At 59.2% G+C, this 57,671-nt stretch carries 48 protein-coding genes (1 of these 48 running past the window's edge); 23 read left to right on the forward strand and 25 right to left on the reverse strand.

Annotated elements, in window-relative coordinates; translation table 11 throughout:
* The coding region (locus CFII64_RS10750; RefSeq protein WP_020290798.1) for an LLM class flavin-dependent oxidoreductase at nt 1–301 on the reverse strand (301 nt) is incomplete at its 3' end.
* 247 nt (nt 302–548) lie between these two features.
* On the opposite strand from CFII64_RS10750, the gene CFII64_RS10755 reads away from it, so the two are divergent.
* The 6 genes from CFII64_RS10755 to ligD all read left to right on the forward strand — a co-directional run bounded on the left by CFII64_RS10755 (nt 549) and on the right by ligD (nt 9,132).
* Complete coding sequence (locus CFII64_RS10755) at nt 549–1,463, forward strand: LysR substrate-binding domain-containing protein (RefSeq protein ID WP_020290799.1); 915 nt, start codon at nt 549–551, stop codon at nt 1,461–1,463.
* Nucleotides 1,464–1,880: 417 nt separating this feature from the next.
* Nucleotides 1,881–3,074 (forward strand): CaiB/BaiF CoA-transferase family protein, encoded by a 1,194-nt coding sequence (locus tag CFII64_RS10760; protein WP_020290800.1) that lies wholly within the window; start codon nt 1,881–1,883, stop codon nt 3,072–3,074.
* Nucleotides 3,071–4,009 (forward strand): hydroxymethylglutaryl-CoA lyase, encoded by a 939-nt coding sequence (locus CFII64_RS10765; RefSeq protein ID WP_020290801.1) that lies wholly within the window; start codon nt 3,071–3,073, stop codon nt 4,007–4,009. Before CFII64_RS10760 ends, CFII64_RS10765 begins: the two co-directional genes overlap by 4 nt.
* A 102-nt stretch (nt 4,010–4,111) precedes the next feature.
* Nucleotides 4,112–5,449, forward strand: a complete 1,338-nt coding sequence (locus tag CFII64_RS10770) for an MFS transporter (protein ID WP_020290802.1) — start codon at nt 4,112–4,114, stop codon at nt 5,447–5,449.
* A 128-nt stretch (nt 5,450–5,577) separates the two neighbouring features.
* Nucleotides 5,578–6,495 (forward strand): Ku protein, encoded by a 918-nt coding sequence (locus CFII64_RS10775; protein WP_020290803.1) that lies wholly within the window; start codon nt 5,578–5,580, stop codon nt 6,493–6,495.
* A 21-nt stretch (nt 6,496–6,516) separates the two neighbouring features.
* A complete protein-coding gene (gene ligD, locus CFII64_RS10780; RefSeq protein ID WP_020290804.1) occupies nt 6,517–9,132 on the forward strand; it encodes a DNA ligase D in 2,616 nt (871 codons plus the stop codon).
* 22 nt (nt 9,133–9,154) lie between these two features.
* Here the strand turns inward: ligD and CFII64_RS10785 are convergent, their stop codons facing one another.
* Nucleotides 9,155–9,499, reverse strand: coding sequence for a hypothetical protein (locus tag CFII64_RS10785; RefSeq protein WP_020290805.1), 345 nt, complete (start codon nt 9,497–9,499; stop codon nt 9,155–9,157).
* 183 nt (nt 9,500–9,682) lie between these two features.
* Between CFII64_RS10785 and CFII64_RS10790 the strand changes: the two genes are divergently transcribed.
* Nucleotides 9,683–10,951: an NTP/NDP exchange transporter gene (locus CFII64_RS10790; RefSeq protein WP_020290806.1), complete on the forward strand. Its 1,269-nt coding sequence runs from the start codon at nt 9,683–9,685 to the stop codon at nt 10,949–10,951.
* A 10-nt stretch (nt 10,952–10,961) separates the two neighbouring features.
* Nucleotides 10,962–11,936, forward strand: coding sequence for an aldo/keto reductase (locus CFII64_RS10795; RefSeq protein WP_080290666.1), 975 nt, complete (start codon nt 10,962–10,964; stop codon nt 11,934–11,936).
* A gap of 191 nt (nt 11,937–12,127) precedes the next feature.
* On the opposite strand, the gene CFII64_RS10800 is transcribed toward CFII64_RS10795, so the two are convergent.
* Complete coding sequence (locus CFII64_RS10800; RefSeq protein ID WP_020290808.1) at nt 12,128–13,441, reverse strand: MFS transporter; 1,314 nt, start codon at nt 13,439–13,441, stop codon at nt 12,128–12,130.
* A gap of 354 nt (nt 13,442–13,795) precedes the next feature.
* Between CFII64_RS10800 and CFII64_RS10805 the strand changes: the two genes are divergently transcribed.
* Complete coding sequence (locus tag CFII64_RS10805; protein WP_020290809.1) at nt 13,796–14,284, forward strand: (2Fe-2S)-binding protein; 489 nt, start codon at nt 13,796–13,798, stop codon at nt 14,282–14,284.
* Between the two features lie 13 nt (nt 14,285–14,297).
* Nucleotides 14,298–17,852 carry a molybdopterin cofactor-binding domain-containing protein gene (locus tag CFII64_RS10810; RefSeq protein ID WP_020290810.1) on the forward strand — a complete coding sequence of 1,185 codons (3,555 nt, stop codon included), beginning with the start codon at nt 14,298–14,300 and terminating at the stop codon, nt 17,850–17,852.
* A 4-nt stretch (nt 17,853–17,856) separates the two neighbouring features.
* Here the strand turns inward: CFII64_RS10810 and pssA are convergent, their stop codons facing one another.
* Nucleotides 17,857–19,200, reverse strand: coding sequence for a CDP-diacylglycerol--serine O-phosphatidyltransferase (gene pssA, locus CFII64_RS10815; RefSeq protein ID WP_020290811.1), 1,344 nt, complete (start codon nt 19,198–19,200; stop codon nt 17,857–17,859).
* A gap of 439 nt (nt 19,201–19,639) precedes the next feature.
* On the reverse strand, nt 19,640–20,797 hold the full coding sequence (locus tag CFII64_RS10820) for a glycerophosphodiester phosphodiesterase (protein ID WP_020290812.1): 1,158 nt from the start codon (nt 20,795–20,797) through the stop codon (nt 19,640–19,642).
* A gap of 248 nt (nt 20,798–21,045) precedes the next feature.
* Here CFII64_RS10820 and CFII64_RS10825 point away from each other — a divergent pair, with 248 nt between their 5' ends.
* From CFII64_RS10825 to CFII64_RS10840, 4 genes are all read left to right on the forward strand, one after another.
* Nucleotides 21,046–22,389 (forward strand): GGDEF domain-containing protein, encoded by a 1,344-nt coding sequence (locus CFII64_RS10825; RefSeq protein WP_020290813.1) that lies wholly within the window; start codon nt 21,046–21,048, stop codon nt 22,387–22,389.
* Nucleotides 22,390–22,567: 178 nt separating this feature from the next.
* The gene (locus CFII64_RS10830; RefSeq protein ID WP_020290814.1) at nt 22,568–23,503 is read left to right on the forward strand and encodes a 2-hydroxyacid dehydrogenase; all 936 of its coding nucleotides are present in this window, start codon (nt 22,568–22,570) and stop codon (nt 23,501–23,503) included.
* 128 nt (nt 23,504–23,631) lie between these two features.
* Nucleotides 23,632–24,327 carry a fumarylacetoacetate hydrolase family protein gene (locus tag CFII64_RS10835; protein ID WP_020290815.1) on the forward strand — a complete coding sequence of 232 codons (696 nt, stop codon included), beginning with the start codon at nt 23,632–23,634 and terminating at the stop codon, nt 24,325–24,327.
* A gap of 82 nt (nt 24,328–24,409) precedes the next feature.
* The gene (locus CFII64_RS10840; protein ID WP_020290816.1) at nt 24,410–25,324 is read left to right on the forward strand and encodes an AraC family transcriptional regulator; all 915 of its coding nucleotides are present in this window, start codon (nt 24,410–24,412) and stop codon (nt 25,322–25,324) included.
* Here the strand turns inward: CFII64_RS10840 and CFII64_RS10845 are convergent.
* Nucleotides 25,301–26,251 (reverse strand): LysR family transcriptional regulator, encoded by a 951-nt coding sequence (locus CFII64_RS10845; protein WP_020290817.1) that lies wholly within the window; start codon nt 26,249–26,251, stop codon nt 25,301–25,303. The two genes, CFII64_RS10840 and CFII64_RS10845, sit on opposite strands and share 24 nt — an antisense overlap.
* Nucleotides 26,252–26,303: 52 nt before the next feature.
* Here CFII64_RS10845 and CFII64_RS10850 point away from each other — a divergent pair, with 52 nt between their 5' ends.
* From CFII64_RS10850 to CFII64_RS10860, 3 genes are all read left to right on the forward strand, one after another.
* Entirely contained in the window at nt 26,304–27,029 is a 726-nt protein-coding gene (locus tag CFII64_RS10850; protein ID WP_020290818.1) for a CTP synthase, read from the forward strand.
* 122 nt (nt 27,030–27,151) lie between these two features.
* Nucleotides 27,152–27,718, forward strand: a complete 567-nt coding sequence (locus CFII64_RS10855) for a YbhB/YbcL family Raf kinase inhibitor-like protein (RefSeq protein WP_020290819.1) — start codon at nt 27,152–27,154, stop codon at nt 27,716–27,718.
* A 99-nt stretch (nt 27,719–27,817) separates the two neighbouring features.
* Nucleotides 27,818–28,312 carry a MarR family winged helix-turn-helix transcriptional regulator gene (locus tag CFII64_RS10860; RefSeq protein ID WP_020290820.1) on the forward strand — a complete coding sequence of 165 codons (495 nt, stop codon included), beginning with the start codon at nt 27,818–27,820 and terminating at the stop codon, nt 28,310–28,312.
* 54 nt (nt 28,313–28,366) lie between these two features.
* On the opposite strand, the gene CFII64_RS10865 is transcribed toward CFII64_RS10860, so the two are convergent.
* The 3 genes from CFII64_RS10865 to CFII64_RS10875 all read right to left on the reverse strand — a co-directional run bounded on the left by CFII64_RS10865 (nt 28,367) and on the right by CFII64_RS10875 (nt 31,348).
* Complete coding sequence (locus tag CFII64_RS10865; protein WP_020290821.1) at nt 28,367–29,785, reverse strand: short-chain fatty acid transporter; 1,419 nt, start codon at nt 29,783–29,785, stop codon at nt 28,367–28,369.
* A 133-nt stretch (nt 29,786–29,918) separates the two neighbouring features.
* Nucleotides 29,919–30,575, reverse strand: a complete 657-nt coding sequence (locus CFII64_RS10870; protein ID WP_020290822.1) for a CoA transferase subunit B — start codon at nt 30,573–30,575, stop codon at nt 29,919–29,921.
* Between the two features lie 71 nt (nt 30,576–30,646).
* Nucleotides 30,647–31,348 carry a CoA transferase subunit A gene (locus CFII64_RS10875; protein ID WP_020290823.1) on the reverse strand — a complete coding sequence of 234 codons (702 nt, stop codon included), beginning with the start codon at nt 31,346–31,348 and terminating at the stop codon, nt 30,647–30,649.
* A 127-nt stretch (nt 31,349–31,475) separates the two neighbouring features.
* On the opposite strand from CFII64_RS10875, the gene CFII64_RS10880 reads away from it, so the two are divergent.
* The 4 genes from CFII64_RS10880 (at nt 31,476) to CFII64_RS10895 (ending at nt 35,729) form a co-directional block, all read left to right on the forward strand.
* A complete protein-coding gene (locus CFII64_RS10880; RefSeq protein WP_020290824.1) occupies nt 31,476–32,384 on the forward strand; it encodes a LysR family transcriptional regulator in 909 nt (302 codons plus the stop codon).
* A gap of 121 nt (nt 32,385–32,505) precedes the next feature.
* A complete protein-coding gene (locus CFII64_RS10885) occupies nt 32,506–33,876 on the forward strand; it encodes a gluconate:H+ symporter (protein WP_020290825.1) in 1,371 nt (456 codons plus the stop codon).
* An 837-nt stretch (nt 33,877–34,713) separates the two neighbouring features.
* Nucleotides 34,714–34,989 (forward strand): hypothetical protein, encoded by a 276-nt coding sequence (locus tag CFII64_RS10890; protein WP_020290826.1) that lies wholly within the window; start codon nt 34,714–34,716, stop codon nt 34,987–34,989.
* A 134-nt stretch (nt 34,990–35,123) separates the two neighbouring features.
* Complete coding sequence (locus CFII64_RS10895) at nt 35,124–35,729, forward strand: LysE family translocator (RefSeq protein WP_020290827.1); 606 nt, start codon at nt 35,124–35,126, stop codon at nt 35,727–35,729.
* Between the two features lie 10 nt (nt 35,730–35,739).
* Here CFII64_RS10895 and ssuE read toward each other — a convergent pair whose 3' ends face one another.
* The 16 genes from ssuE to CFII64_RS10975 all read right to left on the reverse strand — a co-directional run bounded on the left by ssuE (nt 35,740) and on the right by CFII64_RS10975 (nt 54,063).
* Nucleotides 35,740–36,321: an NADPH-dependent FMN reductase gene (gene ssuE, locus CFII64_RS10900; RefSeq protein WP_044901296.1), complete on the reverse strand. Its 582-nt coding sequence runs from the start codon at nt 36,319–36,321 to the stop codon at nt 35,740–35,742.
* Nucleotides 36,322–36,605: 284 nt separating this feature from the next.
* Nucleotides 36,606–37,694 (reverse strand): polysaccharide biosynthesis/export family protein, encoded by a 1,089-nt coding sequence (locus tag CFII64_RS10905; protein WP_020290829.1) that lies wholly within the window; start codon nt 37,692–37,694, stop codon nt 36,606–36,608.
* Nucleotides 37,695–37,849: 155 nt separating this feature from the next.
* Nucleotides 37,850–39,262, reverse strand: coding sequence for an undecaprenyl-phosphate glucose phosphotransferase (locus CFII64_RS10910; protein WP_020290830.1), 1,413 nt, complete (start codon nt 39,260–39,262; stop codon nt 37,850–37,852).
* Between the two features lie 13 nt (nt 39,263–39,275).
* The gene (locus CFII64_RS10915) at nt 39,276–40,493 is read right to left on the reverse strand and encodes a glycosyltransferase family 4 protein (RefSeq protein ID WP_020290831.1); all 1,218 of its coding nucleotides are present in this window, start codon (nt 40,491–40,493) and stop codon (nt 39,276–39,278) included.
* A 138-nt stretch (nt 40,494–40,631) separates the two neighbouring features.
* Nucleotides 40,632–41,750, reverse strand: a complete 1,119-nt coding sequence (locus tag CFII64_RS10920; protein WP_020290832.1) for a glycosyltransferase family 1 protein — start codon at nt 41,748–41,750, stop codon at nt 40,632–40,634.
* Between the two features lie 124 nt (nt 41,751–41,874).
* Nucleotides 41,875–43,116 carry a hypothetical protein gene (locus CFII64_RS10925; protein ID WP_256208059.1) on the reverse strand — a complete coding sequence of 414 codons (1,242 nt, stop codon included), beginning with the start codon at nt 43,114–43,116 and terminating at the stop codon, nt 41,875–41,877.
* Between the two features lie 142 nt (nt 43,117–43,258).
* Complete coding sequence (locus CFII64_RS10930) at nt 43,259–44,524, reverse strand: glycosyltransferase family 4 protein (protein WP_020290834.1); 1,266 nt, start codon at nt 44,522–44,524, stop codon at nt 43,259–43,261.
* On the reverse strand, nt 44,521–45,522 hold the full coding sequence (locus CFII64_RS10935; RefSeq protein ID WP_020290835.1) for a glycosyltransferase: 1,002 nt from the start codon (nt 45,520–45,522) through the stop codon (nt 44,521–44,523). Before CFII64_RS10935 ends, CFII64_RS10930 begins: the two co-directional genes overlap by 4 nt.
* Nucleotides 45,523–45,606: 84 nt before the next feature.
* Nucleotides 45,607–46,122, reverse strand: a complete 516-nt coding sequence (gene rfaH / locus CFII64_RS10940; protein WP_020290836.1) for a transcription/translation regulatory transformer protein RfaH — start codon at nt 46,120–46,122, stop codon at nt 45,607–45,609.
* 4 nt (nt 46,123–46,126) lie between these two features.
* The gene (locus CFII64_RS10945) at nt 46,127–46,927 is read right to left on the reverse strand and encodes a WbqC family protein (protein ID WP_080290849.1); all 801 of its coding nucleotides are present in this window, start codon (nt 46,925–46,927) and stop codon (nt 46,127–46,129) included.
* A gap of 37 nt (nt 46,928–46,964) precedes the next feature.
* A complete protein-coding gene (locus tag CFII64_RS10950; RefSeq protein ID WP_020290838.1) occupies nt 46,965–49,181 on the reverse strand; it encodes a polysaccharide biosynthesis tyrosine autokinase in 2,217 nt (738 codons plus the stop codon).
* On the reverse strand, nt 49,182–49,634 hold the full coding sequence (locus CFII64_RS10955; protein ID WP_020290839.1) for a low molecular weight protein-tyrosine-phosphatase: 453 nt from the start codon (nt 49,632–49,634) through the stop codon (nt 49,182–49,184).
* Nucleotides 49,624–50,559, reverse strand: a complete 936-nt coding sequence (locus tag CFII64_RS10960; RefSeq protein WP_020290840.1) for a glycosyltransferase family A protein — start codon at nt 50,557–50,559, stop codon at nt 49,624–49,626. The genes CFII64_RS10955 and CFII64_RS10960 overlap by 11 nt, the downstream gene beginning before the upstream one ends.
* A gap of 3 nt (nt 50,560–50,562) precedes the next feature.
* The gene (locus CFII64_RS10965) at nt 50,563–52,077 is read right to left on the reverse strand and encodes a lipopolysaccharide biosynthesis protein (protein ID WP_044901297.1); all 1,515 of its coding nucleotides are present in this window, start codon (nt 52,075–52,077) and stop codon (nt 50,563–50,565) included.
* A 5-nt stretch (nt 52,078–52,082) separates the two neighbouring features.
* The gene (locus CFII64_RS10970; protein ID WP_020290842.1) at nt 52,083–53,204 is read right to left on the reverse strand and encodes a DegT/DnrJ/EryC1/StrS aminotransferase family protein; all 1,122 of its coding nucleotides are present in this window, start codon (nt 53,202–53,204) and stop codon (nt 52,083–52,085) included.
* A gap of 70 nt (nt 53,205–53,274) precedes the next feature.
* Nucleotides 53,275–54,063, reverse strand: a complete 789-nt coding sequence (locus CFII64_RS10975; RefSeq protein WP_020290843.1) for a hypothetical protein — start codon at nt 54,061–54,063, stop codon at nt 53,275–53,277.
* 1,054 nt (nt 54,064–55,117) lie between these two features.
* Between CFII64_RS10975 and CFII64_RS10980 the strand changes: the two genes are divergently transcribed.
* The gene (locus CFII64_RS10980; RefSeq protein ID WP_020290844.1) at nt 55,118–56,296 is read left to right on the forward strand and encodes a cysteine desulfurase family protein; all 1,179 of its coding nucleotides are present in this window, start codon (nt 55,118–55,120) and stop codon (nt 56,294–56,296) included.
* A gap of 57 nt (nt 56,297–56,353) precedes the next feature.
* Nucleotides 56,354–57,671 carry the 5' portion of an aminopeptidase P family protein gene (locus CFII64_RS10985; protein ID WP_044901298.1) on the forward strand. 491 nt of this gene lie beyond the right edge of the window, so 1,318 of the gene's 1,809 nt are visible here — the first part of the coding sequence; the start codon lies at nt 56,354–56,356; its stop codon lies beyond the right edge, outside the window.

The following is a 57,671-nucleotide window of genomic DNA, read 5'->3' on the forward strand; positions in this document are numbered from 1 at the left end:
GACGCCCACCCGACAAGCGATCCAGGGTCGCGGCCATGCGCGCGGACACCGTTGGGGAAATGATGCCTGGGCGGATCGCCACCAGATATTTCAGGCGTTCGGTCAGCGGCACCAGTGCCGAAGCGATCACCCATGAGTCTTCGCAGGAGCGCCCGGTGGGAATCAACACGCCGTGGTAACCGAGGTCGTCAGCGGCCTGGGCCACCTGTTTCAGGTAATTCAACGTGACCGGTCGCGCGCCTTTGCTGGTGCCTAGATAGTGGCCGTCGCCGTGGGTGGGAAGAAACCAGAAAACATCCATGACAAATCCTTTAAGTGTTCGGGCGGGCGCTGTACCTGTTGAACAGCTGTTGCTCAGGCAGCAATGGGGTCCAGTTATAAAGCGCCTGGTTTATTCCGCAAAATAACGTATATCCATATTTTTAGATCTTAAAGGCATAACAAAGAGGCGCCGAACCTGGAGCACTGTCGGTTGAAAGCCCTGCGCGCCGCTGTTTGCCTATATCCTCGGCCGATCATCTCCCATCTATTCCTTGAGACTTGCGCTCATGCTGCACAAAAATCTGATCCGCCGTCTGGACCTGATAACCCTTCAAGTGTTTGTCGCGGTGCATGAAGAAGGCACCTTGACCCGAGCCGCGGCGCGGGAGGCGATTGCGGTTTCGGCGGCGAGCAAGCGTCTGATGGAGCTGGAAGATGCGCTGGGAATCGGTCTGTTCGTGCGCAACGCCAAGGGCATGACCCTCACGGCCGCCGGGGAAACCTTGCTGCACCATGCCCGCCGCATGTTGTTCGACGTGGAAAAGATGGGCATGGAACTGGGCGAACACGTTCAAGGGTTACGCGGTTACGTGCGCATGCAGGCCAATCTCTCGGCGATCATCCAGTTTCTGCCCGAGGATCTGCATGAGTTCATCGCCTGCCATGCCCAGGTCAAAGTCGATCTGGAGGAGCGGCCCAGCACCGGCGTGGTTCAGGGCGTGATTGATGGCGTCGCGGACATTGGCATCTGTTCTGCCGACACCGACACCCATGACTTGTTCAGCGTGCCGTATCGCCGCGACAAACTCGTCGTCGTGATGCGCCCCGATCATCCGTTGGCGCAGCTGGATCAAGTGGCGTTCGTCGATACCCTGGACAGCGATCATATTGGCCTGCACGCCGCCAGTTCGATCCATATGCGCACTCAGGCGGCGGCGCGTTCAGCGGGTCGCGTGTTGCGCCTGCGTATTCATGTGCCGGGTTTCGATGCCGTGTGCCGCATGGTTCAGGCCGACATGGGCATTGGCATTTTGCCGCTCAAGGCTTTTGAATTGTTTGGTCGCGCACTTGGCCTCACTGCCGTCGCGCTGAACGACGACTGGTCCGAGCGCACGCTGCTCCTGATCACCCGCGAACAGGACGCACTAGCCCCGGTAAGCCGGATGCTGTTCGAGCATTTGCGCGGTGTCGAAAACCAGTAGGAGGGGACTTGTCCCCGATGTCGTAGGATGGGTCGACATCATTCCCCTGACACAACCCGCTGTCTGCGCCCACGTCTTCCCGGACAAGTCCGGTCCTACCTGATTTGTGCAAACCCGTTGGAGATCCCTCGTCGTCCGGATGCCGCTCTGGCTCGCAGCAAACGCCGACACCCGTTGCAGCGAGGCTTGCCCGCGAATCGGCAGTAGGAGCTACCGTAGGAGCGACTTTAGTCGCGAGAGCGTCAATCGCCCTCCCGGCTAAAGCCGGTCCTACGCCAAGCCTCCAACGAGCATTTCGTTGTTTGATGAGCGGGCCGTTCGCGTTTCGCGAACGACCATTGCCCACTGAAGGTTGGATTTATCCGCGCCCGATCCTCTACGCTGGCTCCAATTCCAAAAATAAAAGAGGTAACTCACATGACTGCTCCTCTGAATGGCATTCGCGTCATCGAAATCGGCACCTTGATCGCCGCGCCGTTTGCCGCGCGCCTGATGGCCGAATTCGGTGCCGAGGTAATCAAGATCGAGGCCATGGGGCAGGGTGATCCTCTTCGCAAATGGCGAAAACTCCATGAAGGCACGTCCTTGTGGTGGTACCTGCAATCGCGCAACAAGAAATCCCTCGCGCTGAATCTGAAATCCCCCGAAGGCATCGCCATCGTCAAGCAGCTCGCCGAAAGCACCGACGTGCTGATCGAGAACCTGCGCCCCGGCGCCCTGGAAAAACTTGGCCTGGGCTGGGACGTGCTGCATGCCCTGAACCCGAAGCTGACCCTGGTGCGGATTTCCGGCTACGGCCAGACCGGCCCTTATCGTGATCGGCCGGGCTTCGGTGCCATCGGCGAAGCGATGGGCGGGATTCGCTACACCACCGGCACGCCGGGCACGCCACCGGCGCGGGTGGGTGTCAGCCTCGGCGACTCGCTGGCTTCGATGCATGCGGTGATGGGCGCCTTGATGGCCTTGCTGCGGGTCAAGACCGGGCAGGGCGACGGGCAAATCGTCGATGTGTCACTGGCCGAAAGCGTGTTCAACGTGATGGAAAGCCTGGTGCCGGAATACGACATGCTCGGTCACATTCGCGAGCGCAGCGGCGGTGCCTTGCCTGGTATTGCCCCGTCCAACACCTACCCCACCGCAGATGGCGCCTATGTGGTGATCGCCGGCAACAGCGACCCGATCTTCAAGCGCCTGATGCTGGCCATCCGGCGCGCCGATCTGGGAGAAAACCCGGAGTTCGCCCACAACGACGGGCGTGCTGCGCAGTGCGCGCTGCTCGACGAAGCAATCAGCGTCTGGTCTTCCAGCCTGCCCATCGACGAAGTGCTGCGCGTCCTGGAGCAAGCCGAAGTCCCTGCCGGGCGGATCTACAACGTCGCCGACATTGTGGCCGATCCGCATTATCAGGCGCGGGGCATGATCCTCGACGCCGAGCTGCCTGGCGGTGCCGCAGTGAAAATGCCCGGCATCGTTCCCAAACTCTCGGAAACTCCCGGCGAAGTGAACTGGCAAGGCCCGAGCCTGGGCCAGCACACCGACAGCGTGCTCGACAGCCTGGGCATCACCGCTGCCGACATCCAGCGGCTCAAACAGGAAGGAGTGGTGCAATGATCACTGACTACTCCGAGCGCTTGATCGTCCAGGAAGTTGCCCCGCGCGACGGTTTGCAGATTGAACCGAAGTGGGTCGAAACCGCCGACAAGATCGCGCTGATTGATCAGCTGTCGCTGGCAGGCTTTTCCCGGATTGAAGCAGGATCTTTCGTGTCTCCCAAGGCTATTCCTGCCCTGCGCGATGGCGATGAAGTCTTTCGTGGTATTCGGCGTCAGGCGGGCGTCATCTACGTCGCGCTGATTCCCAACCTCAAGGGCGCGCAACGTGCGCTGGAGGCGGGTGCCGATGAGCTGAACCTGGTGATGTCCGCCAGCCAGACCCACAACCGGGCGAACATGCGCATGCGTTGCGAGCAATCCCTGGCGGCATTTGGCGATGTGGTGGCGCTGGCTCGCGGGACGACGCTGAGCCTCAATGGCTCAATCGCCACCACTTTTGGCTGCCCGTTCGAAGGACCGATCAGCGAAGATCGTGTGCTGCAAATCGTCGACGCGTATCTGGAGCTGGGCATGCAAGGCATCAGCCTGGCGGACACCACCGGCATGGCCAATCCACGTCAGGTCCACCGATTGGTCCAGCGGGTGTTGAGCCGGGTTCCGGCAGCGGCGTTGACCTTGCACTTTCATAACACCCGAGGCATTGGTCTGAGCAATGTGCTGGCGGCGTATGAGGCTGGCGCGCGCCGGTTCGATGCATCCCTCGGCGGCCTCGGAGGTTGCCCGTTCGCCCCTGGTGCATCCGGAAATATCTGCACCGAGGATCTGGTGAACCTGTGTGAGGAAATGGGTATCCAGACCGGTATCGATTTGCCGCACCTCTTGAAGCTTTCCCGGCAACTGCCGGACCTGCTGGGCCATGAAATGCCCGGGCAGGTCGCCAAGGCAGGACGCAACAGCGACCTGCATCCCGCGCCGACCAACCTGCCGGGTTGAGTCAACGCAACACCGTTAGCGCTTGAATGGGGCCAGTACCCCTTCCTACCAGACAACAAAAACAAACGGCCTCCTTTGAAGGGGCCGCCTGGAGACACGCACATGACCGTTTCTGTTTTGAACGCGGGCAGTACCCCCGCGCAGATCGCCGACGCCGAAAAATCGCTGGTTCGCAAAGTGGCCTGGCGGCTGATGCCGCTGATCATGGTGTGCTACCTGTTTGCATTTTTCGATCGCATCAACATCAGCTTCGCCAAGTTTCAGTTGCAGGCTGACCTCAGCCTTAGCGATACCGCCTATGGCCTGGGTGCCGGGTTGTTCGTGGTCGGTTATGTGCTGTTCGAAGTGCCGAGCAACATCATGCTCTACAAGGTCGGCGCGCGACGCTGGATCGCCAGGATCATGATGTCGTGGGGTGTTGCGACGGCCTTGATGGTGTTCGTCAACACTGAATGGCAGTTCTATGCGCTGCGCTTCATCATCGGCGCCATGGAAGCCGGTTTCGCCCCGGGCGTCTTGTATTACCTGACCTTGTGGTTCCCGCAGACCTACCGGGGGCGGATCACCTCGATCCTGTTCCTGGCCTCAGCGTTCGCCGGATTGATCGGCGCGCCGGTTTCGGGTTTGGTGCTGGGACACATGGACGGCTTGCTCGACATGCGCGGCTGGCATTGGCTGTTCCTATTGGGCGGCTTGCCGTGCATCGGCCTCGGCCTGGTGGTGCTGCTGGTGCTCAAGGACAAAATCGCCGATGCCCATTGGCTCACCGCTGAAGAAAAAACCTACCTCTCCAGCCGCATCGCCCAGCATGAGCCGCACAAACATGGCGGATCGTTGCTCAGCGCACTGAAGATGCCCGGCTTCCTCATGTTGGGGCTGATTTACTTCCTGATTCAGGTGGCGTCCTACGGCCTGAATTTCTGGGCCCCGCAGCTGATTCGCAGCGCCGGTACGGAAAGCCCGGTGGTGATCGGTTTGCTGACGGCGATTCCGTACGTCTTCGGCGCAATCAGCATGGTGGTGGTCGGTCGCTTGTCCGACTCCAGTGGCGAACGGCGCAAATACGTCTGCGGGCTGGTCGTCCTCGGCGCTGTCGGTTTCTTCAGCGCCGGGATTTTCGCCCAGCACACCGTGTTCCTGATCATCTCCCTGGCCATGCTGGGCGCAGGCATCGTCGCCTCGATCCCGGCGTTCTGGACTTTGCCTCCAAAGCTGCTGGCCGGCGCGGGTGCCGGTGCTGCCGGCGGCATCGCCCTGATCAACACAATGGGCCAGTTCGGCGGCATCGTCAGCCCGGTCATGGTCGGCCGCATCAAAGACCTGACCGGCAGCACCACGCCAGCGCTCTACGTCATCGGCGTCTCCAGCCTGCTCGCCGCCGCGCTGTTGCTGTGGGGGTTGCCGGCGAAGTTGCGGACGTTGGATAAAAGTGAGGGCTAACGATTAAGTCATTTAAGGCTAAACCCGCTCCGGCGGGTTTTTTCCTGTCTGTAACGCCCGTCGTCCCTTCGAAACTTTTGCCGCGCCGCTCCTGTCACTTTTAAACACCTCAGACAGGGAATCAGGCGATGGCAAGGGCAATCTGGAAAGGCGCGATCAGTTTTGGGCTGGTGCATATTCCTGTCGCGCTGGTGTCGGCGACTTCTTCGCAGGGCGTAGATTTCGACTGGCTCGACAAGCGCAGCATGGAGCCGGTGGGCTACAAACGCATCAACAAGGTCACCGGCAAGGAGATGACCAAGGAAAACATCGTCAAAGGTGTGCAATACGAGAAGGGCCAATATGTGGTGCTCAGCGAAGAAGAAATTCGCGCGGCGCACCCCAAGTCGACCCAGACCATCGAAATCTTCGGCTTCGTCGACAGTAAGCAAATCCCTCTGCAACACATCGAAACCCCGTATTTCCTCGCCCCGGACAAGCGCGGCGAAAAGGTTTATGCGTTGCTTCGCGAAACCCTGAATGAAACCAAAAAAGTCGCCCTGGCCAATGTGGTGCTGCACACCCGCCAGCATCTGGCGGCGGTGATGCCGCTGGAGTCGGCGATGGTGCTGGTGATTCTGCGCTGGCCCTCGGAAGTGCGCGGTCTGGAGACTCTGGAGCTTACCGATGCGGTCACCGACGTCAAACTCAGCAAGGCGGAGCTGAGCATGGCCAAGCGCCTGGTTGAGGACATGAGTGCCGACTGGCAGCCGGAGGATTATCGCGACACCTTCCAGGACCAGATCATGCACCTGGTGGAAACCAAGGCACGCGAAGGCAAACTCGAAACCGTGGAAACCGATACCGAAGACACAGAACGTAAAAGCGCGGACGTCATCGACCTTACCGAATTGCTCAAGCGCAGTTTGGCGGGCAAAAGCGCTGGCAGTAAAAGCGCGGCCAAACCGGCCGGCAAGCCAGGTTCCAAAACAACTTCCAAGACTGCTGCCGAGGCTCCCGCCAAGCGCCGGGCCCCGGCGCGCAAGAAAACAACCAAGGCTTCCTGACAACAGGCTAGAGGATTAACCATGGCCAAGCCGGTGAGTGAATACGCACGCAAGCGCAACTTCGACATCACTTCCGAGCCTGCGGATTCGCCTGCGCGTAGCAAGAGCAAGGAAAAGGGCAAGGACGCCGCGAAGGCGTTGAGCTTTGTCATTCACAAGCACGATGCGCGCAGCCTGCATTACGATTTTCGCCTTGAGCTGGGTGGCACGCTGAAAAGCTGGGCAGTGCCCAAAGGCCCGAGCCTCGATCCGGCCAACAAGCGTCTGGCGGTGCAGGTTGAAGACCATCCGCTGGGTTACGCCAGTTTCGAAGGCAGCATTCCCGAAGGCCAATACGGCGCGGGTGATGTGATCGTCTGGGACCGGGGGATCTGGCAACCGCACGGCGATCCTCGTGACACTTACAAGCAGGGCAAGCTCAAATTCACGCTGGTCGGGGAAAAACTGAGCGGCGACTGGACGCTGGTCCGCACCCGGCTCAAGGGCAGCAGCGACAAGCCCCAGTGGCTGCTGATCAAGGAGAAGGACGAAGTGGCTCGCTCTGGTGATGAATACGACATCGTCCAGGATCAACCGCAAAGTGTGGTGAGCGGCGCGTTGGTGGGTAAGGAACGGGCGTCCGCGCCACCCGCCAGGGCCAAACGCAAAACCGCGGTTACTGCGCCTGAAAAACCGGCGACCAAGCCCAAAGCCGCAAAAAAAGCCGCTGCAGTTCCCGATAAGCTGACCCCGCAACTGGCGACGCTGGTGGATGCTCCGCCCGACGGTGACTGGCTGTATGAAGTCAAATTCGATGGTTATCGCATCCTGACGCAAATCCTCGGTGGTGAAGTGCGTCTGTTCAGTCGCAATGGCAACGACTGGACCGAACGGCTGCCTTTGCAAGCCAAGGCCCTCGCTGCGTTGGGGCTTGGTGATAGCTGGCTGGATGGTGAAATGGTCATGCTCAACGAGCAGGGTTTGTCGGATTTTCAGGCGTTGCAGAACGCCTTTGAACTGGGCCGCAGCAAAGACATTGTTTATTACTTGTTCGACGTGCCCTTTCTCAACGGGCAAGACCTGTGCGATATGCCCATCGAGGAGCGACGTGCGGCGTTGAAACAGTTGCTGGGCAAACAGCGCAGTAAATTGCTGCGCTTTTCCGATGCGTTCCGTTCCGCCCACAAGGATATTGTGGAAAGCGCCAGCGCCATGGGGCTGGAAGGGGTTATCGGCAAGCGGCCGGGCAGTGCTTATGTCAGCAAACGCAGTCCGGACTGGATCAAGCTCAAATGCCGGCTGCGTCAGGAGTTCGTGATTGTCGGCTACACACAGCCCCAAGGCAGCCGCAGCGATTTCGGCGCGATACTGCTGGCGGTCAATGAAGAGGGCGAGAATCCGGGCCTGATGTACGCCGGCAAGGTCGGCACCGGCTTCAACCGGAGCACCCTCAAACAACTCGGCGAACGCATGATTGAGCTTGAACGCAGCTCATCGCCGCTGGCGAAAAAGCTGACCAGTGCCCAGGGCCGGGGCGTGCACTGGATCGAGCCGGAACTGGTCTGCGAAGCGGAGTTCGCCGAGTGGACTCGCGAAGGCATTGTGCGTCAGGCGGCATTTGTCGGCTTGCGCACCGACAAGCCAGCGAGTCAGGTCATCCATGAGCATCCTCGCGCGGCCACCGAACTCAAGGGCGCGTTCAAGCCCAAGGCACGCAAGGCAACCAGTGAAACTGCCAAGAAATCCGCAAAGTCAGCAAAAAACCGTATCGATGTGGCGGGCGTCAGTATCAGTCATCCAGACCGGGTGATCGACGCCGAAAGCGGCATCCTCAAAGTGGACCTGGCCCACTATTACGAAACCGTCGCCGACTGGATCCTGCCGCACTTGAAAAACCGCCCGGTGGCTTTGCTGCGCTGTCCCGAAGGTGTCGGGGGCGAACAGTTTTTTCAGAAGCACGCCGAGCGACTGAAAATCCCCAATATCAAGCAGCTCAAGGCCGGACTCGACCCTGGGCATGCGCGGTTGATGGAAATCGACACCGTGCAGGCTCTGGTGGGCGCGGCGCAGATGGGGACGATCGAATTGCATCGCTGGGGCGCTACCAGTGATCGAATCGAGACGCCGGATCACTTTGTGCTGGACCTCGATCCCGACGACAAACTGCCGTGGCGCAGCATCATCGAAGCGACGCAGATGACGCTATCAGTGCTCGACGAGCTGGGACTGCAGGCGTTCATCAAGACCAGCGGCGGCAAAGGCATGCACATCATCGTACCTTTGGCGCGGCAGGCGGATTGGGACACCGTCAAAGCCTTCGCCAAGGCCGTCGCCGAGTTCATCAGCCAACAACTGCCCGAACGCTTCACGGCAACCATGGGCCCGAAAAATCGCGTGGGAAAAGTGTTTATCGATTACCTGCGCAACACCCGTGGCGCAAGTACCGTGGTTGCCTATTCGGCGCGCGCCCGGCCCGGCTTGCCGGTCTCGGTGCCAGTCGCCCGTTATGAACTGGAGGGTTTGACGTCAGCCGGGCAATGGAACGTCGGCAACGTGCAAGAGCGGCTGAGTACCCTAAAGTCCGACCCGTGGGCCGGCTACCAGAATCGTCAGCGCATCACCAAGAAAATGTGGGCGCAATTGGGGCACAAGCGCTAGCCAATAAGCGGCTGCCAGGCCTTCACTTACCTGGGATATGCACCTGGTGAGTGTCGGCCTGTTCCGCTGGGTAGAACTCACCCTGCATGTCCATTTGTGCCAGACGCTGGCGAACGGCGGCTTCGACGCTGCGGATCAGGGGCTGGTCTTCGATATCGTCCACGCTCAGCCATAAACGATTGACGTTCTGACCATGGGTGCCTTCGCTCATCATGTCGTGGGTGAACAGTTGCTCGCCGCGCCACAGGCACAGCTTGGGTTGCAGAGGATCGTTCTCCTGCGGTGCTGGCGATGATGAAAGCCAGATTTCATTGATCATGCGCAGATCAACAGTGGCCAGTTGCTCGATGGAAATGACGGTGCTCATAAGGTTATTGCTCTTCGTCGCGGGTTGCAGGTCTGACGTACGAGTGAGGCGGTCGTTCAACCCTCCGGACGAGCGCCTTTTGAACCGACCCGGACAGGCACGGTCGATCAATCAATAGCCGCTAAGGAAAGTCGCGATGCCGATCCACGGATTTTTGCCCTGTCACCCCGGCGATTCGCTGTGATGCCGGTTGCCGCCACGTCGAAATGGGTCAAGGTTGAACCTGCGGAAAAGGCTGCCTTGCTGTTGGGGTTCGCCTTTCATTTCTGTGTGCTGGCCAGCTACTACCTGGTCCGGCCGCTGCGGGATGCGCTGGGCCTGGAAGGCGGCGCGGACAAATTGCAATGGCTGTTCACCGCGACGTTCGTGGCAATGCTGGTGATGGTCCCACTGTTTGGCGCGCTGGTTTCCCGCTTGCCGCCCAGACGCTTTGTCCCCTTGGTCTATCGCCTGATCGCGTTGTCGATGCTGGTGTTCGGCGTGCTGATCGCCAATCACGCCGCGCCCGTGGCGGTAGGCCGTGTGTTCTTCGTCTGGATCAGCATTTACAACTTGTTCATCGTCTCCATTTTCTGGAGTGTGCTGGTGGACCGGTTTTCCAGCGAGCAAGGGCGGCGACTGTTCGGTTTCATTGCTGCGGGCGGCACGCTGGGCACCTTCATCGGGCCCTTGCTCGCGGCAACCATGGCGACCCGCCTTGGCCCGATTGCCTTGACCTTCGCTGCCGCAGTGCTGCTTGAAGCGGCGGTGCAATGTTATCGGGCGTTGCTGAGTCGTACCCAGAGCCAGGAGCGGGACGTGTCCAGGGATGAGCAGCGCATGGGCGGCGGCATGCTGGCGGGCGTAACGCTGATCACGCGCTCGCCGTATCTGTTCGGGTTGGTGCTGTTCATGCTGCTGCACACCAGCGCGGCGACCCTGTTGTATTTCGAGCAAGGTCGGATTGTCGCTGGCAGCTACGCTGACGTAGGGAGCCGCACGCAGTTTTTTGCGACGGTCGACCTGATTGTCTCGGCCTTGACGCTGATCTTCCAGCTGGCGCTGACGGCACCGTTGATCCGCCTGGTCGGCATCGGCGGTGCGCTGGTGGCGCTGCCTTTGGCGACAGTGGCGGCTTTCATGGCCATGGCTCTGGCGCCGGTCCCCACGACCGTCGCGTTGGCGCAAGGGCTGCGGCGTGCTGTGGAGTTCGCCATTGTCCGGCCCGGTCGCGAAGTGCTGTGGACCGTGGTGAGCCGGGAGGAAAAGTACAAGGCCAAGAATGTCATCGAAACCGTGGTGTACCGGGGCGGCGACGCCGCGAGTGGCTGGTTGTCCGTTGGATTGACGGCGCTGGGTGCGGGTTTCGGGCTGTTGGCTATGGTTATCGTGCCCTTTGCCGGGCTTTGGGCCTGGCTGTGTTTCTGGCTGGCAAAGCGTCAGGCACAGCGGGCGACCACGAACGACAGATAAGGGGAAACTCATGTCCGACCCTGCTGTTTTCTCGCGCAGAAGAATTCTCACACTGGCGGCTGGCCTATCGGCGGCTTTCGCGTTCGACACGGCAACTGGCGAGTCCAGGCCGCCAACCATTCCTTCGCCGACTTCACCCTCGACCTTGCCGACAGGAGCCAGAAAAATGCTGACCCGCGCCATTCCCTCCAGCAACGAGCCGCTGCCAATGATCGGGCTGGGCACTTATCGCGGTTTTGACGTGGCCACCTCCAGCGCGGCCTACAAAAGCCTGCCTGCGGTCATCGATGCCCTGTTCGCCGCCGGCGGCACGCTGATCGACAGCTCACCCATGTACGGCCGCGCGGAGCAGTCCACTGGCGAACTGTTGTCCATCCATCAACCCAGCTCGCCTGCGTTTCTCGCCACCAAGGTGTGGACGCGCGGCCGCAAGGAGGGGATTGCGCAGATGGAAGAGTCGTTCCGGTTGCTGCGCACTGAACGCATCGATTTGATGCAGATTCACAATCTGCTCGACTGGAAAACCCATCTGCCGACGCTGCGCCAATGGAAAGAAGAAGGCCGCATTCGCTACATCGGCATTACGCATTACACGTCGTCGGCGTATGCCGATGTGGAAGCGGTGCTGAAGGCCGAGCAGCTGGATTTTCTGCAGATCAACTATGCACTGGACGACCGGGCTGCCGAGGCGCGTCTGTTGCCTCTTTGCCGGGAGCGCGGCGTCGCGGTGATCTGCAATCGGCCGTTTGGCGGCGGCGGTTTGCTGGGCCGACTCAAGGACAAGCCGTTACCAGGCTGGGCGGCACAGGTGCAAGTGACGAGCTGGGCGCAGCTGGCGCTCAAATTCCTGCTCGCCCATTCGGCGGTGACCTGCGTCATTCCCGGCACCGGCAATCCGCGTTACATGGCGGAAAATGCAGGCGCCGGATTTGGCCCGATGCTCACCGATGCCCAGCGGCAGCAGCTGATTGCGTTGGTGGGGTAGGGTCAGGCAACGCCGCCGTTGATAGCTGCGTGCAGCAAACAAAGAACAAGTCCCCTCCTACCGTTTCGCACAATCAGGTAGGACCGGACTTGTCCGGGAAGAGGCCGGTTCATTCACCGCATCTCCTCGTCAGAACTGCCGCATTCCGGATAAATCCGGTCCCACCTGTCTGAATTGGATCCTACAGCCCCCTAGCGATTCACCACCTTCGCCGGTAACGCCACCACCAGCAGACTGCTCAAAACCAGGCATACGGCGAAGAACCACATGACGCCCGCGCTGCTGCCGGTGACGTCCATTGCAATGCCCATCAGTGAATTGCTCACCAGGCCCGCGATGTTCGCCAATGAGCAGGCCAGCGCGAAGCCGGTCGCGGCGGCGCGGCCTTTGAGAAAGGTCGCCGGCAGGCTGAAGAACGCGGGCAACGCGCCGAATATCCCTGCGGATGCAATCGCGAACAGCAGCACGGTTGCCACCACGTCATGAACAAAAAAAGTGCTGCCAGCCATGGCCGCCGCGCCGATCAGGTACGGCACAATGATGTGCCAGCGCCGTTCCCGATGCCGGTCCGAACTGGCGCCGATAAACAGCATGCCCATGAGTGCGGCAATGCTCGGCAGCGCGGTCAGCACACCGATGTGGAAGGTATCAGTCACCCCCGCATTGCGGATGAACGTCGGCATCCAGAAACCCATGGCGTAGGCGCTGAGCAGCATGGAGAAGTCGATGCCGCCGAGCATCCAGACCTTGAGATTGAAGAACCCGTCGCGAAAGCTGTATTTGCTGCCCTTTTCATCGGCGGCATCCAGGGCCAGTTCGCTTTCCAGCAGACGCTTTTGCGTGTCATCCAGCCAGCGGGCCTGGCGATGATTGTTCGGCAGCATCCAGAAGGCCAAAATCCCCAGCAGGACGCTCGGCACCGCTTCGAGCAAGAACAGCCATTGCCAGCCGCGCAGCCCGGCGGTCTGGTCGAAGTGGCTCATGATCCAGCCGGACAATGGGCCGCCGATGATGCTCGACAGCGGCAGGCCGAGCATGAACAGGGCAATGATGCGGCCGCGTCGATAGGTGGGGAACCAGGTGGTCAGGTAAAACAAGACGCCGGGCAGAAAACCGGCTTCGGCGACGCCAAGCAGAAAGCGCAGCACATAGAACTGCGTCGTCGTGGTGACCAACATCGTGCAAGCCGAAAGCAGGCCCCAAGTGATCATGATCCGGGCGATCCAGATCCTGGCGCCGATCCTTTCCAGGACTAGATTGCTGGGCACCTCGAACAGGATGTAGCCGACAAAAAACAGCCCGGCGCCCAGGCCGAAGGCGGTCTCGCTGAAGTGCAGTTGATTGAGCATCTGCAATTTGGCGAAACCGATGTTGATCCGGTCCAGATAGGCCGCCAGATAACAGAAACACAGGAACGGAATCAGCTTCCAGGTGATTTTCCGGTACAGCGCTTTGATGGGGTCGTTGAGGTCGGTCAATGTGTTTTTTACATCTGCTGGGGGCATGAATGAGTCCTGGCGACTGCGGGGCTGATCAATAAGAGGCCAGCGAAGATAGAAGGATTTTTGAACAAAGGTGAGGAGAAATGTACTCGCGGTTTGAGTGATGCGTCTTTAAAAGAAGTAGGACGCGTCTGTAGTCGCAATGTTAATACCCGTAGCCAGCGGCTTGAAGCCTTGGAAGTTACCCGAAAGCCTGGGTTTGCCCCTCAGGCGCCTGAAAAAAGTAGCGGCGATCTGGGTTTAAATAGCCGCTTTGCGCAGGGCAACTTTCATCAGCTGCTCCATTACTGCTCATATTTCATGAAGTAACCACTTCACAAACGCCACGGATGGCTTTTTGAAAAGGGAGAGCACGCCATGGGCGAGCCCGTCATGGCGCCTGAAAGGACCGTGACCTTGCGGGTCAATGGCCAGACCGCTGCTGTCACCGCCATGCTTGATACACCGCTGTTGCTGGTGTTACGCAATGACTTGCAACTCAACGGCCCGAAATACGGCTGCGGGTTGGGGGAATGCGGCGCCTGCACGGTGACCATCGACGGGATCGCCGCGCGCGCGTGTGTGTTTCCCCTGGGCGGCGCTCAGGGGCGGGAAATCACCACCCTGGAAGGCCTCGGCAACCGCCAGCGTCCGCATCCGGTGCAACAGGCATTTATCGACGAGCAGGCCGCGCAATGCGGCTACTGCATGAACGGCATGATCATGACTGCCAAGGCGTTGCTTGATCGTATCCCCCAGCCCACTGACGCCCAGATTCGCCACGAGCTGGCGGGCAATCTCTGCCGCTGCGGCACCCACCTTGAAATACTTCGTGCGGTGCGGCGTGCCGCGCGCCAGACGCCTTGAACGGATCACCCTCATGCCCCAAACCTTGCTCAACCGTGACCAATTGCTGGCCAAAACCGGTGTACTGCTGATCATCGACACCCTCGAACCCGCCTCGGCGCCGTTGGCCAAAGGCGGGGTGCCGCTGCCCAGGCCGCCGGAGAGGGCGCTGTTCATCGCCGTCAATGATGACGGTTATGTCTACGCGTTCAACGGTCATGTCGACCTCGGCACCGGAGTTCGCACGGCATTGGCGCAGATCGTTGCCGAAGAACTGGATGTGGCGCTGGAGCAGGTATGCATGATGCTTGGCGACACCGCCAATACACCGGATCAGGGGCCGACCATTGCCAGCGCGACGATCCAGATTGCCGCGATCCCGTTACGCAATGCCGCTGCAGAAGCGCGCCGCTTTCTGCTGCAGCGCGCGGCGCAGCGTCTGGACGTCACGCTTGAATCGTTGAGCATTGATCGTGGAGAAGTGACGGCAGGTGATGGCCGGACGCTGAGTTTTGCCGAGCTGGTCGCGGATGAGCACGACGAGCTGGGCATTTCCGGTACTGCACCACTGAAAGATGTCGCGGCCTATCGCCTGGTCGGCAAAGGCGCAGCGCGGCTGGATATTCCCGGCAAAGCCACGGGCGAGTTGACCTACGTGCATGACATGCGCTTGCCGAACATGCTTCACGGTCGAGTGATTCGTCCACCGTATGCGGGCCTGGACAGCGGTGACTTCGTTGGCAACAGCCTGCTGGAAGTTGACGAAGCCTCGATCGCCCAGGTTCCGGGTGTGGTTCGGGTGGTGGTGATTCGGGATTTTGTCGGCGTGGTTGCGTTGCGCGAAGAACAGGCCGCGAAGGCTGCGCAGCTGCTCAAGGTCACCTGGAAAGCCTGGAATCACAAGCTGCCGGACATGGATGATGTTGCCCAGGCGATCCGCACCAACCCCCACGTGCAGCGGGTCGTGCTGGATCAGGGCGATATCGAAAGCGCACTCGCCCAGGCCAGCCAGCGCATGCCGCGTCGTTATGTCTGGCCGTACCAGATGCACGCTTCCATCGGCCCGTCTTGCGCGCTGGCGGATTATCAGCCAGAAGGCTTGCGCGTCTGGTCCGGCACGCAGAACCCGCATCTGCTGCGCGCTGACCTGGCCTGGCTGCTGGAATACCCTGAAGAGCGCATTGAAATCATCCGCATGGAAGCTTCCGGCTGTTACGGGCGTAACTGTGCCGATGATGTGAGCGCTGACGCCGCGTTGCTGTCCCGTGCCGTCGGTTTGCCGGTGCGCGTGCAGCTGACTCGTGAGCAGGAACATGTCTGGGAACCCAAAGGGGCGGCCCAACTGATGGAAGTCGATGGCGGCCTGAACGCCGACGGCGCAGTAGCCGGTTATGATTTCACGACCAGTTTTCCGTCCAACGACGCGCCAACCCTGGCGCTGTTGCTGACCGCTCGCGTCGAGCCGGTGGCGGCGATCTTCGAGATGGGCGATCGCACCTCGGTTGCGCCTTATGCCTTCGAACATATGCGCGTGACCATCAACGATATGGCGCCCATGGTCCGCGCATCGTGGATGCGTGGCGTGTCGGCGCTGCCCAACACCTTCGCTCATGAGTCCTATATCGATGAGCTGGCGTTCGCGGCAGGCGTTGATCCTGTGGAATATCGTCTGCGTTATCTACACGACGCGCGCGGGGCAGCGCTGGTCAGGGCTACTGCGGCCCGCGCGCAATGGACGCCACGCCGCGAACCGATGACGATCCCCGAGCAGGACAACGTGCTGCGTGGACGCGGCTTTGCTTATGCGCGTTATATGCACAGCAAGTTTCCCGGTTCCGGCGCAGCGTGGGCGGCATGGGTGGCCGACGTTGCAGTAGACAGGTTGAGTGGCGAAGTATCGGTGACCCGCGTGGTGGTGGGGCATGACGCCGGCATGATGATCAATCCGGCAGGGGTGCAACATCAGATTCACGGCAACGTCATTCAATCCACCAGCCGTGTGCTCAAGGAACAGGTGACTTTCGAAGCGTCCACGGTTGCCAGCAAGGAATGGGGCGGTTATCCGATCCTGATCTTCCCGCAGGTGCCGGACATCGATGTGTTGATGATGCCGCGCCAGAACGAGCCGCCGCTGGGCGCGGGGGAGTCGGCTGCGGTGCCCAGCGCGGCGGCCATTGCCAACGCGGTCTACGACGCCACCGGGATCCGCTTTCGCGAACTGCCGATCACTGCCGAGCGGGTGCTGGCGGCGCTCAACGCTGCAGATGGCCAAGGCGAAGGTAGTCCGCCTGTAGCTGCGAAAGCCAAACGCTTCAGAGGATTGTTGGGTTCGATGATTCTGGCATTCGGCGCCTTACTGGGCAGCGCATTGCCGTGGCGTGCTGAAATCAGTCCGATTGCGCCGCCCGATCCTGGCACCTGGTCAGCCGCTACGCTGGAACGTGGCCGTTTGCTGGCGGCGGCGGGGGACTGCGCGGTCTGTCATACCGCGCCAGATGGAGCAAGTAATGCGGGCGGGCGGGCCTTGCAAACGCCGTTTGGCACCCTGTACACCCGCAACATCACGCCGGATACGCAAACCGGGATCGGTAACTGGTCGTATCCGGCCTTCGAGCGAGCCATGCGCCAGGGCATCAGTCGCGATGGCAAGCATCTGTATCCGGCGTTCCCCTACACCGCCTTCAGAAATATCAACGATGCCGACATGCAGGCGCTCTACGCCTGGCTGATGACTCAGACACCCGTCAGCCAGCCGGCCAGAAGCAACGATCTGAGTTTTCCGTGGAACCTGCGGCCGCTGCTGGCTGGATGGAACGCGCTGTTTCTGCGCAGCGGGGAATCCAAGGCGCTGCCCGAACGCAGCGAACAGTGGAATCGCGGTGCGTATCTGGTCAACGGCCTCGGGCATTGCGCGGCCTGTCACTCGCCGCGTAATGCGCTGGGCGCGCAGAAGGGCGGTGCCTGGTTTCTGGCTGGCGGCACAGTGGATGGCTGGCAAGCTCCAGCGCTTAATGGCCTTTCGCAAACAGCAACGCCGTGGACCGAGGAGCACCTGTTCACTTACCTGAGCACTGGACATTCCGAGGCCCATGGCGTGGCGGCTGGCCCTATGGGGCCGGTGGTCGGCGAGTTGGCTAAATTGCCCGCTGCCGACATTCGCGCCATGGCGGTTTATCTGGTTTCGCTGGATGCATCGGCGGTGTCCCGACCGCAGCCTGACGATGCATTGATCGCCAAGCCGACACTGGCGTCATTGAGCCGGGGCAAGCGTATTTTCGAAGGCGCCTGTCAGGGTTGTCATGCGGACGGGAAAGGGCCGAAATTGTTCGGGGTCAGTCCGGCACTGGCCCGCAACAGCAATCTGCACAGCCAGCAACCCGACAATTTGCTGAAGATCATCCTGCACGGCATTGCGACCCCGGCCACTCAGGATCTGGGTTACATGCCGGGCTTCAAAGACAGTTTTTCCGATACGCAGCTCAGCGACTTGACCGCGTATCTACGCAACCGATTTGCGCCGAATCAGCCCCAGTGGCGTGGCGTCAGGGAGAAAGTGGCCCAGTTGCGGGCCAATCCGGGAATGCATTGAAAGGTTAAAGAATGCGATACAACAACCGCTCGGCACGCACCCGGCTGACCCGCCGCAAAAAGGTCCTGACGGCGACCGGATATTCCATGAGGGTATCCAGCTCGTCGTACTTGCCGACGCGCTGGGTGTTGCGCATCAGACGTTCGATTTCGGCCTGGCGTGCGCTGATCCATTGACCCTTGGGATCGTCGATCAGCAGTGCGTTTTCCAGGTCCAGATTGAAGGCGCGCGGGTTCAGATTGTTGCCGGTCAGCAAGGTGTAACGGTCGTCGACCCACATGCCCTTGAGGTGGAAAGTGTTATCGCCTTCCTTCCACAGGTGCAGGTTCAATTGGTGGCGGGCAATGGAGGCTTTGTGCTTCTGGGCAAAACGCCGCAAGCTGATCTCGTAGAGATAAGGCAATGCCGAAATGACCTTGAACGGCTCATCAGGCGGGATAAAGAAGTCGTTAGCCTTCTTGTCGCCGATGATGATGTCGACCTTTACACCACGCTTGAGGGCGCGGTTGATTTCCCGCGTCACCGCCAGCGGCACGTTGAAATAAGGCGTGCAAATGGTCAGCTGGGTTTTGCTCGCCGCAATCAGTTCGAGAATCGTGCGATTGAGCGGGTTGCGTGGGCCGACCCCCAACAAGGGAATGACCCGCAACTCACCGTTTTCCTCGACGCCGGCTGAGGTGTCGTAGACGGCGCGCTTGAGATGGTTGCGAAAGGCCCGGATTTCGCTGCGCAGGCTGCGGGACGTCGGCGGCGAAGGCAGGTCCAGGCGATGCACCGCTCCGGAAGGCAGGATGTCACGCTGCACCATGTCCTGGAACGCGTCGGCCAGCGGCGTGCTGTCCACCACGTGATAGCGGTCCAGACGGTATTTGTCGAGCTTGTGCAGGTAAACGTTATTGATGCTGGCGCCGCTGTAGATCACGGCGTCATCGATCACGCAGCCTTTCAAATGCAAGACCCCGAACAGCTCGCGGGTCTGGACTGGCACGCCGTAAATCGGCACTTCCTCGTCATATTCCAGATTCTGCGCCTGGTACCACGTGGAATTGCCCGGCTGGCGTCCCGCGCCAATCAGGCCACGCTGCGCCCGGAACCAGTCCACCAGCACCACCACATCCAGTTCGGGCCTGGCGGCTTTGGCGGCGTACAGTGCGTCGAGCATTTCCTGGCCGGCTTCGTCCTGCTGCAAGTACAAGGCGATGATGTAAATACGCCGGGTCGCCGAGGCGATTTTCTCCAGCAGGCAGCGACGGTAATCAGCAGCAGTGGGCAGAATCGTGAGGGCATCGCCGGGCAAGACAAAACCGCGCAGCGCTGCAAGGGTAGAGCGTCGGAAGTTGGACCGCATAAGCCTCTCGAAGGGGTAAACCAACAGCGCACGAGCTTACACCAGAGTCGGGGTCAGGTCGTGGATGCTCTTGAGAGATCCCGGACAAGTCCGGTCCTACCGAGTCAACACAACCCGGTAGGAGGGGACTCGTCCCCGAAGGCGTCAGTGCAAGCGCTGAAGATTGTCCTTGGCAAACCCGACGCCTTCCCGGACAACTCCGGTCCTACCGAGTCAACACAACCCGGTAGGAGGGGACTCGTCCCCGAAGGCGTCAGTGCAAGCGCTGAAGATTGTCCTTGGCAAACCCGACGCCTTCCCGGACAACTCCGGTCCTACCGAGTCAACACAACCCGGTAGGAGGGGACTCGTCCCCGAAGGCGACGTTACATCCGCCGAAGTTCCAAACCAGAACTGACGCCTTCGCGGGCAAGCCTCCAACGGGAAGTGCGCTGGTTGCTCAGTAACCGTTGCGCTTCAAGATCGCATCCATGCTTTCTTGCGCCGGCCGACCGTAGAACCTGAGCAGCTCCGAAGCGCGGTTGGTAAAGAAGCCATCCACGCCGTCTTCGCTGACTTTCTTGAAGTCCACTTCGTCATCGACGGTATAGGGATGCACCACCAGGCCTTTGTCATGAGCCATCTTGTTCATCCAGGGTTTGACCAGGTCCATGTAACTCTGATCGCCACCGTGAGTGAGTTTCGTAGAGGGACCGGTGCCAATCGCGCCGTGTGCCTTGGCCCAATCCATCCAGGCGGCAAACTCCGCTTCGGATTTGACCTCCTGCGCGCCGTAATAGCTGGCCTTGTCCTTGAAGCCTGAATCCTTGAAGGCTACGCCGGATTTCGGTTCGATCGATCCTTCTCCAATCCACAACAGCAGCACTTTCGGTACTTGCGGCATCTCTTTTTGCAGCAGTTCCAGACTGGGTTTCTCGAAGGTCTGCAACACCACACGCCCAGGCATGTGCGCCACGTTGACATGACCTGCGCTGGCGGCCGGGCGCGAAGTCAGCCAGCCGCGTTTATCCAGGTTCTTTTTCAAGTCGGCTTCAATGCCGGGAAACTGCGCAGGGACTTTAGTTTCGATATACAGGCCGGGCTTGTTGCTGCCGCCTTCGGCGATGTCGATCACTTCATCCAGGGTCAGGATTTGCAACCCGGCATAGCTGGCGCGCGCACGGTCGGGATAGGCCTTGTTGAACCAGGTTCCGGCGTCGAGTTGCTTGAGTTCGGCGAGGGTAAAGGTGCTGACCGGATCCTTGGCGCGCGCGGGGAAAACGTCGGCGACGTTGGTGGTGCGTACCAGAGTGTCGTCATGCAAGGCGATCAACACCCCGTCTTTGGTGCGCTGAATATCCATTTCCAGATAATCCGCCCCCAATTCACGGGCCACGGTGTAGGCCGGAATGGTTTCTTCTGGCGCGTCAAACGAAGCGCCGCGATGGGCAATGACCGCAGGCCATGGCAAACCGATCTTTTCACTCAACGCCTTGCCCGGCGCTTCGGCCGAAACCGCGACGGCCGATGACAGCAGCAAGCCTGTGAATACACTCGCTGCCAACAACTGGGCAATCGGGGTTTTACGAAACAGGTTGTTCGACATTCCTTTCAACATGGGCATGTAATTCCTTCTGATCGTCATGGATGACCGTCTTGATCCGCGCAAAGCATTACCAGCATCAAGCGGGACCGGCAAGGCGCCTGTCGCTTTCGGATGAGCCATGTCGCACCCAAACGCAGAGTTATTGAGAGGTTTGTGGCTCATCCGCACGCATTTGGGCACTATGGGTCTCATTTGTTATCAGCTTGCACGGCAAATGCGTCCGCTCCGTGAACGCGAGAATCTTCCAGGCAGTCTTTTTTATGGAAACCAACACTTACGCCGCGCTGGTGGGATTCGTCGATATGCTCATGGACGCCATTTGCGTTGTCGACTCGCAAGGCCGTTATGTGTACGTCAGCGCAGCCAGTGAGCGGATTTTCGGTTATTCACCCGCCGAGCTGATGGGCCGGCAGATGCTCGACCTGATTCATCCGGATGACCGGGAGCTCACGTTGGCTGCGGCTCGGGAGATCATGACCGGCGAGCCAAAGCTGCATTTCGAGAATCGCTACATCCATAAAGACGGGCATATCGTTCACATCATGTGGTCGGCGCGATGGTCCGAGGTGGACCGTCTGCGGATTGCGGTCGCCCGTGACATCACTCAGCTCAAGCGTTCCGAAGCCTTGCGCCAGGCACTGTTCGATATTTCCGAAGCGGCTCATTCGGCAGGAGATTTGGTCGAGCTGTTTCGGCATATGCATGAAATCATCGGCACCTTGCTGCCTGCGCAGAATTTTTCGGTCGCGCTGTTCGATCCGCTGCGTGTCCAGTTGAATTTCCCTTATCACATCGACGAGCAGGATCCGTTGCGGCAAAGTCCGCTGGCCCAAACCCTGGCCCTTGAAATCGCTGCCACGGGCACCGCTGTGCTTTTTTGCGCCTCAAGGAAAGCCTCGCTGTCGCAAGCCCTGATCAGCCTGATGGATGACAATTCATCGTGTTGGCTCGGTGTGCCGCTCAACGCGCAAAGCGGCACCATCGGTGCGTTGATGGTTAAAGGCCAGAGCGGAGAAGGGCACTACAGTGAACAGGATCAAGAGCTGTTGCAGTTCATCGCCAATCAGGCAACGGCCGCCATCGAGCGTCAGCGGATGCACGAGCGATTGCAGCAGATGGCGCAATTCGACCCGTTGACCCAGTTGCCCAACCGGATGTTGTTGCATGAACGACTGCTCGGTTCCCTGGAACGCGCACGGCTTAGCGAAGGACGTCTGGCGGTCCTTTATCTGGATCTGGATAAGTTCAAGCTGGTCAACGACACGTTTGGACATGCCGCAGGTGACGTACTCTTGCAGGAAGTCGCCCGCCGTCTTACCCATTGCGTACGTGAATCGGACACGGTCGCGCGGATCGGCGGGGACGAATTCATCGTTTTGCTGGATCGCGTCAGCAAGGATGACGACGCCAATATCGTGGCTGCCAAGATCCTTGCCGCACTCAATGAGCCCATCAACTTCAACGGCATCGACTGGCCGATAATGCCCAGCATCGGCGTTGCCCACTTCCCGGACGACGGCGCGGATCTGGCGCAGCTGTTCAAATATGCTGATGAAGCGATGTACCAGGCCAAGAAAAAGGGTGGCAACCGGTTTCAGGGGTAAGACCCGAACTCATGAACCGACCACTTCCTTGCGCGGGCGTCCACCTTTCGCGCCGTTTTTGGGCCGGTCTGAGGCTACACCTTCAGCCTCCACACCAACAATCCATCAAAGCCTCTGCCCAAGCGCGCAGAGTCGCGTTACTGTCTGCGTCTTTCAGCGGATTTTTCTGGAGCCCTGCATGACAACGACGGTCCTGGTATTGGTCGAAAGTGTTAACGAGTATTTGCCGATTCTGGAAAACAGTGGTTTGCGGTTGATCCTCGCGCCCACGCCAGCGATGCGTGCCGAGGCGATTGCAACGCGTGGCACGGAAATCACCGCAGTGCTGACGCGCGGGCCGTTAGGGTTTGAAGCGCACGAGATGGACGCGTTGCCCGACTTGAAGATCATTTGTGTGATCGGTGCCGGTTATGAGCGTGTCGATCTGCCTGCTGCCGAAGCCCGAGGCATCGTGGTGACCAATGGCGCCGGGGTGAATGCACCGACGGTGGCCGATCACGCGATGTCATTGCTGCTGTCCATCGTGCGCGACATTCCCCAGGGCGATGCGTCGGTGCGCCGCAGCGAGTGGCGCAAACTGACTCGACCATCATTCGAGGGCAAGCGTCTGGGAATTCTGGGTCTGGGCGCGGTTGGCATGGCCATCGCGCGTCGAGCGGCGGGCTTCGACATGCTTGTGAACTATCACAGCCGCACGCCGCGCACTGATGTGGATTACACCTACTGTGCGACGCCACTGGAATTGGCCAGTGCTTCGGATTTCCTGATTGTCGCCACGCCTGGCGGGGCGGCTACCCAGCACTTGATCGACCGCACGGCCCTCGATGCGCTGGGGTCTGATGGGTTTATCGTGAACATCGCCCGGGCCAGCGTCATTGATACCGAGGCGTTGATTCAGGCCTTGCAGCAGCAGCGGATCGCCGGCGCGGCGCTGGACGTCTTCGATGACGAGCCGCAAGTGCCCGATGCGCTCAAGAGCTTGAACAATGTAATCCTCTCACCGCATGTGGCCGGGCTGTCGCCGGAAGCGTCCCGTGGGACTGTGCAGCTGGTGGCGGATAATCTGCTGGCATTCTTCGCCGGCAAGCCAGTGTTGACGCCGGTGCACAGCTGATCGGTTGTGTTGCATTTGCGTTGTTTCGTCCATAAGCCCGATGGATCTGTACAAGCCGTGCGCCGGATAAATGCCCAGACTCTGCTCATCGCCTGATTCGATCAGGCACTGCCCTCCAGGAGAGGACCATGAGCGAGTTTGTCATTGCACCTGTTGAAACCCCGTCGCTGGCTGTCGAGGGCACCAGCAGCCGCTTCCCCATTCGCCGGGTGTTTTGTGTCGGTCGCAACTATTCCGAACATGCCCGGGAAATGGGTCACGATCCGGACCGTGAACCACCATTCTTCTTCATGAAGCCTGCCGATGCGGTGGTTGCCGCCCAAGGCAGCATCGCCTATCCGCCGCTGACCCAGGATCTGCATCACGAAGTGGAGTTGGTCGTGGCGATTGGCAAAGGCGGTGTCGATATCGCGCCGCAAGACGCCTTGGATCATGTCTGGGGTTACGCCGTCGGCCTGGATTTGACCCGGCGGGACCTGCAAGGTCTGGCGAAGAAGGCCGGTCGGCCGTGGGAATGGGGCAAGGCGTTCGATCAGTCAGCACCGGCCACGCCGCTGGTGCCGGTCAGTCGCATCGGTCATCCGGAGAAAGGTTTGATCTGGCTGGACGTCAACGGCGCAGAGCGTCAACGCGGGGATTTGGCGGATCAGATCTGGTCAGTCAAGGAGGTGATTGCTTATATCTCCCAGTCCGTGGCGCTCAAGGCCGGCGACCTGATCTACACCGGCACGCCAGCAGGCGTTGGTGCGTTGCAACCTGGCGATGTGCTCACCGGTGGCGTCGAGGGCATCGGTGAGTTTTCCCTGACCATCGCCGCGCGCTGAAGCACGACGAATCCCTTGGTCCGACCGTTGCCCGTGCACTACCATGCAACGGTCTCGGCCCAGCGAATCAGGTGCGTCACCGATGGTCAGTCTGTCCAGCATCCCTACCTACGATATGCAGCAGCGCAGTGATCGCGACGATTTCTATATCCGTGACAAGTCCGCCCGGCCTGCGCTGACGACGCCCCATCGGCATGAGTACTTCCAGATCCAGATCAACCTGGGCGGCGACACCGTGCAACACATCGGCGGGGCGGTTCGACCATTCCCGCGCAATACCCTGGCGTTCATCCTGCCGCATCGACTGCACGTGATTCCCCATCCTGAAGACGGGAATTTCATGTTGATCAATTTTTCCCAGGATTTTCTGCTGCAACACCTGCACTGCGATCCGCTGGACCTGGAAGACGTGCCCATGGAACAAGCCCCGGAACTGGCGCCGTTTCGCTTTCAGGAATACCTGGATTTCATTTTCGATGACCACCAGTTCGCCAGGCTGCAAGGCTTGCTGCAAACCATGCGCGACCTGGACCGTACGCGCCAGTTGGGCACTGGCATGATGTTGCGCGGCTGCCTGTTGCAATTGATTGGGCACGTCTGCGATCTCTATCAAGACCCATTGATCGCGCTGTCCACGGGCAAGGCGCACAAACGCGGTCGGCGCGATGCCTTGGGCCGCGTCATGGATTACATCCGCCAGCAGATCGATAACCCGGCCATCAGTTTGAAGGATGCCGCGGCCGCAGCCTTTCTGTCGCCCAATTACTTGACCCATCTGTTGCGCAAGGAAACCGGCAGCAGCTTCTCGGAGCTGGTGCTCGAACGGCGCATGCGTCTGGCGCGCAGTCACTTGAGCAACAGCACCCAACCCATCAGTCATATCGCCCAGGCCTGTGGTTTCGCCGATGAAGCCTACTTTTCGCGGCGGTTTCGCCAAGTGAACGGCATACCGCCGGGGCAGTTTCGCCGGCAGCTAAAGGCCGGATGCCATTCCTGATGGCTGGGGCAAGCGAATCCCCCGCGTCAACTCGGTAAACAACGCCGACACCGAGCGCAGCGCCCGGCAATCCGGGCGGGTCAGCAGCCACAGCGCGCTGTCATAACCGGCCAGAGGTTCACCCAGCGTTTGCAGCTGTGGACTGTTGGCCAGCTGAAAATCCGGCAACGCTGCAACGCCCATTCCCGCTTTGACCAACTCAGCCACGGCCATCATCGAACTGCACCGATAGGACAGATTGATGCCGGGCAATTGCTGGCGTCGCCAGGTGACGGTGGGATGGTCGGGGAGAAAATCGTCGGGGGCGATCCAGTCCATGAGAGCGGGCTGGTCATGACCGATCCGCTGCAGGTAATCGGTGCTGGCGCACAGCACGTAGGACACCGTTCCGAGCCGGTTGCCCACCAGATGCTCCGGCGGGCTGGTGGTCAGGCGCAGAGCAATGTCAGCGTCCCGGCGGCTGAGGTTGGCGAACGTGCTGGAGGTGTTGAGTTCCAGCTTGAGGGCCGGGTAAGCGGGCATGAAACGCGTCAGCGCAGGCAACAACAGGCTTTGCAGCACCGCTTCGGTACAGGTCAGGCGCACCGTGCCGCTGACCACTTCGCGACCCTGTTCCAGGCCGATTTGCGCCAGTTCCAGCGCTTGCTCCGCATCTTCGGCCTGCCTGGCCAGCGTTAGCGCGGCTCCGGTCGGCCGGTACCCGGTTCGCGTCTTGTCGAACAACGCGCTGCCCAGTGCAGCTTCAAGGCGCCGCACCGAGCGGAATACCGTGGAAACATCGACCTTGAGCAGTTCGGCGGCCCGCGCCAGCGTCTTGCCCCGCACCAGCGCCAGAATCAATGCGAGGTCTGAATGATTGAGGCGATAGTGCGTGGGTGCATTGATCACTTGTCTGAATGCCAATTTTGCTTGCGTGAACGCCAGCATATAGTCCCGGGCAGGCAATCAACAATAGATCGCCATCATCAGGGAGCAGGGCATGGAGCGGGTGAGTCAGGCAGGTGAAGCAGTGCGCGTGGCCTTGGTCGGGGATTACAACGCAGGTGTGCCCGCGCATCGGGCCATTCCGTTGGCGCTGGAGCTGGCGGCCAGCGCCGCGAACGTGCAAGTGGATTACAGTTGGGTGCCCACGCCGCAGGTTCAGGATGGCGCCGGGCTGGCCGGCTTCGACGGAATCTGGTGTGTACCGGCCAGTCCTTATCTGGACATGAACGGCGCGCTAACGGCGATTCGCTATGCCCGAGAACAACCGCTGCCGTTTCTGGGTACATGCGGTGGCTTCCAGCATGCGTTGATTGAATACGCGCGCAACGTATTGGGCTGGCAGGACGCCGAACACGCGGAAACCGCGCCTGAATCAGCCAACGCGATCATCACCCCGCTGACCTGCTCACTGCTGGAGGTTGTCGCTGAGATCCGTTTGCTCCCCGGCTCCTTGATTGCCCAGGCGTATGGAAAACTGGATGTCGCCGAGTGCTATCAATGTCGCTATGGCTTGCGGGCGGAACTGCAAGAGGCGCTGTTTGCCGGGGCGTTGGGGGTGAGCGGCCGGGATAAAAACGGCGAGATTCGCGCCATCGAACTGCAAGGCCATCCGTTTTTCGTCGCCAGCCTGTTTCAGCCCGAACGAGCTGCTCTGGCGGGAAGTCTGCCGCCGCTGGTTGCAGCTTTCCTGGGTGCCTGTCTGGAATCCCGTCGTCGCTGATCACGCCCCAACGAATTGCTTTAAGGCTATTTGAAAAAACCGACGTACAGACAACGCTTCTGTAAATGGCGGGGTAGGGCTATCGTCCTCTACATACTGTTGCCATGAGCCGGGGAAGTTGCATGCTGAGTCGTCTGTTGGGTCGAGTGTTGCGCGGGCGCAGTGCGACCGAAAACAAACTCATCTGGAATCAGAAAGCCGTGTCATTTGCGCCGGTCAATATTGACCTGCGCAGCCCGGCATTCGGGTCGATGGAGCAGATTCCAGCGTCTCACGTGGGGTCGGCAGCCGGCGGTAATCTATCGCCTGCGCTGGAGTGGACAGGTTTGCCGCCCGGTACCAAAGAGCTGGCATTGATCATCGAAGATGGCGATGCCGCGCTGCCGTTTGCCTTCGTGCATGCCATTGCCGTCGGTATCACGCCGCAACTCAACGGCTTGCCGGTCGGCGCCTTGAGCAGCGCTTCTCGTGGTTTGCTGACGCTGGGGCGCAACAGTTTTGGCAGCATCACCTATTCAGGACCCAGCCCGCTGCCCGGCCACGGCCCGCACCGCTACAGCTTCCAATTGTTAGCACTTGATCGTGTCTTGTATTTCGAAAGTCCTCCGAACCGAACGCAATTGCTTCGGGCGATGGCGGGCGCGGTCATTGGTCGAGGCCGACTGGACGGGGTTCATGAGCGACCTTGAATCGTCCAGTAATTACACAGTGAGTGTCGCAATGCGCCAGGCTGTGCCAGCATTCCGGTCTGTGCCACTTCCGACTGATGTTTCCCGGCAGGAAATTTTATGAATCACCGCCCCGATACTGCACCTGAGCTGCACATTCCCGACAGTTTGCGGGTGCCACCCAAAGTGCTGTGTCACGCCACCAGTTTGCGCAAGGCAACCCGGCGTATTTCCCAGCTTTACGATGCCGTCATGGCGCCCAGTGGTTTGCGTTCAACCCAACGCTCGATCCTGATCCAGATCGCCCGCCACCAGGCCCCGGCGTTGACAGAGCTGGCGGCGATTCTGGTGATCGATCGCTCGGCGCTTGCGCAGAATCTCAAGCCCCTGGAGCGTGACGGGTTGGTGTCGGTGGAAGTCGATGCCGACGACCGACGCAGCCGTCGTGTGCGGCTGACCCAGTGTGGCGTGGATAAACTTCTGGAATCCCAGGCGTTGTGGGAAGAGGCCCAGCAGTGTTTCGAAACCCGGCTCGGCAAACAGCAAGCCTGTGAACTGCGGGAGTTGCTGGGCACGGTTGCGGCCCTGGATTACGGCGATGAGGCGCTGGATTAGCCCGCGTTACCACGCCCGGCACAGGCATGTGCCAGGCGTGGTCGCAGACTCAGGTCAAGGCATCATTGGCGGGATATAGCTCAACGTGGTGCCCAGCGCCCATAACAGAAACAGTACCAGCGGCGTGTGCACCAGCAGCTGCACGAACGAAAAACCGATCAGGTCGCGGGCCTTCAAGCCCAGAACGCCCAGCAGCGGCAGCATGTAGAACGGATTGATCAGGTTCGGCAAGGCTTCGGCAGCGTTATAGATCTGCACCGCCCAGCCCAGGTGGTATTGAAGTTCGTTGGCGACCTGCATGACGTAAGGTGCTTCGATGATCCATTTGCCACCACCCGACGGGATGAAGAAGCCCAGCACTGCCGAATACACCCCCATCAGCAACGCATAGGTGTCGTGGGAGGCAATGCTGGTGAAGAACGTCGAAATGTGATGCGCCAGGGTTTGCGCATCGCTGCCTTTGACCGTCGTCATCAATGCTGCAATCGAGCCGTACAGCGGAAACTGAATCATCACGCCCGTGGTGGTGGGCACGGCGCGGGTGACGGCGTCGAGAAAGCTGCGTGGACGCCAGTGCAGCAGCGCGCCGAGCATGATGAACAGGAAATTATAGGTGTTCAGCCCGGAAATCGCGGTAATGGCCGGTTTGGTCGAGAACTCGTTGAACAGCCAGCCGGACGCCAGCAACACCATCAGGATAATCAGCAGCGGACTGTATTCCAGCCATTCGCCGGGACGGCTGCGCGGGGGCAGGGCTGGCAGACTGAACGCCGGATCGACGCCGCAGGCCTGGGCATCCTTGGCGCTGTTCGGGCCGGGCGCCGTGGCATAGGCCACCACCAGCGACACGATGACCAGCACCGCCAGCATCACGCCGGACTGCCAGAGGAAAATCGTTTCGGTGAATGGGATGACCCCGGTAATGGCCAGGATCGACGGCGGCAGGCTGCCGGGGTTGGCCTGCAATTGCGCTGCCGAAGAAGAAAGCCCCAGTGCCCAGACCGCGCCGAGGCCCAGATACGCCGCAGCCCCGGCCGCCCGATAGTCCATGCGCAAGTCGGTGCGGCGGGCGAGCGCGCGCACCAGCAGACCGCCGAAGACCAGCGACAGGCCCCAGTTCAGCAAGGAGGCGACCATGGAAATCAGCGCTACCCAAGCCACAGCCGAGCGGCCGTTTTTCGGGATACGCGCCAGACGATCGATCAACTTGACCGCTGGCGGTGAGCTGGCGACGACATAGCCGCCGATCACCACGAAGGCCATTTGCATGGTGAACGGAATCAGGCTCCAGAAACCGTCGCCGAATGCCTTGGCCGCTTCGGCGGGGCGGGCACCCATGGCCAGGGTCGCAACGGTGACGATGACCACCGCCAACGCAGCAAATACCCAGGAATCAGGGAACCAGCGTTCCGCGAATTTTGCGCAACGCAGGGCAAATCGGGCATAGCGGCTTTCTTCGATGTCGGCGGCCACAGGGCTTACCTCTTGTAATTATTTTTGGAGTGTTGAACGCATTGTAGGAGCCAACTTGTTGGCGAAGCGTTGCGTCTGGCACACCGCCTCGCCAACAAGTTGGCTCCTACATTTTTTGCAAGCAGTTAACGAATCAGAAAGTCATTTCCACGACATCATCCGGAACGATCAACTTGCCAGCGGTCTTGGCGATGATTTCTTCCACGCTGACCCCAGGCGCACGTTCGCGCAGGATGAACGCGCCGTTGTCGATTTCCAGGTAAGCCAGGTCGGTCAGCACCTTGCGAATGCAGCCCGCGCCGGTCAGCGGCAGGCTGCAACGGCTCAGCAGCTTGGACTCGCCGTCCTTCGACGCGTGGGTCATGGTGACGATGATGTTGTCGGCGCCAGCCACCAGATCCATGGCGCCGCCCATGCCTTTAACCAGCTTGCCGGGGATCATCCACGAAGCGATATTGCCTTCCACGTCGACTTCGAACGCGCCCAGCACGGTGAGGTCCACGTGGCCACCACGGATCATGGCGAAGGATTGTGAAGAGTCGAAAATCGATGCGCCGATGCGGGCGGTCACCGTTTGCTTGCCGGCATTGATCATGTCGGCATCGATGGTTTCTTCGGTAGGAAATGCGCCCATGCCGAGCAGGCCGTTTTCCGATTGCAGCATCACGTCGATATCGTCAGGCACGTAGTTGGCGACCAGGGTCGGAATGCCGATGCCCAGGTTCACGTAATAGCCGTCCTTGAGTTCGCGTGCGACGCGTTGAGCCATTTGTTCGCGGGAAAGTGCCATGGTCTGAAATCTCTTTGTTGTTTTATCGCAGCCTGCACACGCAAGCGCCGGAAGAACGCAAAGCGATGGCGTCAGGCTTTGCGGACGGTGCGCTGTTCGATGCGCTTCTCGAAACTGCCCTGGATCACCCGATTGACGTAGATACCCGGCGTATGGATTTCGGAAGGCAGCAGCACGCCGGGCTCGACGATTTCCTCAACCTCGACCACGGTAATCCGGCCTGCGGTGGCGACCACCGGGTTGAAGTTCTGCGCGGTGTGGCGATAAACCACGTTGCCGAAGTGATCGGCTTTCCAGCCTTTGACGATAGCGAAGTCGCCAGTGATTGCCTCTTCAAGGATCACATGACGGCCATTGAACTGACGGGTTTCCTTGCCTTCGGCCACCGGCGTGCCGTACCCGGTTGCGGTGTAGAACGCGGGAATGCCGGCACCGCCTGCGCGCATTTTTTCGGCGAGGGTGCCTTGGGGCGTGAGTTCGACTTCCAGTTCGCCACTGAGCAGCTGACGCTCGAACAGGGCGTTTTCACCCACGTAGGAGGCGATCATCTTACGAATCTGCCGGTCTTCGAGCAGGATGCCCAGGCCAAAACCGTCGACGCCGCAGTTGTTGGAAACAACGGTCAGTCCTCGGACGCCCATGCGTTTGATTTCTGCGATGAGGTTTTCCGGGATGCCGCACAAGCCAAATCCACCGGAAAGCACTGTCATGTTGTCGGTCAGCCCGGCGAGGGCTTCTTGATAAGTCGCAACTCGTTTGTCGAGTCCAGCCATGATTGATCCGCCTTTTATAGTTGTGACCGACAGCCTGGACGTCGGAGGAGCGTTCGCTGCATCTTCTCTCGGGACCAATGATTTGTTAATTTTGTTTTTCTGATGAATTAATAAAGAAAGCAAATATATGAACGTGAAGCAGCTCCGAGCTTTTCTGGCTGTGGCGCAGCATCTGAGCTTCGCCCAGGCGGGGGAACGGCTGCACTTGTCTCAACCGGCCCTGAGCCTGACCATCAAGAGTCTAGAAGAGGATTTGGGTGGGCAGTTGCTCAGTCGCACCACGCGCAGCGTCAGCCTCACGCCGGAGGGCGAAACCTTGTTGCCGTTGGCGCGGCAACTGCTGGCCGACTGGGACAACGCCGAGGAGTTGCTGCGCCAGCGCTTTACCTTGCAGCTGGGCAAAGTGTCGGTGGCGGCGATGCCGTCTTTTGCGGGCAATCTGCTTCCCGGTGCACTCAAGGTGTTTCGCAGTCGCTACCCACGGGTCAACGTGGCGGTGCACGACCTGATCAACGAAGAAGTGCTGGAGATGGTTCGTCATCGGCGGGTCGAGTTGGGCATCGGCTTCGAGCCCGAGGCGGGCAATTCGCTGGTGTTCACGCCGTTCTATACCGACCGCTTCGTCGCCGTGGTGCCGCTGGATTCGCCACTTGCCCAGCGTGCCGAGCTGAGCTGGGAGGAGTTGCTGAAAGAAGACTTCATTGCCCTGCAACGACCGTCCGCAGTGCGTCTGCTGCTGGAACAGAGCCTGGAAGCGCAGCACGGCAAATTGTCGGTGGCGTTTGAAAGTCATCAACTGTCGACGATCGGACGCATGGTCGCGAACGGGCTTGGGGTCAGCGCCGTGCCCTCGCTGTGCATTCAGCAGATGCAGGAATTGGGTGCGCGCTGCATTGCCCTGGTCGAGCCGCGTATCGAGCGCCGCATCGGCCTGATGATGCTCGCCGATCACAAGCTATCGGCCGCTGCCCAGGCACTTCGGGATGTCTTGATCGAGTGTGCGCAGTCGCAACAGCCCCGGCTTGAAGCGCTCTAGTACAAGGGACGGTTGGCGAAACTGTCACAAAATTCACATTGCTCCCAAGGGCCTTCCGGTATCGTGCGGCAAAATTACAACTAAATGTTTCTGCCGAAACCCGTGAGAAGGAGTCACCCCTTTGGATGCGTCTTCAGCCGCCTGGCTTGTGCATGACACCCGTTTGATCATCTGTTGCCTGATTGCCATTGCTACGATCATCGTCCTCATCAGTGCCACCAAACTTCCGCCTTTCCTGTCGATTCTGATCGGTACGTTCATTGCCGGCGTCGGTGCCGGGGTGCCGCCAGAAGAAGTGGCCAAAGCGTTCAGCAAAGGCGCTGGCGCGATTCTGGGTGAGGCTGGTTTGATCATCGCGCTGGGGGCGATGCTCGGCGCGTTGATGGCCGAATCCGGCGCGGCGGATCGTATCGCCACCACGTTGCTGGGGTTCGGCAAGGGCCGCGCGCTGCCGTGGGTCATGGCGCTGGTGGCCATGGTGATTGGCCTGCCGCTGTTTTTTGAAGTCGGCCTGGTGTTGATGGTGCCGATCATATTTGTGATGGCCCGCCGCTCGGATCAGCCGTTGCTGAAAATCGCCATCCCGGCATTGGCGGGGATGACCACCTTGCATGCCTTGATGCCGCCGCATCCCGGTCCGCTGATCGCCGTCAGTGCATTGCATGCCGATCTGGGCCTGACCATGTTGCTGGGTTTCTGTATCGCGATTCCGGCGGTCATTCTGGCCGGCCCGCTGTACGGCAACTGGCTGTCCAAACGTCTGGATGTCAAAGAACCCGCCGAGCTGGGCGAGTTGTTTTCGGCCAAACCAACCGCCAAGCGCCAGCCGAGCTTCGGTATTTCCCTGCTGATCATCCTGCTGCCGGTGATTCTGATGCTCGGCAGCACCCTGGCGAAAGTCGTCATGGACCCGCACAGCACGGCGGCGCTGACCTTGAAGTTCCTCGGCGAACCTTTGGTTGCACTGGGTCTGGCGGTGGTAGCTGCGGTGATTTGCCTGGGTTGGGCCAACGGGATTTCCCGGGAAGATGTGGGCGGCACCTTACGTAAAAGCCTCGCGCCCATTGCGGTCTTGCTGCTGACCATCGGCGCGGGCGGCGGGCTCAAGCAAACCTTGCTGGACGCTGGGGTGAGCCAGACCATCAGCAAAGTGGCCGAGGGCGCGCATATGCCGTATTTGCTGCTGGCCTGGCTGATCGCCGTGGCGCTGCGGCAAGCCACCGGTTCGGCAACCGTGGCAACCACCACCACCGCAGGCATTCTGGCGCCGATGATGGCCGGCCTGGCGGCGACGCAAAGCTCGCTGGTGGCCCTGGCGATTGGCGCCGGTTCGGTGTTCTTCTGCCACGTGAACGACGCAGGCTTCTGGATGGTGCGCGAATACTTCGGTTTGAAGCTCAGGGAGACCATTCTGGTCTGGTCGGTGTTGCAGACTATTGTTTCGGTGGTGGGGCTGGTGGGGACGTTGCTGTTGTGGCAGTGGTTGACGTGATAAAAGTCGCGGAATGATCCTTTCGGAGGCTACTTGTTGAACAAGCATTGGCGTGGTGTTGCTAGCGCCGCGAGTCGAATTGGGTGGCACCAACAGCATCTGCGGTGTGGCTTATTAAGGTTTCGCCCTGACGGTCTAGTCCTTTTGTTTCGGCAAAAGGACGAAACCATCTGCGCTGACGTCCGGCCCCTGCTTCGCAGGGATTCCTTCGCTCCGGTGCCGTGGTGTGGGTACGCGCCGACGCGCCATCCCTGGCGCAACGGCGCTCGACCGGCATCCATGCCGGTCGCCCCACACCACGACACCTGCGCTCAGCCTCCCGACGCGCGTTTGGCGGTGTCTGCAAGATCGTTGTACGGAAAATCAAACGCAAATCCGCGTTGCGGATTTTTCTGCCTGTCTCACCGCAATCTTGGGCAGGTGAATAACGCAGGGCTCAAGGGCGACGACAATTGCGACTTGTGGACGGCCGAGCGCAGGTGTTGCGCAGTGGGGGACTCGGCAAGGATGCCGAGTTAGCCGCACTGGGCCAGGGATGGCCCTTTGCGGCGACCCACGGAGCAATGCCGGAGCGAGGGAATCCCGCGAAGCGGGACCGGACAAAGGAGCGGACGGTTTGGTTACTTTGCCAAGACAAAGTAACGCGCCGTAAGGGCGCAAAGGTGAGAGTGCGTCACTGCCGCTGCTGGATATGCCTGCGATTCTAATACTCAGCAACAGAGTATTTAGAGACCTCAGCCAGCCGCCAATAACGACTATCAAGCACGATGATTTCTGCGAAAACGGCGGCGGGCGTAGCCTTGGCTCATTCCCGAACGAGTCATCCTGGAGACTCCCATGAACCGTATTCTCGCCATTGCCCTGCTACTTTCAGTCGCTGTTGTTTCGGGTTGCTCGACCCACCACGCTGTCGAACTGCGCCCTTACACCGCCGAAGAAACCCATCAGTTGGCCCTCGAAGACCTGAACCGTCGCGGTTTGTCGTTTGACGAGTATCAAGCCCGAAAAGCCCAATTGATGGCCGAGCCGACGCTGCAAGCCGTACGGGCTTTCGACAATAAGGGTGAGATCAGCGTCGAACGTGCTGAAGTCAGTCAGGATCGTCAAGGTTGAGCCTCTATAACAGTCGCGCGCAGTTGCGGTAAATCAAAAACTGTACTGCTCCAACTTTTACCCAACTGTTCGTGTGTTTTGAACTGACGCTCCGCTAGGGTGGATGGCCTGCCCTTAACTCCACGGATCGGTTCATGACCCTCTCTTTCGATTTACTGCTGGCCTTCGCGCTGTTTGCGTTTGTCACATCGGTTACGCCCGGTCCGAACAACATGATGTTGTTGGCCTCGGGGGTGAACTTCGGTTTCAACCGTTCGATCCCGCATATCCTCGGTATCAGCTCTGGCTTTTTCAGTCTGGTGCTCGCGGTCGGCCTGGGTTTGGGGGCTGCGTTCAAGACCTATCCGTTGCTGTACACCGTATTGCGTTATGCCGGTGCCGCTTATTTGCTGTATCTGGCCTGGAAAATCGCGACTTCCGGCCCGGCTTCGGATGCCGATGGCCATGAAGGCAAACCGCAAACCTTTCTGCAAGCGGCAGCGTTTCAGTGGGTCAACCCCAAAGCCTGGGTCATGGCCGTGGGCGCGATCAGCACCTACACGCCGTTGCAGGGTTACTTCACTAACGTGGTGGTGATTTCCGCCATCTTCGCCTTGATCAACGCGCCGAGCGTATGCGTCTGGGCGGGATGCGGCAGCCTGCTGCGCAACGCCCTGCGTAATCCGTTCTGGCTGCGGGTTTTCAATGGCGTGATGGCAACCCTGCTGGTGGTGTCGCTGTATCCGCTATTGGAAAGTTGAGTCGACGTTCCTACAACGCCAGGCGCAAATGCCCACCCGCCTGCTTCTGTCGCGCTTGCACGCGATGTTGCAGGCCGAGATAGAAATGCTCCAGGCCTTCCTGTAAACGTTCGGTCAGAATTTCGTCCAGCTCCCCACCCAGTTCGTTGTCGGCATAGCGGATCTGCGTGTCGATGGCGAAAATCCCATGCAGCACTTCCTGGCATTTGAGTGCGGATAACACCGGTTTGAGCGCGTAATCCACAGCGAGCATGTGCGCGATGCTGCCGCCGGTTGCCAACGGCAGCACGACCTTGCCGTGCAGCGAGCGCTCCGGCAGCAAATCCAGCAGGGTTTTCAGCGCCCCGGAGAACGACGCCTTGTAGACCGGTGTGCCGATCAGCAGGCCATCGGCCTTTTTAACCGCGTCGATAAAGTCGATCACTTGCGGGCTGTCGAAATGCCCGAACAGCAAATCTTCTGCGTTGAAATCGCGGATGCGCAACGTGGTGACATCCACACCATGGTCCTGTAGCCAGAGGCGCGCGTGTTCCAGCACAACACCGGAACGGGATTTGAGAGCGGGGCTACCAGAGAGTGAAACGACTAACATGCGGTATTCCTTACTAAAGCGTCTGTGTCATAAAGCAGCATGCATGCCAGCTTGTTGAAGAAGACTAACCTGTTGAATTAAAAGGCTTAATGTCGCCAGCTAAACGATTGGTGAAATCTCGCAGTGCTGCCTGGGTCCTTAACTGTTGAATGACTGTTGTCTGGGCAACACTTGCCGGTCGTGTTTGCCCGCCAAAGTGCGGGCAAAAAAAATCCCCGCAGTCGGCATATGCGGGGACGTTCTGTTGCTTGGTTGCGTGATGTCGAGGAGGTGGTGCCGATGGATCAGTTGCGGAACGCAGCGCCGGTCTGAATGACGTTGGCCGAGCCCAGCAGTTGACTGACGAAGCGGCTCCAGCGAGTGATGTTGGCCGGGCCGACGAACACAACATCTTGAGCGGCGAGTTCGAAGTCTTTGGCCAGAATGTAAGCGGTCGGTTTTTCGGCATTGAGGTGGTAGACAGTGGCACCGACGTTCGCCTGATTGTCGGCTCCGCGAATCACATACACCGCATCACCGTCAGCGCTGTCCGGGCTCAGGCCGCCGGCATTACCCAGGGCTTCAAGCAGTGTCACGCTGGTGGTGCCGAAGGAAATGACCTGCGGTCGCTGGACTTCGCCCATGACGTAGATCTTGTTCTTCGAGTTGCTGTTCAGGTGCAGGTAATCGCCGTTCTTGAGAAAGATTTTGCTCAGCTGCGAGTCTTTGCGGTTGAGCGCATCGACATCGATCACGTAGTCCTTGCCATCGCGGCGCAGGGTCAGACCCGCGAGGTTGGCATCGGTCAGGTCAAGACCGGCAGTACTGATTGCCTGGACCAGACTTAACGGGATATTGGTGATCGATTGCGGGCCGGGAGATTTGAAAGAGCCGGAGAGCAATACGCGTTGGCTGTTGTAGCGCAGGACTTTGACGTCGACCTTGACCTCGGTGTACTGCGGCGACAGGCCCATGCGCAATTGTTCGCGGATCTGCCCGATTGTTTTACCGCCAGCCTGGATTCTGCCGACATAGGGGAAATAGAGCGTGCCGTCGCTCAATACTTCCCGGCTGTTGGCATCGAGTTGGTCCTGGGAACCGGGTGCGGTCAACTCTGGGTGTTCGAAGACGATCACCAACAGTGTGTCACCTGGACCCACGATGTACTCGGGAGTCTTGTAGTTCAGCAGTTCGGTTGGCAACGGCTTGGCGGCGGCCGTTGCTTGCTGTCGCTGCTGTTTCAGCGTTTGCGGAGTTATGTTGACCAGATGGACATCCGGACCGTCCGGGTCTTTCTTTTCAACGTCACTTGGAGTCATGTGCTGCCCGGGTGCGAAAGCGCAGCCTTGCAAAATCAGACTGGAGAGCAGCACAACAGCTAGGGTTAGCTTCATATAATTCTTCCTTCCTAAAGGTGCGCTTGGCACCACAGTGATTTCATTGCGTCCCTTACCAACACCGACATTGACTTCATGTGTGATTTTGCGAATGCGCGCACCTCCCGCGGAGCCTCTAGCCCCGAGCATTGTTCTGGTGGGAATGATTGGGTTCAGAAGGCGTTCTTGTTCAGAAAGCCTTTGAACAGGGTCAACAGAATGATTTTCAGATCGAGCCACAGCGACCAGTGCTCGATGTATTCAAGGTCGTACTCGACACGCTTCTGCATCTTGTCCAGGGTGTCGGTCTCGCCGCGCCAGCCATTGATCTGCGCCCAGCCGGTGATGCCTGGCTTGACCTTGTGACGCAACATGTAACCGTTAACCTGTTTGCGGTATTGCTCGTTGTGCGCCACTGCATGGGGACGCGGGCCGACGATGGACATGTCGCCGCGCAACACATTGAAAAACTGCGGCAGCTCATCCAGCGACGTGCGCCGCAGAAACGCGCCCAACGGGGTGATGCGTGAGTCGTTGCGCGTGGCCTGGCGAACCACTTCACCGTTTTCCTGCACGCTCATGCTGCGGAATTTCCAGACCATGATCGGCTTGCCATCCAGGCCGTAGCGACGCTGGCGAAACAGCACCGGGCCGGGAGACGTGAGCTTGATCGCAACGGCAATCAGCAGCAGTGGCAGGGCAATCATCAGCAGAATGACACTGGACAGCAGAACGTCCTCGATGCGTTTGACCAGGCTCCACGCGCCGTCCATGGGCGAGTCGAAAATGCTGATGCTGGCCAGGCCGTTGATGCTCTCGCTGCGGGCGTGCAGCAGTTCGAACATGAACACGTCAGGAATCACATACACCGATGCCGTGGTATCGCTCAGGCCTTTGACCAGATCATGCAAGTGCGGCTGGCCGTCGATCCCGAGGGTGATGTAAACCTTGTCGATACGGCCTTGGCGCGCATCTTCGATCAGCTGGTCAAGATCACCCAGCACCGGAACCTGCGGCACGGCGACGTTGGCTTCGGACTGCTGTGGCTGCACGTCGTAGAAACCCAGCAACTGCAGACCCATCCAGGGCGCGTCGCAAATCGATTGCGCCAGGCGCTCGCCGACATGGCCGGTGCCGACGATGGCCACCCGACGTGTGTTGAAACCACGCCGGCGCAGGCCATGCAGGACGCTGCGAATCAACAGCCGATAGCCGCAGAGCACCGCCAGTACCGAGGCGAACCAGGCCATCTGGCTGTCATCCGGCACCTGCGCATGGTTGAGCAGCAGGAAGTCCACGGACAGCAGGATGACGAAGGTCAGCCCCCAGTAATTGAAGACCTTGGTCAGCTCACGAAGGATGCGTTCGCCGCGCCACGAGCCGTACATCTGATGAAATTCGCTGAGCCAGTGAAAGACCAGCACGGCCAGCAGTATCTGCAGCCAGGCTTCGGCATTGGACACCGATGGATCCTGTTGGCTTTGCCAGTAACCGCCCAGCACGATGACGGTCAGATCCAGCAGGCGATGGGCAACCGATAGCAGGGATTGATGCGCATGAAGGATGCCGCGAACTTGCGTACGCATAGACGTTGCTCGCTCAGACAGATTTGATCGGGACGACACGTGCACTCAGGTCGCTGTTGACCAGGATCGGGGTGGCTTGCGGCATGCGGTATTGCGCCGGTTGACGTGCCAGGCGTGCAGCGGCCAGGCGGCTTTCGACGAAATATTTGATTTCTTCCTCGAAGCGCTCGCAGGAAAAACGCTCGGCGTTCGCCCGGCAGGCCTGGACGGTAATGCGCGCCTGTGCGGTTTCGAATTCGCCGACGGCGGCAACCACCGCCGCCATGGTTTGTTGATGAAAAAACACCCCGGTCGGCTGCGGATGATCCAGTCCGCAGACGGTTTCCAGCGCGCCGCCCTTGGCGAACGCGATCACTGGCGTGCCACAGGCCTGGGCCTCCACGGGGCTGATGCCAAAGTCTTCCTCGGCAGCGAAGACAAAGGCTTTGGCATTGCGCATGTGCTCCAGCAATACCGCGAACGGCTGATACCCGAGCAACGTGACGTTGGGTGCGTGAATGGCTTTGGCCCTGGCCATTTCCGGGCCATCGCCGATCACGATCAGGCGCTTGTCCGGCATGGCCGCGAACGCCTCGATGATCATCGGCATGCGCTTGTAGGGAACCATGCGCGACGCGGTGAAGTAGTAATCCTGTTTGGTGTCCTGGGGCGTGAAATTGACGGTGTCGACGGGCGGGTAAATCACCGTGGAATCCCGACGATAGGCCTTGGAAATCCGCCCGCCGATGAAGTACGAATTGGCAATGAAATCGTCCACGCCCGCTGAAGTGCGCTGGTCCCACATGCGGATGTAGTGCAAGACCATGCGCGCCAGTTTGCTCTTGAAGCCGGTGCTCATTCCGGACTCCAGCAGGTATTGATGCTGCAAGTCCCAGGCATAGCGAATGGGCGAATGCACGTAACTGATGTGCAATTGATCCGGGCCGCTGAGCACGCCTTTTGCCACGGCGTGGCTGCTGCTGATGATCAAGTCGTAGCCCGACAGGTCGAGTTGCTCGATGGCCAGCGGCATCAGTGGCAGATAGCGTTGATAGTGAGTTCTGGCTTTGGGCAGGCGTTGGATGAAAGTGGTTTTGGCGACTTTGCCGCCAAGATGGGCGCGATCCTGGTCGCTGAGAAAGTCAATCACGGAAAACAGATCGGCCTCGGGCCAGACCTTCAGCAGCGAAGCCAGAACGCGCTCGGCACCGGCGTAAGTCACCAGCCAGTCGTGGACTATAGCTATTCTCATTGGGTTTCCCTTCTATTGGCACATGCTCCACTTCAGACGCGGGCAGGCGGCGTCTTGGCGTGTCGTTGTTGAGTTGTTTGCCCTGGTGAGCCAGGCGTTATCCATGCAGTAAAAGCACTGGCCGTTTCCTTCGGCGTTTCAAGACTTGCCTGAAGAGGAGTCAGTGATCGCCCCTCGAGATCTCGGCGCGGGATCGGATTGCGCGTTGATCAACGCGTCGATACGTTGCGATACGCGGCGGGCAGATTCCTCCCAGGAAAAGCGCCGCACGTTGGTCAAACCACGACGCCGCAAAGATTGGCGCAGGGGCAGGTCGCTCAGAATGCGCTCCATGGCGGCGGCCATGTGGCTGACGTCCAGCGGGTCGAAATACAACGCGCTGGCTTGCAGCACTTCCGGAATCGACGCGGCGTTGGCGGCCAATACCGGGCAACCGCAGGCTTGGGCCTCCAGGGGCGGAATGCCGAAACCTTCATACAGCGAGGGGAAGACGAAAGCCGTTGCGCCCTGATACTGCGCAATCAATTCAGCGTCATTGAGTCGCCCCAGAAAGCGGATCCGCGGATCGCGGCTGGCCAGGCGCTGCAGATTGGGATCGGCGAAAACATCGTTGCCGCCGCCGACGATATGCAGCTGGGTATTTTCGTGACCGCGCAGGCTCAGGAACGCCTGGATCATGCGGCTGAAGTTTTTGTGGGCGCTGGGCGAGGAAACCGCCAGCAGGTATTCCGGTTGATCGGCAGCGGCATGGGCGGGTACGAACGCCTCGCTGACCGCCGCCGGAATAACGTAGATCCGGTTCTCCGGGAAGCCATAGAAGCTTGCGATCTCGCCCTTGGAAAACTGGCTCACGGTCATCAACGCTTTGAGCCGGGACAGCAGCACCGGGGTGAGGGTGCGGTAAGCGGTGCGAAACGCTCGGGAATAGCTTTGCGGGAAGCGGATGTAATTGATGTCCAGATGAGTTGCTATCTGATTGCTGTACCAGATTGGCGCGGTGCTGGTCAGCGAGACCAGTAACGGGCTGCCATGGCGATAAAGATACAGCGGCAAATCCACTTGTTCCCACAGGTGGCCGTTGTTGCGACCGATACGCTGCACGTTCAGCGCTTTCGCACTTTCGTGCAGTTTGATGTCGTGGGGAGCAACGAAAACCACATCGTCTCGCAGCTGTTTGAGGGCCAGGCAGGTTTGCTCGGCGAAACGCTGCACTCCACGTATTTCCTGGGTCAGAAAACGGGCATTGATCACAATCATTGGGGCGCGACCTGAAAAGAGAATTGGGTCGATTGACGGGTTCGCGCAAGCAGACTTTGACCGATAGGCTGCTCGCACCGCGCGATACCTGGGCGCTGTGCGCCTTCGTTATTGGGCTCATGACTCATTGGGCAAACAGCGGTGGTTTACTGCCCAGGCTGATGATTTTCGGAAATTCGTCGATGGGCACCTGGGCTGAACAGCGGCTGTCGTTGCAGTCCCAGGCAATGCCGGTGTCGATCAACCCTTTGCCCGGCTTGCCACTGTCAATCAGCAGGACGTTGCCGCGTTGTACGCTGCTGGCCTCGACCCGAATCAAGCGCGGCTCACCGGTTGTCCAGGCCACCAGGGCCTGCTCCGAGCCTTTGGCGAAACGCAGCAGATAGGTTGAATCCAGCTCGCGGCTTTTTTCGGCGTCGTAGCGGTAATCATGCAGGATCGGGCTGATCGCCTTGAGGGTCAGGTAAGACGGTTTTAACGTCAGATCCTGTTTGAGCAAACCGAAGTTCTGCTCGGGATCGTTGATGTCATTGCCATCGTTGAACAAGTCGTACCACCACAACCCTTTGATATCCGGCAGTGTTTGAGCGAGGAAGAAACTGCGCGCCAGGTAGGCGGCCTGGGTCTGTTCGCTCAGGCCGCATTTTCCGGTGTTGCTGGGCCAGCCCATCTCGGTCAGATACAAGGGCACCGGTCGCGAGGCCAAGGCCCTGAGATCAGCATCCACCCAGCGCAGCCAGGCGATCCAGCGTTCCGGCGTGTGTCGCTCCTCATGCCGGCAATGCACATAAGGATGCAGCGAAAGACCGTCTGCATGGTTGAGTACGCCAGCCTCCACCAGCCGGTCGGCGAAACCCAGGTCCATGCCGAGGCTGGTCACCGCACCGGCAAGAATCGTCACCGGTTTTTTCTGCTGACGGATGCGCTGTGCGGTTTCTTCTATCAGGTTGCTGTAGTCCCTGGCGAAGGCCGGGTCCACGGGATTTTCTTTATCCCACTCATTCCAGATTTCGTAGAAGTCCACGCTGTCGGCCAGTTCACGGGTCACGAATGACACGTAGTTGGCAAAACCTTCCTTGACCAGTGGGGTACGAGGTTTGGCGTAGTTGCCGTAATAGGTGTTGCCGTAGCCCAACACCAGCAAAGGACGCAGTCGATGTTCCTGGGCCTTGCTCAAATAGGCTTGCCAGGCCGGGTCGATGCGCAACATGCCGCGTCGGGGTTCGGCGGTCGACCAGTAGGCATCGTCGCGTACCGAATCGACGCCGGCCTCTTCGAGCAGTTGCAGTGCCTTGGCCGACGAACTGCTTTTGTTCATCAAATGAGTATCGACACCGATGATGAATCGCTCATCGGCTATTGCCATACAGCTCATGAACAGGCAAATCACAAGCATCGTCAGCGTTCGCGATCGGGCGATGGGCGGCTTGGGCATATTTTGTCTCAATGAAGAGGCACGGTCCGGAGCGCTTGCTCAGGTGAGTCACGGGCCGATGGATAACACTTCCCTATGTACAGCGATTGCCCGGGCTGGGGCCGGAAACCGGCTCATCACGCCGTACGATCTTGTTCAGCAGGGTCTGGGCGAAAATACTCTGGTAGCTGTCGAGCATCAGGTCCGTGTCCAGCAGCGAAGCAACGCTGACTCGGGCCTGGGAACTCAAGCGTGCCAGCAAAGCCGGCTGCTGATGCAGTTTGAGCATGGCCAGCCCAAGCGAATCCGGATCATCCGGATTGCACAACAGACCATTGAGCGGGTCCTGGATGATCTCCGGCAAGCCACCCATGCGACTGGCAATCACCGGTTTGGCATAAGCGCAGGCCTCAACGGCGACCATGCCGAACGGTTCGTTCCAGATCGATGGCACGATGGCGACATCAATCTGTTTATAAAACGCCTCGGGTTTCTGATAGCCGACAAAACTGATCCGGGGCGACTCTGCTGCCAACGCCTTGAAGCGGGCTTCGTCGTCCAGTTGCCCACGCCCGGCAATTTGCAGCGTTGCATCAAAGGGCAGCGCCTGAAATTGCTCGATCAGCCAGCGCACGCCTTTAGGCTCCGAGAGCGTGCCCATGAAGCCAAAGCGCAGCGGCGTGTTCCCGGGCTCCGGTTGCAGGTTGGTTTTTGCCTTGACCGGCAGGGCTGGGCAAGGGCTGGCGTTGTGTACAACAAAACCCCGGGCGTTCCTGAAGTAACCGTTGTTCTGCAGGGTGTCGAGCATGAAGCGGCTGACGCCTACCACCGTATCGACCTGTGCCGAGCGATCATCATGGCCTTTGCGAAAGTGTTCGCAACGGCCGCATTGGGTGCGACAGCTTGCTCCGTCTTTGAACATGGTGCTGCTCGGGCAGAGCAGATACAGGTCGTGCAACACCTGCACGATCGGTTTGCCGGCGGCGGTGATTTCATCCCATGCCGACACCGACCAGCCGGTGAGGTTGTGACAGACCACCAGGTCGGGCTTTTCGATATTGATCACCCGTCTTACGTATTCACGCATGCCGCCGTTGTATCGATCGCGAAGATGCCAGCCCAACCGCGCCAGCTTCCCAGGGCGCTGATCCCTGAAGTGCCAGTAGAAGTTGCGCAGCCCTGCGCGATACACCCTGACTTGATTGATCATCTCCTCCTTGAGGCCGGACTGGGCTCCGGTCGCCAGTACCGCGACCTTGTAGCCCCGCTTGTACAGGCCTTCGACGGTGCGTTGCAGGATGATCTCTGCACCGCCGCCGATATTGGGTGTGTAAAGGCTGGAGATGAATAACAACTTCATAAGGGGTACGAGCGGTTCAGGCCCAGCACGCCTGCCTCGCCATCCTGAATGGCCTTTTCGATCAGGTTCAGACGTTGTTCTGCGCCACGGCGTTTGGCGATCAGACGCAATAGGCGAAAGAACATCCAGCGGTTGAGGCTGTACAGCAGCGACGACGAAGCCCAGATGTTCTTGTCGAACCAGGCCTGGTTGCGGGCGCCGTAATAGGCCCTGAGGTCTGAACCGCCCAGCAGGAAACTTTCGTAGATGTTGCTGGTGCGCGCCTTGATGTTCCATGAATCTTCGAGGTCGTCGAGCAGTGCGTCGGGCACCAGGAATATCCGCCCGCCACCGGCGGTGATGCGCCAGGTGTATTCACTGTCATCGGCATACAGCATCAAGGCATCGAGGGGCAGGCCGATCCGTTGATAGAGGCTGCGATGGGCAAGCAAGCCGCCGTAGGTGGCGAAGGGCAATTGCACCATCGGGATCTTGTCTTGCCTGCGCTGGGGACGCACCCAAGGGCGGCGACGCCAGAGTTTGTAGGGCAGTTGCGCAACGTGAAAACCGAAGAAGCTGGAACGGCGCTGAATGGCGAACCGACCGGGCACCCCGGCGGCGATGTCGGCCTGGTGCGTCGGCCGAAAGCCAAGGACTGCCGACTTGTCGCGGCCATCGATTTCTTCCAGCTGGCTCAGGCATGTATGCAAAGCGGCGATGGCGTTGTGCGTCGGGGCGTTATCGTCGTCCATCAGCCAGATGTATTCGGCACCGGCATCCAGTGCGGCCTTGATGCCCACCGAATAACCTTTGGCTGAACCGGTGTTGTTGTCCAGATAGATCACGTCAACCTGGCCAGGCCAGGTAGTGCGCAAGTTTTCCAGCGGTGCAACCGACGCGTTGCTGACGATGATCACCCGATCGATCAACGGGCTTTCCAGCGAGCGGCTGACAAGGGTGTGCAAATAGTTGAAACGGTCACCATAGGTGAGCGTCACCAATGTCGTGAGTTGAGTCATGCTGAGGTTCCGTCCGCAATAGCGATGAAGGTAGTGCCGCAACCCCGGTGCGCGTGGACAACCGGGGCCTGGCGAAACGTTGCCTTAGACCCTGGCTTCCATCCGCAACAGACTGCTCATCGGTAAAACGACTTTCTGTTCCCGTTGCAGCAGGTTAAGCAGGATCACGGCACGCTCGGCGCCATCAGCGGCAAGGAAAATCGCCTCGATATCACACAGTTCACCGGCCTTGATCATCACGCGCTCGCCTTGTTGGAAATCGACCCTGGCGACAGGCTCGTGCAAGCGTCGGCGGATCTGTTCGATGAGCTCATCCTGGACCGGCACCGGATGGCCGCCGAAGGTGACGATGCGCGCCACGCCCCGGGTCGAGCGAATCGGGTACCAGTTGTCATGCACCTGATCCATGCGAATGAACAGATAACCCGGGAACAATTCTTCTTCGCTCGCCACTTTCGGCGTGCGTTTTTTCGGCTCGCCTGACTTCAGCGGTCGATAGCATTCGAAGCTCTGCCGTTGCAAATGCTCTTCTGCGCGGGCCTCCTGACGCGGCTTGGTCTGGATCAGGTACCAACGGGCGGGGCTATTGAATTGAGACATACATTCACTCCACTGCGGTGCGTGTGAACGAGGGTTTCGTGGCGTCCTGCTGGCTGACAAGCTCGGCCAGCAGATCCTCTTGATTCCCGGTGGCGCCATCGCTGACGGTGAAGCAGGCGAGCATGGCCTGGACCTGTTCGACGCAATTGAACATCAGCACATCGATGATCGACAGGTTGGGTACGAACGGCTTGCCGAATTGGCGATAGACCACTTCATCCATCTTGAAAAAGCGCACCAGCAGACCATTCCTGGCGAACAGGTCCCGGTCGTACAGCTCGGCACCGCCGATGGGGTTGAGAAAGGTCGTCGCGGCAAAGGTATGGGCGATATTGATCACCCGGTCCTGCTTGTCGGTGCACGAGTTCAGCTTCAGGTCAGAGCCGCGCAGAATCGGCGTCACGATGTGCAGATACGCGCACAGCTCGCGGATGACATGCTCGGCGTACAGCGCGAGGTTCTGCTGCGGGAAGCGGATCAGGCGCGTCACCAAAGGCATGACCTGTTCGAAGTACGGCGCCTTGCGGTAGTTCTGGGTGATGATGTTGATCAGGCGTTCGGCTTCGTCGCTGAAGGTGTCGATGAACTGGCGCTGCATGATCGGCAGCTCGAAGCGATCCTTTTTCAGCGGGAAGGTGATCAGCTTTGCCTCGCCGTTGTTCAGAATGCGGTTTCGATTGACCCAGCCGGAGCGGATATATTGCAGATCGTCTCCCAGGACGAAGACATCTGCTGCTGCGATCAATTGAAAATAGCCCAGGTAGGGGAAGAGGTATGGCTGCATCATTGCTATGGTCCTGGCCATGCGTAACTCCTTGAGTGTGTTGGGTGATCTTTGCTCGTTATTTGCGCACTGGACTGTAGTCGTATCCATAGGCGGCGCAGTCATAATCTGCGGTCGAAGCCTTGCGTAGCACGCCGTTGAATATGGCGCCCTTGATGACTACACCGTTTTGACCAAGTCGACGCTTGCAGGCTTCGATTTCCTTGACCGAAGTCAGCCCGAAACGGGTGACCAGCAGGCAGGTTCCGGCCTGGCGACCGACCAGCGTGGCGTCGGTCACGGCCAGGATCGGCGGCGTGTCGACCAGCACCAGGTCATACAGCGGCGAGAGCTCGGTGAGCATCTTGTTGAAGTTGTCGTGCATCAACAGCTCGGAAGGGTTGGGCGCCGCGAAGCCGCAGGAAATGAAGTCCAGATTACGCACTTCGGTGTGATGGATGACTTCGCTGCTTTTCAGGCGCGCGGCCAGCGTGTCGGACAGACCGTGCTTGGGTTGCAGGCCGAACACTTTGTGCAGATAGCCTTTGCGCATATCGGCGTCGATCAGCAGCACGCGCTTGCCAGTCTGGGCGATGATCACCGCCAGGTTGCTGGAAACGAATGACTTGCCGGCACCCGGCGACGGGCTGGAAATCATCAGCACATTGTTGCGTGCTTCGAGCATTGCAAAATGCAGGCTGGTACGCAGGCTGCGCAGGGATTCCACCGCCAGTTCGGTCGGTGCCGAGACGCTCAGCAGTCTGGATTCCTTGCTGGCCGTGCGGCTTTGATTGTTCTTTTCCAGGCGTTCCTGTTGGCGCGAGTAGGGCAGGGATGCGTACACCGGCATGCCAATGTTTTCGATGACTTCCGGGTTGTCCACGCCGCGATAGAACGCCTGGCGAACGAACACTGTCGCCACCGCGACCAAGACACCCAGCAATGTCGCAATCAGCACGATGAGTTTCTTCATCGGCTTGACCGGTTCTTCGACGTTGGCGTCGGCGTTGTCAATGATGCGCACGTTGCCGATGCTGCCAGCGCGCAGAATGTCCTGCTCCTGGCTCTTGTTCAGCATCAAGGTGTACGTCTGGCTGGTGACCTGCATGTCGCGCGTCAGGCGCAGCAATTCCTGTTGGGTTTCAGGCAGTGTTTCGATCTTTTTCAGCAGCCCCTGTTTCTGCGCTTCCAGCTGGCTCATCTGGCTCATCAAGGCGCGATAGTTCGGGTGTTCGCGGGTGTACAGCCGCTCCAGTTCGACGCGGCGCATCTTGAGCTCCGAGAGCATCGAATCGAGCTTCACGACCTGATCCAGGACGCCCTTGGTTTCGATACTCAGGTCCACCGACTTGGCGCTGGTCTGGAAGTTGTTCAAGGCGACTTCCGACGCTTCCAGCTGTTTGCGTACGGCCGGCAATTGCGAGCGCAGGAAGTCCAGGCGTTGAGCGGCCTCGGCGGAACTGCGTTCGACGTTCTGGCGTACGTAAAGACGGCTGATCTCGTCAACGATCTTGTTGGCCTTTTCCGGGTCCGGGTCCTGCAACGCCAGGTAGATGATCCCCGAGTCTTTGCCGGCTTCGGTAATCTTCAGGCGTTCCTGATAATTGAGCGCGGCAGTCAAGGTGCGCAGTTTAGAAACCGTGAACTCAGTCCCCGGCCGGGCATTGAGCGTGGCGACCTGAATCTTCGCACCATGGCCTTCGACAGTCTGATTGACGGCTCCGCTGAGAATCTGGTTGCGGTCCTTGTCATACAGCGTGAAGAAACCGGGCTTGCCTGCGACGAGGGTCAGTTTCTCACCCAGCAGATCTTCAGGAACCTCAAGCTGGAAGACGTCGAGCTTTTCACCACCCCAGGCGTATTGACCCATGCCGAACCACGGCTCGGCGAACTGGCCCGGTCGCTCCGGCTTGAAGGTGCGGCTGAGATAGCCGCCGATCATCGGGAAGTAATCGGGGCGCTGCACGATGTTCAGCTTCAGGTCATCGACCACCTTGCCCAGCACTGCCCGCGACTTGATCAGCTCGATTTCGGTCGTCGCCTGGGACACCGACATCGGTTTGTTGGAGACTTCCGGCGTGCCTTCGATGCCGATTTTCTTCGGCTCGATCTGAATCATCGCGTTGGCCTGATAGATCGGTTCGGCAAGTATCGCGTAGGCCAGCCCGACCAAGCAGAACAGCCCGACGATCGAGAAAATCAGGCCCTTATGGTCGAATAACGTGCGCAAGATAGTTGCCAAATCGATCCGGGAGTCCTGGTAGTAGTCCAGGGAAGAACGGTTCATAGCGGTCATTTATCTTGTTTCTCCTGACTGAAGATAAGGTAGCCAGTCGTCGACACATCGCGAGAGGTGCTCGTAGGTCTGTTCAAAGGCTAATTTTGGTTGCCGGTAGGGGTCGGCTATTTCCATTTGTTGTTGCCATTTGCCAATCAGAAAAGTCTTGCCGCGAACTTCGGGGGCTAACCTCAAAACGCTTTTGAGTTGGGCGTTTTCCATCAGCAGGATCAGCTCGGCCTGATGCAACATGTCGCGATCCATCTGGCGGGCGCGGTGCCTGAGTGTCGGCACCTGGTGCATCTGCAAGACCGCCTGGGCCAGCGGGTCGATTGGCGAATCGAGCATCGCGTGGGTGCCTGCCGAGGCAATCTGCACATCGGCCGCCAGTACACGCTGGCGCAACAGCGCTTCAGCCATGGGGCTGCGGCAGATGTTGCCGATGCAGATCACCAGGACGTTACTGAACATGGCCCTTACTTATCGAAGGCATGAGCCGTTTGCCGAGGTTGACGGTGAAGTTGCGCGCCACCATCAACAGCGCCTGCAGCTTATGCACCGGCGCCAGTGCCGAAATCGCCAGACCGATGGTTTGCATGAGGAAGTATTCGTACAGTTCCTGATTGCCCTGCCGGTTGTAGTAATTAGCCAGACTGCTACAGGTTTGCAGGCTCATATGAAGCTTTCGTTTATGGGTACGCATCGAGAAAATGCCGCCCGGATGCACGCGATAGGCGGCAGGTTTGATCTGGGCGAGAAACTTGCCTTTGCCGACCGCCCCCAGCAGCGACCACCAGCACATGTCATTGAGCGGAGCAACCGGCATCAGCAGTTCTGGCGGCAGGGTGCAGAGCACATTGCGGAAACACACCGTCAAGGTCGAAATCGGCCGAGCCTTCTGCAGTTGCAGAGCCGTCGCATCGCTGCGTAACTTGCCCTGCAACTGGATGCCTTTCTCGCCTTCGCTGTCGAACGCCATCGCATCGTGGTAAGTGATGACGTAGTCCGGATGGCTTTCCAGGAAGTCCACCTGGATTTGCAGTTTGCGCGGATCGGTCCAATAGTCGTCGGCTTCGCAGTACGCGATGTAACGACCCCGGGCTTTGGCAAACAGGCCCGGAACGCAGGGCTTGCCGTATTGGTACTGATTCACCGATTGATAGAACGGCCGGATGATCGTCGGATAACGCTCGGTGTATTCGGCGATGATTTGCGCCGTGCCGTCGGTGGAGGCATCGTCGTTGATCAGGATTTCAAAACTGAACGTCGTCTGTTGGGCCAGAAAACTATCCAGTGTCTGAGCGATGAACGCTGCCTGGTTGTAGGCAGGGCAGACGATGCTCACTAGCGGTGGCTGGGAAGGGGCAGTGGACGTTTCTACTGTCTTGTCATCCATGGCTCAGGTACTCGGTTTGCTGAACAAAATGAAAATTCTCGAAGCCAGCGGTTTGTCGCTGGCGGCCACGACGATCAACGTGATCAGGCCGCTGACCGCCAGACCGGCGAATACGCTGAAACGGTCATCGGCCGCGATCAACCGAAACAGGGGCTCGCTGATTGCCAGGCCGACGCCGGTCATGACGCTGATGCGCAGAATGTCGCGTAGCCACGTGCCATGAATGCCCGGCGCGAGGCGGTTGTGGACGATCATCGGCCACACCGCGAACGACACGATGCGCAGGAAAAACCAGGCCAGCGCCGCGCCATAGGCGCCTTGGTAGTGAATCGCCAGGACCACCACCGGAACGGTAATCAGCGCTGAAACGACGCTGTACCAGACGTGCAGATTCATTCGCCCATAGGCGTATTGCAGATAGAACTGAAAGGCGCTGACCGCCATGATCGCGCTGCCCAATGCGTACCAGCACAGAATCGAACGGCTCCATTGGGCGGCGACCTGATCGCCGGTCCAGGCATAGATCAAGGGCTGGGCATGCAAGGCAATCACCGCAGCCAGCGGAAACAGGAACGTGCAGACGAAGCGGTTGGCAGCCAGAAACAACCCGTGCATATCGTCGCGGCGACCCTCGGCCATCAATACGGTCAAGCGCGGCAGCAGGGTTTGCACCAAAGGATTGGTCAGCATCAGGATCCCGGTGGTGATCAACGCCACCAGCGAGAAGTAGCCGTACTGGTCCAGAGGCAGTTGCTCGGACAGCAATACTTTGTCGATCTGGGTCAGGACGATCCACAGCACCGCCGTGAAGGACATGCTCGCCGCAAACGGAATGATCGGTTTGACCAGTCGCCAGTTGAACCCGGTGAGCCAATGCGGCGTCGGCATTTGCTGATAGGCGCGCCCGGCAAACATCAAGGTTTCGATCAGACCTACCGCGACCTGGAACTCGAAAAAGTCTGCCGGGTCCTGGGAGTAGACGCTGACCAGCAGCAGACCGCCGAAGTAGCGCAGCGTGGCAATGATGATATTGGCCAGGTTGAGCCAGCCATGTTGCTCCAGGCCCTGAATACCGCTTTTGTAAAGCGTCGAATACAGGCGCAGGGCGATCACCACGCCCATCAGGCTGATGCAATGGATCAGGGTTTGCGGCTGCAACTCTTTGGCATTGAGCCATTGCAGGGCAATCCACGGGCTGCTCAGGTAAATCGTTACGCAGCACAACAAGGTCAGCGGCAGAAAGATGATCTCGAATGACCGCAGCAGCTGTCCCGAATTGCGTTCGTTGGCCGGTGTACCTTGCTGATGCGCGACGGCCCGCACCAGGCTGGGCGACAGACCCGCGTCAAGCAATTGCAACCATGCCTGCATGACTGCAAAGAACCCGATCAGACCGTAGGCCTCGGCGCCCAGATGGCCGAGGTAGAACGGCATGATCAGGATACCGACCAGCAAGACGTAGGCCTGCCCGGCATAGTTCAATGCAGTGTTGCGGATCACGGAGCGTTTCGTTTGCATAGCCACTAGATGACCTGAGCGAGCACAGGGCTTTGGTAATGGGCGTTGCTGAAGCTGCATTCCTCGATGATGGTGTTGATCACTTTGTCTTGATCAGCGCGTTGCAGGCCGGGATAAATCGGCAGGCATAGCACGCGCTCACTCAAGGCACGGGATTCGGTTTGCGGGATCTGCGGCTGCAGATATTCGAGGGTATCCAGCGATGGGTAGAAGTACCGGCGCGGATTGATATCCCGGTTGTTGAGTGCGGCACGTACCCGCAGCAGTTGCTGCTCGTCCCGCAAGCCCACCGGGTAATAGCTGTGATTGAGCTGGCTGTTGGCTTCGGCCTGTTGCAGGTCCAGGTAGTTTTCCAGTCGCGAAGTGTAGCGATAGGCAATTTCGGCGCGTTCTTCGAGGATGTTCTCGATGTCATCGAGCACACACAGGCCCATGGCCGCAGAGAACTCGTTGAGTTTGGCGTTGATGCCGATCCCGTCGATCTTGTCGACGTCGGCAATGCCGAAGTTGCACAGCAGGTAGGCACGCTTGGCAATTTCGTCATCGTTGGTGATGATCGCGCCGCCTTCGACTGTGTGAAACAGTTTGGTGGCGTGAAAGCTCAAGGTGCTGACATCACCCCAGTTAAGGACGGACTGCCCTGCATGGCGCACCGCGAACGCATGAGCACCGTCGTAGACGACTTTCAGGTTACGTCGACGAGCGATTTCTTCGATGCGTTCGACCGCGCATGGATTGCCGAACACATGCGTGCCGACGATGGCTGAAGTGTCTGGCTCGATACGACTTTCAATGTGGTCCGGGGAGATGTTCCAGGTGCTGGCATCGATATCGGCAAAGATCGGCCGGATGCCTTCCCACTGCAACGAACTGCTGGTCGCGACAAAACTGAAGGGCGTCGTCACGGCGCTGCCGCTCAGGTTCAAGGCGCGATAGGCGACTTGCAGGGCAAGTGTTCCGTTGTTGGTGAGAATGATGTGTTTGACGCCCAGATAATCCTTGAGGCGATCTTCCAGCTCCGTTACCAGCGGCCCGTGATTGGTTAACCAACCCCGCGCATAGATGCCTTCAATGTAGGTCTTGAACTTGCCGATATCGCCCAGGTAGGTTTTGGTTACGTTGATCATCGAAGCCTCCATGTCTAACGTTGAACGCGGGAACTGCATATGCCCTGAAGTTGGTTGCGTGCGGCCCCGGTTACTGGCCGAGGGTCGATTTCGGAGGCTGAGCGCCGGTTTTGTCGCTGACCCGACGTGCGCGACGCTGGTTGAATTGCAGGATCAGCCGGGTGGCCAGGCTGCCGGCATGGGGATCGCCGAAATGAAAGATCGCGGTCGCACGTTTGACGCCGGCGCCGCACGCCTTGTTGGCGTGTAAGGAGCGATAGCCCCAGAACAGGTAGATGTCGCCTGGGACCAGCGGAATTGTCTGCGGCTTGAGCCAGCCTCGATCTATGGCCAGCGTCATCAACTTGCGTGTGAAGCGGTTCTGCACCAGGGCCTTTTCAATCACGTTCAGCAGTACGCTGTTGCGTACTTTGCGCAGATTGGGAAACACCATCAGATCGCCGCGATCACTGCCTTCAGTGGGAATGAATATCGGTACCAGAGCGGTGACCAGGCTGGCGTCAAAGTGAAAGCAGTTGGACTCTTTTTGTCCCACATTGCCTTGCACGCAACGCAGCACCGGGAAGATTCGGTCACTTGCCGACTCCTGGTGGGTCGCCTGGCGGTACAGCGCGCCGACCAGTTGCTTGAAGTCAGGATTGCCCCAGATGCTGCCGAGCAAGCTTTGCGACAGTGCCTTCTCGCCGTGGTAAGCAAAATATTCGCCGTGATGCAGCTGGGCGTGGGCGTCCGTAAAACCGCGCAGTTGTTGCAATTCAGATTGGCTGATTACGTTGCGCAACCGAGCAAAGCCATTGGCGTTTATTTCTGCTGCCAGTTGCTCGGCTTGCTGATCATTCATAGGCAATGAAAATGGCATGACTCACACCCTGTGGGTCCGAAGTAAAAGGCTCGCCGTGTCGGCGGGCCTGTTTTATTCATCTCAAATGGCGCCTTTGCAGCCACGCTACCGCCCAATCCTGCACATCCGGACTGGTTGAAATCGACTGCAGGCATGTAAGTGCTTGAATGAACTTGTTATCTGGCGCAGCAAGGCATCAGGCCAAGCTACCGCCATGCCGAGCAAACTCAGCAATTTATTCAGTTTCCATCAGACGAAAGACTCCCACCGACGCAAAGAACTCGCCGTTTAATAACTAACGTCTTGGGCAGAACAAGTGGTGTGTCGGTCGAACAATTCCGCGCGTCACTCTGTGGCGACGCTGCACTGGCTGGGAAATGTTTGACAGGCATATATATCGATGGGGACGGGCTTTCTGTCAAATTATTTCGTCAAGTTTCTGTTAAATTTTTGATAAGCGGTTATGAAAGCAACGTAACTGTTTGAATTACATAGGAGTCAAAAAAACATCACATGCACTGCTACGGTGCAATGACGTTTTTTAGGCACATGTACAGTTGGGTGCTTAACAGCCTGCGGCCTCGGATTAGTCGTTTTATTAACGCCAGAAGTTAGTCGCTAAGTGCGTCGACGAGTGCGGTGCAAGTGCAGTATCGATACTTCATGTTCAAACGAGTGTGTCTGGAGATGCATTCAACACTCGTTCGATGCATTTATAAAAAACCTCCGGTATTTAGGTGACGGCTTCAGACTGCTGCTTCTCTCATGCCTGGCAAAGACGCATACAGGCCAGTGAGCCGCACGCCCACGGGCATGGAATGTGCTTGATGTCAGCAACGCCAGGTCATTTCCGATGCGCGTTATATCGACATTGCGGCCGAATCGAGCAAGGCTGTGCTCGCATATCTCTTTATGGAATATACAAATAATAATTAATAATTTTTTGATCTAACTATTTTAAGGCATCATCGCTTCATGGCCTGAGACCCTGGCCTCGCAGATTGCGAACGAGCCAGGGACACCACTGGCGACAACAGCCTGCGTTCCAGGCTGCGCATTTAAGAGCGATCTTATGAAAAATATTGCGCTGTATTTTGACTACGCGGCTACCACTCCTGTCGATGAGCGTGTCATTCAAGTGATGGTCCAGTGTCTGGGCATGTCCGGCAATTTCGGTAATCCGGCGTCCATTTCGCATACCTATGGGCAAAACGCACGGTCCGCTGTCGAACTGGCCAGACAGCAGGTCGCAGGACTCGTTGGCGCTCAGGCTGACCAAATCATCTGGACGTCTGGCGCAACTGAATCAAACAACCTGGCGCTCAAGGGTGTTGCGCAGTCCCATGCACAGCGCAACGGCCAGGCACGCGGCCACATCATCACCAGCCAGATCGAACACAAGGCGATCCTTGATACTGCGCAGCAACTGCAGGAGCAGGGTTTCGACGTAACGCTGCTGGCGCCTGATGCAGATGGCCTGATCACTGCTGATGCCGTGGCAGCCGCACTGCGCCCGGATACCTTTCTGGTGTCGTTGATGCTGGTCAATAACGAACTCGGCACGCTCAATGACATCGCCGAAATCGGCAGGCGCGTGCGCGCCCACGGTGCTTTGTTCCATGTTGATGCGGCGCAAGGAGCGGGGAAGGTCGGGATTGATCTGTCCGGACTGGCCGTTGACTTGATGTCATTCTCTGCCCATAAGGTCTACGGCCCCAAAGGCATCGGCGCTTTGTACGTTGGCCCTCGTGCCGAGCAGCGTGTGCTTGCGCAGATTCACGGCGGCGGTCATGAATGCGGGCTGCGCTCCGGCACGCTGGCGACTCACCAGATCGCCGGGATGGGTGCCGCATTCGCGTTGGCCGCAGCGTCATTCGAAGAAGAAGTTGCCCATATCCAGCGTTTGAACCTGCGGCTGCGCGAATTGCTGGCCGATGTGTCAGGTCTGCACTTCAATGGCAGTCCCTCCCAGCGCATCGCTCATACCTTGAGCCTGACCTTCACCCACAGTGACCTGGATATCTCGGCGCTGGGTCACGGTCTGGCGTTTTCCTCCACGTCCGCCTGCAACTCGGCCAAGAACACGCCGTCCCATGTTCTGCTTGCCTTGGGGTATGACGCGACAGCCGCCAGTCAGACTATCCGCCTGAGCCTCGGCCGCTTCACCAGTGAGCAGGATATTGATCGTGCGGCCGGTTTTATCAAGGCGTCCCTCGTGCAGCCTGCGTTCTGGGCGGTTGCTCAGTCTTGAGTGGTGCTCCATTATCTGCCCCGATAGCGATCACTTTTCGGGACAGCAGGAGAATCCATGACTATGCAATCGACAACCAGCGGTGTGGTGTCGCAACGTTTGGCGCAAACACGAGCATTGATGAGCCGCGAGCGAATCGATGCTTACCTGGTGCCTTCGGCTGACCCGCATCTGTCCGAATACCTGCCGGGCTATTGGCAGGGTAGGCAATGGCTGTCCGGCTTTCATGGGTCCGTAGGCACGCTGATCATCACTCAGGACTTCGCCGGCCTCTGGGCCGATAGCCGCTACTGGGAGCAGGCAACTAAAGAGCTGGCAGGCAGCGGCATCGAGTTGGTGAAGCTGGTTCCTGGTCAGCAGGGACCGCTGGAGTGGCTGGCCGAGCAAGCGAAGGCTGAAACCGTCGTTGCGGTGGATGGCGCAGTGCTGGCCGTGGCCTCTTCAAGAACCCTGGCCAGCAAGCTCTATGATCGCGGAGCCCGACTGCGTACCGATCTGGACTTGCTCACTGAGCTGTGGGAAGACCGCCCGGCATTGCCGACCAATCCTGTCTATGAGCATTTGCCACCGCAGGCGTCGGTGGCTCGCGGCGAAAAACTCACTCGCCTGCGCAAGGTCATGGTGGAGCGGGGTGCGGACTGGCATTTTCTTGCGACGCTGGATGACATTGCCTGGTTGTTCAATCTGCGTGGCGCCGATGTTTCCTACAATCCGGTGTTCATTTCTTTCGCGTTGATTGGCCCCAACAGCATCAACCTTTTTATTGACTCCAGCAAAGTCGACGCCGGCATCCGTCAAAGCCTGGAATCAGATGGCGTCACCCTGCTCGAATATACGCAGATCGGCGCAGCACTGCGCGCGGTCCCCAAGGACGCTCGTCTGTTGATCGATCCTGCGCGGGTGACCTGTGGCCTGCTTGATTACCTGGACAGCGAAGTCAGTTTCGTCGAAGGCTTGAACCCGACCACGCTGTTCAAATCACAGAAAACCGAAACAGACACCCGGCATATTCGCCAGGCAATGGAGCAGGATGGCGCGGCGTTGTGCGAGTTTTTCACCTGGCTGGATTCGGCGCTGGGTCACGAACCGGTCAGCGAGCTGACCATTGACGAAAAACTCGGTCAGGCGCGTCAGCAGCGTCCGGGTTATGTCTCTGCCAGCTTTGCTACCATCGCCGGATTCAACGCCAATGGCGCCATGCCGCATTACCGGGCCACCGAAGAAGAATTTGCGCAGATCGAAGGCGATGGCTTGTTGTTGATCGATTCCGGCGGTCAGTACCTGGGCGGCACCACGGACATCACGCGCATGGTGCCCGTCGGGACACCGACTGCCGAGCAAAAACAGGACTGCACCCGGGTCTTGAAAGGTGTGA

Origin of the sequence: Pseudomonas sp. CFII64 (assembly GCF_000416235.1) — a bacterium.
GTDB lineage: Bacteria > Pseudomonadota > Gammaproteobacteria > Pseudomonadales > Pseudomonadaceae > Aquipseudomonas.

What these genes read in the sequence shown, in the direction of transcription:
- pssA (WP_020290811.1), bottom strand. Translation starts at nt 19,200, where the DNA reads ATGCGGTCCAACTTCCGACGCTCTACCCTTGCAGCGCTGCGCGGTTTT.
- CFII64_RS10905 (WP_020290829.1), bottom strand. Translation starts at nt 37,694, where the DNA reads ATGAAGCTAACCCTAGCTGTTGTGCTGCTCTCCAGTCTGATTTTGCAA.
- CFII64_RS10855 (WP_020290819.1), top strand. Translation starts at nt 27,152, where the DNA reads ATGCTGAGTCGTCTGTTGGGTCGAGTGTTGCGCGGGCGCAGTGCGACC.
- CFII64_RS10765 (WP_020290801.1), top strand. Translation starts at nt 3,071, where the DNA reads ATGATCACTGACTACTCCGAGCGCTTGATCGTCCAGGAAGTTGCCCCG.
- CFII64_RS10795 (WP_080290666.1), top strand. Translation starts at nt 10,962, where the DNA reads ATGTCCGACCCTGCTGTTTTCTCGCGCAGAAGAATTCTCACACTGGCG.
- CFII64_RS10830 (WP_020290814.1), top strand. Translation starts at nt 22,568, where the DNA reads ATGACAACGACGGTCCTGGTATTGGTCGAAAGTGTTAACGAGTATTTG.
- CFII64_RS10820 (WP_020290812.1), bottom strand. Translation starts at nt 20,797, where the DNA reads ATGTTGAAAGGAATGTCGAACAACCTGTTTCGTAAAACCCCGATTGCC.
- CFII64_RS10785 (WP_020290805.1), bottom strand. Translation starts at nt 9,499, where the DNA reads ATGAGCACCGTCATTTCCATCGAGCAACTGGCCACTGTTGATCTGCGC.
- CFII64_RS10875 (WP_020290823.1), bottom strand. Translation starts at nt 31,348, where the DNA reads ATGGCTGGACTCGACAAACGAGTTGCGACTTATCAAGAAGCCCTCGCC.
- CFII64_RS10825 (WP_020290813.1), top strand. Translation starts at nt 21,046, where the DNA reads ATGGAAACCAACACTTACGCCGCGCTGGTGGGATTCGTCGATATGCTC.
- CFII64_RS10935 (WP_020290835.1), bottom strand. Translation starts at nt 45,522, where the DNA reads ATGACTCAACTCACGACATTGGTGACGCTCACCTATGGTGACCGTTTC.
- CFII64_RS10960 (WP_020290840.1), bottom strand. Translation starts at nt 50,559, where the DNA reads ATGGATGACAAGACAGTAGAAACGTCCACTGCCCCTTCCCAGCCACCG.
- CFII64_RS10870 (WP_020290822.1), bottom strand. Translation starts at nt 30,575, where the DNA reads ATGGCACTTTCCCGCGAACAAATGGCTCAACGCGTCGCACGCGAACTC.
- CFII64_RS10860 (WP_020290820.1), top strand. Translation starts at nt 27,818, where the DNA reads ATGAATCACCGCCCCGATACTGCACCTGAGCTGCACATTCCCGACAGT.
- CFII64_RS10800 (WP_020290808.1), bottom strand. Translation starts at nt 13,441, where the DNA reads ATGCCCCCAGCAGATGTAAAAAACACATTGACCGACCTCAACGACCCC.
- CFII64_RS10970 (WP_020290842.1), bottom strand. Translation starts at nt 53,204, where the DNA reads ATGATCAACGTAACCAAAACCTACCTGGGCGATATCGGCAAGTTCAAG.
- CFII64_RS10845 (WP_020290817.1), bottom strand. Translation starts at nt 26,251, where the DNA reads ATGCTGGCGTTCACGCAAGCAAAATTGGCATTCAGACAAGTGATCAAT.
- ligD (WP_020290804.1), top strand. Translation starts at nt 6,517, where the DNA reads ATGGCCAAGCCGGTGAGTGAATACGCACGCAAGCGCAACTTCGACATC.
- CFII64_RS10775 (WP_020290803.1), top strand. Translation starts at nt 5,578, where the DNA reads ATGGCAAGGGCAATCTGGAAAGGCGCGATCAGTTTTGGGCTGGTGCAT.
- CFII64_RS10955 (WP_020290839.1), bottom strand. Translation starts at nt 49,634, where the DNA reads ATGTTCAGTAACGTCCTGGTGATCTGCATCGGCAACATCTGCCGCAGC.
- CFII64_RS10805 (WP_020290809.1), top strand. Translation starts at nt 13,796, where the DNA reads ATGGGCGAGCCCGTCATGGCGCCTGAAAGGACCGTGACCTTGCGGGTC.
- rfaH (WP_020290836.1), bottom strand. Translation starts at nt 46,122, where the DNA reads ATGTCTCAATTCAATAGCCCCGCCCGTTGGTACCTGATCCAGACCAAG.
- CFII64_RS10920 (WP_020290832.1), bottom strand. Translation starts at nt 41,750, where the DNA reads ATGATTGTGATCAATGCCCGTTTTCTGACCCAGGAAATACGTGGAGTG.
- CFII64_RS10925 (WP_256208059.1), bottom strand. Translation starts at nt 43,116, where the DNA reads ATGGCAATAGCCGATGAGCGATTCATCATCGGTGTCGATACTCATTTG.
- CFII64_RS10930 (WP_020290834.1), bottom strand. Translation starts at nt 44,524, where the DNA reads ATGAAGTTGTTATTCATCTCCAGCCTTTACACACCCAATATCGGCGGC.
- CFII64_RS10910 (WP_020290830.1), bottom strand. Translation starts at nt 39,262, where the DNA reads ATGCGTACGCAAGTTCGCGGCATCCTTCATGCGCATCAATCCCTGCTA.
- CFII64_RS10755 (WP_020290799.1), top strand. Translation starts at nt 549, where the DNA reads ATGCTGCACAAAAATCTGATCCGCCGTCTGGACCTGATAACCCTTCAA.
- CFII64_RS10980 (WP_020290844.1), top strand. Translation starts at nt 55,118, where the DNA reads ATGAAAAATATTGCGCTGTATTTTGACTACGCGGCTACCACTCCTGTC.
- CFII64_RS10850 (WP_020290818.1), top strand. Translation starts at nt 26,304, where the DNA reads ATGGAGCGGGTGAGTCAGGCAGGTGAAGCAGTGCGCGTGGCCTTGGTC.
- CFII64_RS10950 (WP_020290838.1), bottom strand. Translation starts at nt 49,181, where the DNA reads ATGACCGCTATGAACCGTTCTTCCCTGGACTACTACCAGGACTCCCGG.
- CFII64_RS10915 (WP_020290831.1), bottom strand. Translation starts at nt 40,493, where the DNA reads ATGAGAATAGCTATAGTCCACGACTGGCTGGTGACTTACGCCGGTGCC.
- CFII64_RS10770 (WP_020290802.1), top strand. Translation starts at nt 4,112, where the DNA reads ATGACCGTTTCTGTTTTGAACGCGGGCAGTACCCCCGCGCAGATCGCC.
- CFII64_RS10760 (WP_020290800.1), top strand. Translation starts at nt 1,881, where the DNA reads ATGACTGCTCCTCTGAATGGCATTCGCGTCATCGAAATCGGCACCTTG.
- CFII64_RS10895 (WP_020290827.1), top strand. Translation starts at nt 35,124, where the DNA reads ATGACCCTCTCTTTCGATTTACTGCTGGCCTTCGCGCTGTTTGCGTTT.
- CFII64_RS10810 (WP_020290810.1), top strand. Translation starts at nt 14,298, where the DNA reads ATGCCCCAAACCTTGCTCAACCGTGACCAATTGCTGGCCAAAACCGGT.
- CFII64_RS10790 (WP_020290806.1), top strand. Translation starts at nt 9,683, where the DNA reads ATGCCGGTTGCCGCCACGTCGAAATGGGTCAAGGTTGAACCTGCGGAA.
- ssuE (WP_044901296.1), bottom strand. Translation starts at nt 36,321, where the DNA reads ATGTTAGTCGTTTCACTCTCTGGTAGCCCCGCTCTCAAATCCCGTTCC.
- CFII64_RS10890 (WP_020290826.1), top strand. Translation starts at nt 34,714, where the DNA reads ATGAACCGTATTCTCGCCATTGCCCTGCTACTTTCAGTCGCTGTTGTT.
- CFII64_RS10880 (WP_020290824.1), top strand. Translation starts at nt 31,476, where the DNA reads ATGAACGTGAAGCAGCTCCGAGCTTTTCTGGCTGTGGCGCAGCATCTG.
- CFII64_RS10840 (WP_020290816.1), top strand. Translation starts at nt 24,410, where the DNA reads ATGGTCAGTCTGTCCAGCATCCCTACCTACGATATGCAGCAGCGCAGT.
- CFII64_RS10945 (WP_080290849.1), bottom strand. Translation starts at nt 46,927, where the DNA reads ATGGCCAGGACCATAGCAATGATGCAGCCATACCTCTTCCCCTACCTG.
- CFII64_RS10975 (WP_020290843.1), bottom strand. Translation starts at nt 54,063, where the DNA reads ATGCCATTTTCATTGCCTATGAATGATCAGCAAGCCGAGCAACTGGCA.
- CFII64_RS10835 (WP_020290815.1), top strand. Translation starts at nt 23,632, where the DNA reads ATGAGCGAGTTTGTCATTGCACCTGTTGAAACCCCGTCGCTGGCTGTC.
- CFII64_RS10965 (WP_044901297.1), bottom strand. Translation starts at nt 52,077, where the DNA reads ATGCAAACGAAACGCTCCGTGATCCGCAACACTGCATTGAACTATGCC.